This window comes from Candidatus Brachybacter algidus (genome assembly GCF_016707225.1).
Lineage (GTDB): Bacteria > Bacteroidota > Bacteroidia > Chitinophagales > Saprospiraceae > Parvibacillus > Parvibacillus algidus.
Genome location: NZ_JADJID010000003.1, coordinates 519,044 through 576,714, shown reverse-complemented (window position 1 = coordinate 576,714; position 57,671 = coordinate 519,044). Strand labels below are relative to the sequence as shown.

The 57,671-nt window shown below is 36.9% G+C and carries 42 protein-coding genes, 1 tRNA gene and 1 pseudogene (2 of these 44 running past the window's edge); 28 read left to right on the top strand and 16 right to left on the bottom strand.

From position 1 onward, the window contains the following. Positions 1 to 191, top strand: partial view of a glutaminyl-peptide cyclotransferase gene (locus IPI15_RS12290; protein ID WP_287420517.1) — the 3' end only. 631 nt of this gene lie to the left of the window's left edge; the window shows 191 of its 822 coding nt (coding positions 632-822); its start codon lies beyond the left edge, outside the window; it ends in the stop codon at positions 189 to 191. Positions 192 to 571: 380 nt separating this feature from the next. Here IPI15_RS12290 and mfd read toward each other — a convergent pair whose 3' ends face one another. Further along, positions 572 to 3,796: a transcription-repair coupling factor gene (mfd, locus tag IPI15_RS12285; RefSeq protein ID WP_287420515.1), complete on the bottom strand. Its 3,225-nt coding sequence runs from the start codon at positions 3,794 to 3,796 to the stop codon at positions 572 to 574. 293 nt (positions 3,797 to 4,089) lie between these two features. On the opposite strand from mfd, the gene IPI15_RS12280 reads away from it, so the two are divergent. Continuing rightward, on the top strand, positions 4,090 to 4,524 hold the full coding sequence (locus tag IPI15_RS12280; protein WP_287403709.1) for a hypothetical protein: 435 nt from the start codon (positions 4,090 to 4,092) through the stop codon (positions 4,522 to 4,524). A 653-nt stretch (positions 4,525 to 5,177) separates the two neighbouring features. Here the strand turns inward: IPI15_RS12280 and IPI15_RS12275 are convergent. The 4 genes and pseudogenes from IPI15_RS12275 to IPI15_RS12260 form a co-directional block, all read right to left on the bottom strand. Then, positions 5,178 to 5,849, bottom strand: coding sequence for a spermidine synthase (locus IPI15_RS12275; protein WP_287403711.1), 672 nt, complete (start codon positions 5,847 to 5,849; stop codon positions 5,178 to 5,180). 3 nt (positions 5,850 to 5,852) lie between these two features. Then, entirely contained in the window at positions 5,853 to 7,043 is a 1,191-nt protein-coding gene (locus tag IPI15_RS12270; RefSeq protein ID WP_287420512.1) for a putative sugar nucleotidyl transferase, read from the bottom strand. Positions 7,044 to 7,064: 21 nt separating this feature from the next. Continuing rightward, positions 7,065 to 7,408: pseudogene (locus IPI15_RS12265) on the bottom strand (type B 50S ribosomal protein L31). 283 nt (positions 7,409 to 7,691) lie between these two features. Then, the gene (locus tag IPI15_RS12260; RefSeq protein ID WP_287403716.1) at positions 7,692 to 8,063 is read right to left on the bottom strand and encodes a YraN family protein; all 372 of its coding nucleotides are present in this window, start codon (positions 8,061 to 8,063) and stop codon (positions 7,692 to 7,694) included. A gap of 549 nt (positions 8,064 to 8,612) precedes the next feature. Here IPI15_RS12260 and pdxH point away from each other — a divergent pair. The 3 genes from pdxH (at position 8,613) to ribB (ending at position 11,675) form a co-directional block, all read left to right on the top strand. Beyond that, positions 8,613 to 9,245, top strand: coding sequence for a pyridoxamine 5'-phosphate oxidase (pdxH, locus tag IPI15_RS12255; protein WP_287403717.1), 633 nt, complete (start codon positions 8,613 to 8,615; stop codon positions 9,243 to 9,245). Positions 9,246 to 9,272: 27 nt separating this feature from the next. After that, the gene (locus IPI15_RS12250) at positions 9,273 to 10,439 is read left to right on the top strand and encodes a glycosyltransferase (RefSeq protein ID WP_287420510.1); all 1,167 of its coding nucleotides are present in this window, start codon (positions 9,273 to 9,275) and stop codon (positions 10,437 to 10,439) included. 132 nt (positions 10,440 to 10,571) lie between these two features. After that, positions 10,572 to 11,675, top strand: a complete 1,104-nt coding sequence (ribB, locus tag IPI15_RS12245; RefSeq protein ID WP_287403720.1) for a 3,4-dihydroxy-2-butanone-4-phosphate synthase — start codon at positions 10,572 to 10,574, stop codon at positions 11,673 to 11,675. Between the two features lie 89 nt (positions 11,676 to 11,764). Here the strand turns inward: ribB and IPI15_RS12240 are convergent, their stop codons facing one another. Then, entirely contained in the window at positions 11,765 to 11,998 is a 234-nt protein-coding gene (locus IPI15_RS12240; protein WP_287403721.1) for a hypothetical protein, read from the bottom strand. A gap of 176 nt (positions 11,999 to 12,174) precedes the next feature. Here IPI15_RS12240 and IPI15_RS12235 point away from each other — a divergent pair, with 176 nt between their 5' ends. Then, a complete protein-coding gene (locus tag IPI15_RS12235; RefSeq protein WP_287403722.1) occupies positions 12,175 to 12,651 on the top strand; it encodes a YcxB family protein in 477 nt (158 codons plus the stop codon). Between the two features lie 783 nt (positions 12,652 to 13,434). Here IPI15_RS12235 and IPI15_RS12230 read toward each other — a convergent pair. From IPI15_RS12230 to chrA, 3 genes are read right to left on the bottom strand one after another with little or no spacing between them, the layout of a single operon-like run. Continuing rightward, positions 13,435 to 15,519 carry an HD family phosphohydrolase gene (locus IPI15_RS12230; RefSeq protein WP_287403723.1) on the bottom strand — a complete coding sequence of 695 codons (2,085 nt, stop codon included), beginning with the start codon at positions 15,517 to 15,519 and terminating at the stop codon, positions 13,435 to 13,437. Positions 15,520 to 15,521: 2 nt separating this feature from the next. Then, the gene (locus tag IPI15_RS12225) at positions 15,522 to 16,073 is read right to left on the bottom strand and encodes a cob(I)yrinic acid a,c-diamide adenosyltransferase (RefSeq protein ID WP_287403724.1); all 552 of its coding nucleotides are present in this window, start codon (positions 16,071 to 16,073) and stop codon (positions 15,522 to 15,524) included. A gap of 33 nt (positions 16,074 to 16,106) precedes the next feature. After that, a complete protein-coding gene (gene chrA, locus IPI15_RS12220) occupies positions 16,107 to 17,240 on the bottom strand; it encodes a chromate efflux transporter (RefSeq protein WP_287403725.1) in 1,134 nt (377 codons plus the stop codon). A gap of 386 nt (positions 17,241 to 17,626) precedes the next feature. Between chrA and dnaE the strand changes: the two genes are divergently transcribed. Both dnaE and IPI15_RS12210 read left to right on the top strand, forming a co-directional pair. Then, on the top strand, positions 17,627 to 21,202 hold the full coding sequence (dnaE, locus tag IPI15_RS12215) for a DNA polymerase III subunit alpha (RefSeq protein ID WP_287420508.1): 3,576 nt from the start codon (positions 17,627 to 17,629) through the stop codon (positions 21,200 to 21,202). Between the two features lie 91 nt (positions 21,203 to 21,293). Then, positions 21,294 to 21,542 carry a CAMCR motif-containing small membrane protein gene (locus IPI15_RS12210; RefSeq protein ID WP_287403728.1) on the top strand — a complete coding sequence of 83 codons (249 nt, stop codon included), beginning with the start codon at positions 21,294 to 21,296 and terminating at the stop codon, positions 21,540 to 21,542. 62 nt (positions 21,543 to 21,604) lie between these two features. Here the strand turns inward: IPI15_RS12210 and IPI15_RS12205 are convergent, their stop codons facing one another. Then, positions 21,605 to 22,111 carry a hypothetical protein gene (locus IPI15_RS12205; protein WP_287403730.1) on the bottom strand — a complete coding sequence of 169 codons (507 nt, stop codon included), beginning with the start codon at positions 22,109 to 22,111 and terminating at the stop codon, positions 21,605 to 21,607. Between the two features lie 517 nt (positions 22,112 to 22,628). Between IPI15_RS12205 and IPI15_RS12200 the strand changes: the two genes are divergently transcribed. The 4 genes from IPI15_RS12200 to rimM all read left to right on the top strand — a co-directional run bounded on the left by IPI15_RS12200 (position 22,629) and on the right by rimM (position 26,551). Continuing rightward, positions 22,629 to 23,903: a sigma-54-dependent transcriptional regulator gene (locus IPI15_RS12200; protein ID WP_287403732.1), complete on the top strand. Its 1,275-nt coding sequence runs from the start codon at positions 22,629 to 22,631 to the stop codon at positions 23,901 to 23,903. 216 nt (positions 23,904 to 24,119) lie between these two features. Next, positions 24,120 to 25,220, top strand: a complete 1,101-nt coding sequence (gene mnmA, locus IPI15_RS12195; protein WP_287403734.1) for a tRNA 2-thiouridine(34) synthase MnmA — start codon at positions 24,120 to 24,122, stop codon at positions 25,218 to 25,220. 7 nt (positions 25,221 to 25,227) lie between these two features. Then, a complete protein-coding gene (locus IPI15_RS12190; RefSeq protein WP_287403736.1) occupies positions 25,228 to 25,995 on the top strand; it encodes a hypothetical protein in 768 nt (255 codons plus the stop codon). Positions 25,996 to 26,011: 16 nt separating this feature from the next. Further along, positions 26,012 to 26,551, top strand: a complete 540-nt coding sequence (rimM, locus tag IPI15_RS12185; RefSeq protein WP_287403738.1) for a ribosome maturation factor RimM — start codon at positions 26,012 to 26,014, stop codon at positions 26,549 to 26,551. 118 nt (positions 26,552 to 26,669) lie between these two features. On the opposite strand, the gene IPI15_RS12180 is transcribed toward rimM, so the two are convergent. Next, a complete protein-coding gene (locus IPI15_RS12180; protein ID WP_287420506.1) occupies positions 26,670 to 27,848 on the bottom strand; it encodes a thiolase family protein in 1,179 nt (392 codons plus the stop codon). 196 nt (positions 27,849 to 28,044) lie between these two features. Between IPI15_RS12180 and IPI15_RS12175 the strand changes: the two genes are divergently transcribed. The 6 genes from IPI15_RS12175 (at position 28,045) to IPI15_RS12150 (ending at position 34,115) form a co-directional block, all read left to right on the top strand. Then, positions 28,045 to 30,447, top strand: a complete 2,403-nt coding sequence (locus tag IPI15_RS12175) for a M14 family metallopeptidase (RefSeq protein WP_287420504.1) — start codon at positions 28,045 to 28,047, stop codon at positions 30,445 to 30,447. 64 nt (positions 30,448 to 30,511) lie between these two features. Further along, positions 30,512 to 30,584, top strand: a tRNA-Met gene (locus IPI15_RS12170). Between the two features lie 119 nt (positions 30,585 to 30,703). Beyond that, positions 30,704 to 31,699: a tRNA dihydrouridine synthase DusB gene (dusB, locus tag IPI15_RS12165; protein ID WP_287420502.1), complete on the top strand. Its 996-nt coding sequence runs from the start codon at positions 30,704 to 30,706 to the stop codon at positions 31,697 to 31,699. Positions 31,700 to 31,710: 11 nt separating this feature from the next. Beyond that, a complete protein-coding gene (locus IPI15_RS12160) occupies positions 31,711 to 33,144 on the top strand; it encodes a CCA tRNA nucleotidyltransferase (protein WP_287420500.1) in 1,434 nt (477 codons plus the stop codon). A 102-nt stretch (positions 33,145 to 33,246) separates the two neighbouring features. Continuing rightward, on the top strand, positions 33,247 to 33,720 hold the full coding sequence (locus IPI15_RS12155) for an FKBP-type peptidyl-prolyl cis-trans isomerase (RefSeq protein WP_287420498.1): 474 nt from the start codon (positions 33,247 to 33,249) through the stop codon (positions 33,718 to 33,720). A gap of 68 nt (positions 33,721 to 33,788) precedes the next feature. Next, positions 33,789 to 34,115 carry a hypothetical protein gene (locus tag IPI15_RS12150; protein WP_287403752.1) on the top strand — a complete coding sequence of 109 codons (327 nt, stop codon included), beginning with the start codon at positions 33,789 to 33,791 and terminating at the stop codon, positions 34,113 to 34,115. A 34-nt stretch (positions 34,116 to 34,149) separates the two neighbouring features. Here IPI15_RS12150 and IPI15_RS12145 read toward each other — a convergent pair whose 3' ends face one another. Further along, a complete protein-coding gene (locus IPI15_RS12145; protein WP_353738765.1) occupies positions 34,150 to 35,349 on the bottom strand; it encodes an MFS transporter in 1,200 nt (399 codons plus the stop codon). 261 nt (positions 35,350 to 35,610) lie between these two features. Then, positions 35,611 to 40,224 (bottom strand): T9SS type B sorting domain-containing protein, encoded by a 4,614-nt coding sequence (locus IPI15_RS12140; RefSeq protein WP_287420496.1) that lies wholly within the window; start codon positions 40,222 to 40,224, stop codon positions 35,611 to 35,613. 409 nt (positions 40,225 to 40,633) lie between these two features. Here IPI15_RS12140 and IPI15_RS12135 point away from each other — a divergent pair, with 409 nt between their 5' ends. Beyond that, positions 40,634 to 41,074, top strand: coding sequence for a hypothetical protein (locus IPI15_RS12135; protein WP_287403758.1), 441 nt, complete (start codon positions 40,634 to 40,636; stop codon positions 41,072 to 41,074). 54 nt (positions 41,075 to 41,128) lie between these two features. Beyond that, on the top strand, positions 41,129 to 42,067 hold the full coding sequence (locus IPI15_RS12130) for a phosphoribosylaminoimidazolesuccinocarboxamide synthase (RefSeq protein WP_287420494.1): 939 nt from the start codon (positions 41,129 to 41,131) through the stop codon (positions 42,065 to 42,067). 711 nt (positions 42,068 to 42,778) lie between these two features. On the opposite strand, the gene IPI15_RS12125 is transcribed toward IPI15_RS12130, so the two are convergent. Together IPI15_RS12125 and IPI15_RS12120 are read right to left on the bottom strand one after the other, a co-directional pair. Next, on the bottom strand, positions 42,779 to 44,464 hold the full coding sequence (locus IPI15_RS12125; RefSeq protein WP_287420492.1) for a hypothetical protein: 1,686 nt from the start codon (positions 44,462 to 44,464) through the stop codon (positions 42,779 to 42,781). A 51-nt stretch (positions 44,465 to 44,515) separates the two neighbouring features. Then, entirely contained in the window at positions 44,516 to 47,611 is a 3,096-nt protein-coding gene (locus IPI15_RS12120) for a tetratricopeptide repeat protein (RefSeq protein ID WP_287420490.1), read from the bottom strand. Positions 47,612 to 47,935: 324 nt separating this feature from the next. Between IPI15_RS12120 and IPI15_RS12115 the strand changes: the two genes are divergently transcribed. From IPI15_RS12115 to lptC, 3 genes are all read left to right on the top strand, one after another. Then, entirely contained in the window at positions 47,936 to 49,741 is a 1,806-nt protein-coding gene (locus IPI15_RS12115) for a T9SS type B sorting domain-containing protein (RefSeq protein ID WP_287403770.1), read from the top strand. A gap of 9 nt (positions 49,742 to 49,750) precedes the next feature. Next, entirely contained in the window at positions 49,751 to 51,553 is a 1,803-nt protein-coding gene (locus tag IPI15_RS12110) for a T9SS type B sorting domain-containing protein (RefSeq protein WP_287420489.1), read from the top strand. A gap of 111 nt (positions 51,554 to 51,664) precedes the next feature. After that, complete coding sequence (gene lptC, locus IPI15_RS12105) at positions 51,665 to 52,177, top strand: LPS export ABC transporter periplasmic protein LptC (RefSeq protein ID WP_287403773.1); 513 nt, start codon at positions 51,665 to 51,667, stop codon at positions 52,175 to 52,177. 217 nt (positions 52,178 to 52,394) lie between these two features. Here lptC and IPI15_RS12100 read toward each other — a convergent pair whose 3' ends face one another. Next, positions 52,395 to 53,123, bottom strand: a complete 729-nt coding sequence (locus tag IPI15_RS12100; RefSeq protein WP_287403775.1) for an RDD family protein — start codon at positions 53,121 to 53,123, stop codon at positions 52,395 to 52,397. Between the two features lie 22 nt (positions 53,124 to 53,145). On the opposite strand from IPI15_RS12100, the gene IPI15_RS12095 reads away from it, so the two are divergent. The 5 genes in view from IPI15_RS12095 to IPI15_RS12075 are tightly spaced (at most 5 nt apart) and all read left to right on the top strand, a layout consistent with a single transcriptional unit that may run on beyond the window. Then, complete coding sequence (locus tag IPI15_RS12095) at positions 53,146 to 54,111, top strand: stage II sporulation protein M (protein WP_287403777.1); 966 nt, start codon at positions 53,146 to 53,148, stop codon at positions 54,109 to 54,111. Then, positions 54,108 to 54,911 (top strand): hypothetical protein, encoded by an 804-nt coding sequence (locus tag IPI15_RS12090; protein ID WP_287403779.1) that lies wholly within the window; start codon positions 54,108 to 54,110, stop codon positions 54,909 to 54,911. Before IPI15_RS12095 ends, IPI15_RS12090 begins: the two co-directional genes overlap by 4 nt. Next, complete coding sequence (locus tag IPI15_RS12085) at positions 54,911 to 56,098, top strand: DUF4350 domain-containing protein (RefSeq protein ID WP_287420487.1); 1,188 nt, start codon at positions 54,911 to 54,913, stop codon at positions 56,096 to 56,098. Before IPI15_RS12090 ends, IPI15_RS12085 begins: the two co-directional genes overlap by 1 nt. Before the next feature lie 2 nt (positions 56,099 to 56,100). Further along, positions 56,101 to 57,096: an AAA family ATPase gene (locus IPI15_RS12080; RefSeq protein ID WP_287403786.1), complete on the top strand. Its 996-nt coding sequence runs from the start codon at positions 56,101 to 56,103 to the stop codon at positions 57,094 to 57,096. Positions 57,097 to 57,101: 5 nt separating this feature from the next. Next, positions 57,102 to 57,671, top strand: the 5' end (the start) of a protein-coding gene (locus tag IPI15_RS12075; RefSeq protein ID WP_287420485.1) for a DUF58 domain-containing protein. 765 nt of this gene lie beyond the right edge of the window; the window shows 570 of its 1,335 coding nt (coding positions 1-570); the start codon lies at positions 57,102 to 57,104; the stop codon falls past the right edge of the window.

Here is a 57,671-nt window from a genome sequence, read left to right as displayed (position 1 = left end):
TAGTCAAAATCGATCCTTCTACCGGAAAAGTCGTCGGTAAAATGGACCTTACATCCCTGAAAAATGAAGCAAATGCTACTTTCCAATATTCCGAAGTCATGAACGGCATCGCCTATGATTCTGTTAGCAATAAAGTCTATGTGACAGGTAAATTCTGGCCGAATATATATAGGATTGAGTTTGAGAGGTGAGGAAGTCAGGAGTCAGAAGTCAGAAGTCAGAAGTTAGAAGTCAGAGACAAAATTAGAAGTCAGAAGTCAGAAATTAGAATGACCTTCTATGATTACTTTATGTCTTTGTCAAGCTTTGGTTTACTTTTATAAGCTCTGTGAAATATATAAAAAGGTGAGAAGGTGAGGAGGTGAGGAGGTGAGGAGGTTAGAAGTAAGAAGTCAGAAGTTAGAAGTCAGAAATTAGAATGACTTTCTAAGAGTAAATTACGTCTTTGTGAAGCTTTGTGAAACTTTGTGATATAGTTTCCTGTGTTTATGATTACCGATTACCGATTACCGATTACCGATTACCGATTACCGATTACCGATTACCGATTACCGATTACCCTTGTCCCACGTCACCCTTCCACCGTCTCAATCAGACCCTTAAAGAACTTCATTGCAGCCTGAACATTCCTGACATTTTTCACACGTAAAACCAGGTTTTTCAAGGTTTTTTGAACCATGATCTTTGGATCTTTGAGGATGGCAAGATATTGGAAGAGGGCTTTAAAAGTTTCTGATTCGTAGTAAGTTGACTGGGGATTGGCAGGGAAATATGCATTTAAAGTACCATTTTTAACAACAGCTCTTTCAAAACCAAGTAAACGTAGCAACCATCGCATCCTAAGTCCATCAGCAAGTTCCTCCACAGAATTGGGAATTGGACCGAAGCGGTCATTCATATCGGCAAGGAATTTGGTCAAGACTTCCTCATTTTCGATGGCATCCATCTCGTTGTAAAGGCTCAGCCTTTCTGTGGATGAAGTCACATATGTATTCGGAATTAGCATTTCTGAGTCAGTCTCGATCGTAACTTCTCTGACATGGATCTTCTTCCTGGAGATCTCTTCCTTAAACACATCTTTGAATTCATCTTCTTTCAGTTCCAAAATTGCTTCTTCCAGAATTTTCTGAAAAGTATCATAACCGATCTCTGCAATAAATCCACTTTGTTCTCCACCAAGTAAATTGCCACTTCCCCTGATGTCAAGATCCCTCATGGCGATCTCAAATCCACTGCCCAGTTCAGAAAACTCGACAATCGTCTTCAATCTTTTCTTTGCCTCCGGAGTCATGGTTGACATTGGCGGTGCTATCAGATAGCAATAAGCTTTTCTGTTAGACCGGCCAACTCTACCTCTCAGTTGGTGCAAGTCGCTCAGGCCATAGTGATGTGCATTATTGATGATCATCGTATTGGCATTCGGAATGTCGAGGCCTGTTTCGATGATGTTTGTTGAAACAAGTACATCAAATTTACCTTCAATAAAGTCGACAAGGGTCTTCTCCAATAACTTACTGTCCATCTGCCCATGAGCAAATGCCACGCTCGCTCCCGGTATCATATTGACGATGAATTCTGACATTTCAGGTAGATTTTTCACCCTGTCATGTACGAAAAACACCTGCCCACCTCTGCTCAATTCATTTTCAATGGCGTCCTTTATCGATTTTTGTTCGAATGACCTGATCTCTGTATAGATCGGTTGACGATTGGGTGGAGGAGTTCGGATGATGGAAAGGTCACGTGCTGCCATCAAGGAGAACTGTAATGTTCTTGGTATTGGGGTAGCAGTGAGTGTAAGTGTATCCACATTGACCTTTAGTCCGCGGATCTTCTCTTTCGCCTGAACACCAAATTTTTGCTCTTCATCGATGATCAATAATCCAAGATCTTTGAAATCTATTTCTTTATTCAATAAAGCGTGCGTGCCGATGACAAGATCCGTTTTGCCAGATTTGATCGTTACATAAACTTCCTTTTTCTCTTTGGTAGACTTGAATCTGTTGAGATATTCTACAGAGACACCAAAGTCTTTCAATCTATCATGGAATGTATGATAATGTTGCAACGCAAGGATGGTTGTTGGTACGAGAATGGCAACTTGTTTACCATCGTTTATCGCTTTGAATGCTGCACGGATAGCTACTTCTGTTTTTCCAAAACCTACGTCTCCACATATTAAGCGGTCCATTGGATAAGGTTTCTCCATATCTTCCTTGACATCGTTTGTGGATTTGAACTGATCCGGCGTGTCTTCATAAAGGAATGATGCTTCCAATTCCGCTTGCAAATAACCATCCGGAGAAAATGCGAAACCTTCACTCGCTTTTCGTTTTGCGTATAGTTTGATGAGCCCTTCAGCGATGTCTTTGACCTTTTTCTTGGTCTTCTGCTTAAGTTGCTTCCAGCTGTCCGAACCCAATTTGTTGATCATTGGCGGCTCGCCATCCTTGCCGACGTATTTTGACAATTTATGCAGAGAGTTGATACTCACATAAAGGATGTCATTATTTCTGTAAAGAATTCTGACGGATTCTTGTCTTATACCGCTGATCTCAATGGTTTCCAAACCGGAGAATTTACCGACACCGTGATCTATATGAGTTACATAATCTCCCGGTTGTAACTCTTTGAGCATACGCATGGTAACTGCCTGATCACGTGTATAACCGGTCTTGAGACTGTATTGATGATATCGTTGGAAGATTTGGTGATCGGTGAGAATTTCTATCTTACTTTTTTCATCCAGAAATCCTTCGTGAATAGAACCTATGACGGGTTGAAAGGATTCTTTAGCGCCGAGATCGACTAAGATGGCTTCCAGTCTAGCTAATTGTCTGGAATTTTCAGAAAAGAAATAGGTCTTTATATTTTTTGATTCATTCTGCTGAAGGTGTTCGAGCAGCAATTTGAATTGTTTATTTATGACAGGGTGTGGCTTTGTATCAAATTTTATTTCTTCAGCTATCTTAATCCTAGCGGGTTTATTGAGGTGGAAGACATTGAATTTAGACAATTGGCTGACCAGATCATCCGGGTTAATGTAAGATCTGTCTCTGAAAAATTTCTGCGCCTCCGGTTGTTCAATCATGGTGACGTTGCGCAGAATCTCTTCAGCTTTTTCATAATTTATGCGCAATTGATCCAGGACGATGTGCTGATCTTCGATGACGATCTGCCAATTATCTTCCAAAACATCAAACAACGAGACTTTATCTTCCGATTGAAATTTGATATTGGCATTTGGAAGAATAGAAAGAAAGGCAACATTCTTTGTCGATAGTTGGCTGGAAGGGTCAAAAAGTCTGATGCTTTCGACCTTGTCATCGTCCAATTCGATTCTATATGGCTGGCTATTTCCAAATGAAAAGATGTCCACAATGGCACCACGCAAGGAAAACTGCCCCGGCTCGTATACAAAATCTACCCTTTCAAAACCGTATTCTATTAAAATATCGAGGACAAAATCCTGGTCGAACAGTTCGCCTTTATTAACTGTAATTTTGTCTTTTTCAAGTTGTTCCGGTCGGATGATCTTCTCAAATATGGACTGAGGATAGGTCACGACGACCATTGGTTGCTTTGACGTCAGCAGGGCTGAAGACAATTCTGATCTCTTCAGGACGTGTGCTGCATTGATCTCTTCAAAGTTGCCGGGTCTTTTAAAAGAATCAGGAAGTAGAAAAACATGACTGCCCAATAGTGTACTGAAGGTGTCATAAAGATAGGCGGCTTTGTCCTTGTCATCAGCGATGAACATAAAGGAGCGGGCTTCCTGTTTGAAAGCTGCAGCCATGTAAAATGCAATACCTGAGCCGGTGAGGCCACTGATTAAATATTAATTTGTCGTAGCTGAATTTTCGGGCCAGGAAGGATTTCGGGCGCCAAACTTTTTTAAAATATCTTCAATAACTTCCACGGCGTAAAGGTAAGAGAGTTGGGAAAATTCTTTGTATAAATTTTTGGTTGGAGGATTTTTGAAAAAAATGGCTTTAGAAAATACTTCTCGGAAAAAAATGAATATTATTTGATATTTAAATATGACATTTACCTTTGCATTTTAATTCAAATCGCCAAAATTACCTAAAAATGAAATCAATAAATTTGAAATTCAATAAATCGACTTCCTTTAGATACCTGATTTTTGTCCTTAGTTTAAGCTCTTTATCTTGTGTATTTACAGAAGCAATAATGCCTGAGCAAAATTTCATTGTATCATTTGAAAAAAATAGCACCGGCATGTCTTTTGTTACCAGGATCAAGGTGAACAGTATAGATACATTTGAGATTTCAAAAGAACAATTCGCTTATGATATTCATGTTCCAGAACTACGATGGGGGCAAGGTATTCTTTTAGGCTATACATATAGAGATAATAATCCTGAGAAAAATAGTGATTTATTTTATGTTGCTAAAGATGGAGTAAAAGTTTATTCAATATCAATTGCTGAGATCAAATCGATGGAGTATTTAATGATTGGTTCTAAACAGATTTTTATTTTACCTGAAAAAAGATCAAAATAATAAAAAGACGAAATACATATATTGGCATTTTATATATTTAATTTTAGTGCTATTGGAGTAAAGTTTGTTGCAATGCACTCTGGCGCATGTTTTTAGCTTGTGACCTTTGAAGCCATTCAGACGAATATGAATTTCTAATGATTACTCATGTTGTTTTATGAAACTTATGATTATCAATTGTTTTTGAAACACATAGAACATACGTTTTTCGTGAAAATTGATATTTTGAAAAAGTCAGTTAAAGCTTTTCAAACTCGACTATAAGTGTTGAACTAAATGCGATGATTCACTTCAGAAAAATAATAATTAACAACTAACAATTACAGAGATCACAGATATAATTGAAGTTGAAATTATATTTTGCCACGAATTACACGAATGATGCTTCGCATCTAACACGAATTAATTAGTGAAAATTAGTGGAATTCGTGGCTAAAAAAATAGTACTACTGATCCTGGTCTGATTACTTCATGTCATCTGACACTTTCGTGCAGCTTAATTAAAAAAACGAAAACATCCGACGACTCAAGTATTGACTGAACTTTGATATTGAAAAGATAAAATATGAGGATATAGATACGTCGGATGACGTAAGCATGGTTGTTTTGTGCACCTCGACAAAAAATAATAATTAATAATTAACAACTAACAATTACCCATTAATTCCCTTCAGCACATAGTTATACCGCGTCTTCACAAATCTGTGCTCCTTAAATACCACATCAAATATCAAGTTTTTATAATCGGCACAATGCACTTTTTGAAGTTCTGTGACTGTCATCCAGTTAAAAAGTAGCAATCCATTTTGGGCAAGATTGGCCTTGCACAGCTCAAGAAATTCGAAACTCGTAAATTTTTCAGGGATCTCATCATCGATAAATAAGTCAATGATGATCATGTCATAGGTCATGTTGTTGTTGTGAATGAAGTGTTCAGCGTCTGCTTCGACGATGTCCACAACACTTTTAAGTCTTGGTCTGGAATATTTATTGAATAATTTGATGACGTTGAGGTCGTATTCTACGATGGTAAAATGTGCTTTTAAACCGTGGTTTTTCTCAAGAATATATGGGACACTGCCAAGACCTCCACCAAGAACTAGAATATTTTTTCGTTGAAACTTTTTGATATTGATGGTCTTGAAGGCGGCAACAAAATTGTCATATTTGTCATCAAATGAATAGACGGCTTTGTCCGTGCTAAGTTGATAGCGGCCTTTGATTAGATCAACGTAGAGTGGCTCCGTGCCGGAATCGACTTTTTCGACAGGAACTCTGACCAGGTGACTGAGCGCTTTTGTCCAGAAATTTACGGGGAATCGCAAGGCTTATTTCCTGTATTTTGAGGTGAGTTCGAATATGGTGGTCAATATCTCCTTGTCTTCATCAGAAAATTCGATATTTCTGCGCGCCATGACAGCTTTAGCCACTTCCAGCGCTTTGTCAAGTAAATAAGTATTAGGATTGACATCATTGCCCCATGTAAATGAAGGTACATGAGTTGGAGGAAATCCTGCTCCGAAGATATTTGATGAAACACCCACGACAGTGCCGGTATTGAGCATCGTATTGATGCCGGTCTTAGAATGATCACCCATGATGAGACCTAAAAACTGTTGACCGGAATCGATTAAGGTATCAGTCTTGTGATTGTAAATACTTACTTTTTTATAATTGTTTTTTAGATTGGACGAATTGGTATCTGCTCCAAAGTTGCACCATTCACCGATGACGCTATTGCCGAGATATCCATCGTGGCCTTTATTGCTATAACCTTGAAATATGCTGTTTGTCACTTCCCCGCCGATCTTGCAGTGTGGGCCGAAAGTGTTGGCACCGTATAGCTTTGCGCCCATCTTGACTGAACTTCCTTCACCAAGTGCCAAGCCACCACGTATCATCGCTCCTTCCATGATCTCTGTGTTGTCATCAAGATAGATTGGACCTGTCAGGCTATTGAGAATGGCTCCTTCGACTTTGACATTTTTTCCAAGGAAGATTTGATCTCCGAATAATTGATTGGTAGAAGAAATAGTTCCAGATTTTCTTTGGTGTGTCAACCTCTTAAAATCTTCCTTGAGCACGATATCGTTATATTGGAAGAGGTGCCATGGATATAGGATGTGGATCAAAGGTGATGATGTTGTTATAGATATTTTCTCCAGCTCTCGATCCAGGTCTTCAGCTGATTTTCCAAGATCGAAAGCGACAGAACTTCTTACGGCAATGATTTCGTCATTGATGATTAGTTTTTGATACGGCTTGAGATTTTTTACTGCATCAGTTAGAAAAGGAGATGGCAGATATGCTCCATTGATCATGACATAATCTTCAGAAGGTAGCACTAAGTATTTAGGCTGAATGTACGCCTGTGTAAGGATCTTGCATTTGGTGTCGAGTGCCGCATTCCATTTCTCTTCGATAGTATCGATGCCGATTCGGAGTCCGGCTACCGGTCTTGTGTATGTCAGTGGGAGCAAGTCTTCCCATTCCGGGCCATCAAATAAGATCACATCCATTGCGAAAATTTAAGTTCAAAGTTAGTCAACCGTGGGCAAATAAAAAAAGCCGTGGGCAAAACCACGGCTTGATATGAATACGTCTTGTATTGTTACTTGAATCGCAGCAAAGATTACTTTTGAATTTTGCGAATTTTTGTTGAACTTGTCGATTCTACCTGCAGTATCTACAAATTTCATTTTACCCAAAAGAATGGGTGTGAAAAAGATGAGATCTCTACTTTTACCAATGGGTACTCATTACCGTCTTCCCAGGTAATGGTATCTTTCGTGTTGACACATGATTTAGTAATGAAAGCCTCATCTGTAGAGATGTCTTTGAATACTACCGGTCTATAACTTGCAGGATGTATGTCCTTCTTCATGATATTCTTTTTTATTTCGAGGTGCAAAGATAAAATATTCTTGCGGAATATAAAAGTTATTTTGAAAAAATATTTGTGAAAGAAATAAAGCGAGAATATCATGAAGTTTTCTGACTTATAGAGAATATAAAATGCTCAAGAGCAATAAAATGCTTTGTATGGTCACGAGTTAAAAACTCGCGCCAGCGTTGGAGGTTAAAAAATACTCACGAGCAAGATATTAATTCGTAATGTCATGAGTTAAAAACTCGCGCCATCGTTCGAATTAGTTAGAACATCAGAATTACTCAAATGTCGGAAAGTACACATCCTCCAAATGCTTCAACGTATAACTCTCATCTTCATTCATCACGATACCTATAATGTCGAGTTGAACGGACCACTCATGTTCGATCAGTAGTGCATATTGATAACCGGCATCCAGCAAAATTGCTTCCTTTTGATCTGTGACAAAAGCGTCAGGTGTTCCAAAGAATGTATAAGACCTCGTCTTAACTTCGACCAGGACCAGTGTGTTTTCTTTCATGGCGATGAGGTCGATCTCCGCTCTTTTCCATCGCCAGTTGCGCTCCAGAATGCTGTAACCCTTCTTCAACAGGTATTCTGCAGCGAGGGCTTCCCCTTTTTCTCCAAGCTTTTTTGATTGTTTTGTCATGGGTCAAATGTTAAAGTCCGGGATTTTGTCATAGATGACACAATATACCAAGTTTTCTCGTCGTATAGTAATTGTCTTGTTTATGTTGGTTCCCAAAACTTTTAAACTTGTAAACAGGACAAGCTTATTGTCTTAAATCGTTTTATTTTAATTTCATGGTTTAATCCAGACGTTTCATTGAAATGTCTGGATTTTTTTTTGATTTGAAAGAGGAAGGGTTTATTTCACAGAGTTGCACAAAGTTTTTCGGTGTAGTTCCATTTTGCACTGTCTTTAATTTTTTAGAATTCTTTGCTATTGAAGATTTTTTGAGTTGCACAAAGAGATTTGACTGGTTTCAAATACTGCACCAATTAATCAGAATCTATTATTCTAACACAGAATCTCTGTGATACACATTCTTTTTGATACTCCCTCATAGTTCTGATGAGCAATTCGTTAAAAGTATACAGAATAGTAAATTCTCATTAGTTTTATTTCATTTCAAGATCGCATTCCAATCACCATTCAAAATACATTCTTATCTTTGATTTTTAACTTTAGGAACAAATGAATTTACGGGACTATAGACAACAGTACGAACAAGGTGCACTAGCAAGGATGTCATTGAATGACGACCCTTTTGCCCAATTTAAGTCAATGTTTGATAAGGCTAAAGATGCAGGTGTAAAGGAACCAAATGCTATGACACTTGCTACTTATGACGAAGTAAATGGTGTCAATGCACGTATCGTACTTTTGAAAGAAGTGGATCATGAAGGTTTTGTTTTTTTTACCAACTATCATAGTAGGAAAGGTAAAGATCTTGCAGGCTTTCATGGCGCTGCACTAGTTTTTTGGTGGCATAATATGGAATGTCAGATCAGGATAAAAGGTGATGTACATAAGATCAGTTCAGAACGTTCAAGTGATTACTTCATTTCAAGGCCACATGATAGTAAGGCTGCGGCAATAGCATCCGATCAGAGTGAGGTAGTTGAAAATTACGATACATTGATCACTAAATATGAAGGATTGCGTAAGGAAGAAGATGAAAATCTCCAACGTCCTGATAAATGGGGCGGATACTGCCTCGTTCCAACCGAGTTTGAATTCTGGCAAGGCCGTCCAAACAGGATGCATGACAGATTTAGATATACCAAAAAAGAAAACGATTGGCAGATAGATCAGTTGTTTCCATAATTGACGCCTTCATTTAAACAACCTTCCTTGCGAATAAATATACTTACTTCCCGATTTCCTTACCCTTTAGAAAAAGGGGATAAACTTCGTATATATAATCAGATCAAATTACTTTCTGAGCATCACGAAATATTTTTATTTTGTATTAATGATAAAATTGTATCACAGCAAGACTTAGATCATTTGTCTACTTATTGCGCTAAAATAAAGATCTATCACCTAGCAATTTGGAAGAGATTATGGACAGTTTTTACAGGGATCTTGAGTGGTCTGCCTATCCATGTGGCATATTTTTATGACAAAAGTTTTAAAAATGACATTAGTATTGAACTTTCAAGTACAGGAGCAGATCTAACATTATGCCAATTAATCCGCGTGGTGCCATATGTTACAAACTTTGAAGGTCCGATCTGGATTGATTTTATGGATTCTTTTTCCGGCAATTTGAAGAGAAGATACAAAATGGCACCGTGGTGGGAGAAAATCTGGCTTCCTTGGGAGATCAATAAAATCGCCAAAATAGAGCAAATGTCTTTAAGCATTGGCCAGCATTTTACCATCATTTCCGAACAAGACAGATCGGAGATTGACCCAAATAATGATAAAAATATTTTCATCATTCCAAACGGTGTCGATACCACATATTTCTGTCCGAATGAATACCAATATGAAGTGTTCGATATTTGCTTTACTGGCAACTTAGGCTATGAACCAAATATCAAAGCAGCATTATATCTTATAAAAAAAATTGGGCCAAAAGTTGAAGAAGATTATACTATAAGAATAGCTGGCGCACGCCCTCATAAGTCATTATTGAAACTGTCGAACAGTAAATATCACATTAATGGTTGGGTTGAAGATATTCGTGATGTTTACTGGTCAGGTAAGATATTCGTGGCACCATTGTTTACCGGAAGTGGTCAGCAGAACAAAATCCTTGAAGCCATGGCATGTGGCACTCCTGTTATCACCACATCTCTTGTTAATAATGCAATTGGTGCCGAGCCGGGAAAAGAAATTCTTATTGCTGACGACTTAAAATCCTTTCTAATCCAAATTGATTCACTTCGGGATGATGAGAATCTCCTGCATGAATTAAGCGAAAATGCCCGTGACTTTGTCGTTAGAAAATATACCTGGAAAAAGATAGGAGAGGAAATGGAGGAGTTTGTTGGTAATAAGTATAATAGTTAGCAAGTTAACCAGTATTAGAGTTAACCAGTGTCCAATGTTGGAGCTATTTAGCAGCACTCTAATACTCTTATACTCTAATACTGTTCTACTTTGAAACAACTTTTCTTACATTTGCCGTTTTAAACAGAAGATATGCTAGATAATATAACTGATGCCATAGAGGCTATAAAAAATGGAGATCTTATCATTGTCGTTGATGATGAAAATCGGGAGAATGAAGGAGACTTTATTTGTGCTGCAGAACTTGTGACCCCTGATAAAATCAACTTTATGGCGACTGTCGGTCGTGGACTAATATGTGCTCCACTGGAACAAGATAGGGTAGATGCTCTAGGTCTGGAGATGATGGTCAATAGGAATACAGCCATGCATGAAACTGCATTTACGGTGTCTATCGACCTGATTGGTCATGGATGTAGTACAGGTATTTCAGCATATGATAGAGCCACAGGTATCCAAGCCTTGACAGATCCAAAAATAACGAAGGATGATTATGCAAAACCCGGACATATTTTTCCATTGAAGGCAAAAGAGGGTGGAGTCTTAAGAAGAACAGGTCATACAGAAGCGGCGATCGATCTTGCTAAATTAGCAGGACTTTATCCGGCAGGTGTTTTGGTGGAAATATTAAATCCTGATGGCACAATGGCACGGCTGCCTCAACTCCTTGAAATAGCCAAAGAGCATGACTTAAGAATAATATCTATAGACGATTTGGTAGCCTACAGATTGCAAACAGAGCAATTGATAAAAAAGGAATTTGAGGGACCGGTTAATTCGCCTTTTGGTGAGTTGAAAGTGCATGTGTATAAACAGATCACCAGTGATGATATTCACATAGCACTGCAATGGGGCGATTGGACAGAGGAGGAAGAGGTTCCTGTTAGGGTATTTTCTGAGAATAATGCCCATGAGTTGGCAGCTTTTATTTTTTCTGGCTGGAATCAACAATTAGGAAAAGTGATGGATTATTTCAAGGATAATGGCAAGGGATTAGCCTTATTCATGAGACAATCTGAGAGTTCTCCTGACTTAATTGACTCTGTTATCAATCTTTCGAAGGGGATAAAAGTGGATATACGTGATGAGCAAAGAGACTTGGGTATTGGGGCACAGATCATAAGGGATATGGGTATCACAAAACTAAATCTGATCACTTCTTCCACAATGAGAAGAGTGGGCATAATGGGCTATGGGCTGGAGATAACAAGAACTACAGCAGTGGGTGAAATATGATATTAAAGCAATTTTCGCAAGCAAAGCTGTTGATAATTTAATCAATGATATCCTATAATCAGACTAATTAATGGCTATTGATGGCCAGATTAAATACAAGTCATTTCCGCATATTGTTTCTTTAATTTACAAGCTAGCATGCCAATACCATATAGCGCTTCTTTTGAATTTGCAAAAATGGTAAAGAAGTTTTCTTCCCCTTTATTAAATTCAAAAAGCACTTCGCAGCGATAGTCTGTATTTTGTTTTAACTCCAATTCCAGATATCTTTCGACGTCCATGACAGCAATATGATAGGGGAAACTTACAGTGATGGTTACCATATATAAGTGTTATAAATGTGTGTATTAATAAATATATTATTTGATTTAAAATCGATATGTACGTATGTATTCGATATTTAGATGTGGCTTTAAAAAAAGTCACTTATAATGACAGTAAAAAAAATTGAAATACTGATTATCAATAAGTTAAATTATGTCCTAATTAAAATTTTTTTGTGAAAAAATTCAATGTAGCAGTAACCATAACCAAAGAGGATATCATTGCACTTGCGATGTACAACCTGCGTCAAAAAAGGAGAAATTTTATAATTATTAATGCCGCAATTTTAATATTACTCGTGTATTTTTTTGATCATCAATTTAATAATATTTATCTGGTTTGGTTTTTATCCATTTGCCTCGTTACTTCATTCATTTTTCTATCCATTCAAATTGTCAAAATCAGAGCAATTAGGCAATACAACTCTCAAAAAGCATTCCGCCAACCATTATATTATGAGCTATTTGATGATCATTATGAAGTAAAATCAATTGGTCTCGAATCATCAATCACGTGGGCTTCGCGCTTTGCTATTCGTCAAAATGAAAGCTATATTTTTATTTATCATTTCAAAGAAGTCGCTTCGATCATTCCTAAAAGATATTTTGATATTAAAATGCAGCACTTTTTTGATGAGTTGATTAGAAAGTAGTGGTCAGTGGTCAGTGTGGTCAGTAATCAGTGGTCAGTGGTCAGTCATCAGTGATCAGTAATTCAATGTAGCCTTATTCTAATTTTTAACTTCTAATTTCTAATTTTTTTATCAGTAATCAGTAATCAGTGGTCAGTAATTAGTAATCAGTGGTCAGTGATCAGTAATTAAATGTAGCCTCATTCTAATTTCTAACTTATAATTTCTAATTTTTTTATCAGTAATCAGTAATCAGTAATCAGTGATCAGTAATCAGTGATCAGTAATTAAATGTAGCCTCATTCTAATTTCTAACTTCTAATTTCTAATTTTTTTACCAGTAATCAGTAATCAGAAATCAGTGGTCAGTGATCAGTGATCAGTAATTAAATGTAGCCTCATTCTAATTTCTAACTTCTAATTTCTAATTTTATATCAGTAATCGGTATTCAGTGGCCAGTCATTAGTTGCAAGTAAGCTACTGTTGCCTCATTCTAATTTCTAACTTCTAATTTCTAATTTTTATCAGTAATCAGTGGTCAGTCATCAGTAATCAGTGGTCAGTCATCAGTGATCAGTCATCAGTAGTCAGTCATCAGTGATCAGTCATCAGTAATCAGTAATCAATGATCAGTCATCAGTGGTCAGTCATCAGTGGTCAGTAATTCAATGCAGCCTCATTCTAATTTCTAACTTCTAATTTCTAATTTTTTTATTAAATAATCGCCTGTAGTATAGATCTAGCAATTCCGTCAGCTCTCATTATTCATTATTCATTATTCGTTGTTCATTGCTCATTATCCATTATTTAACCTCACTATCCGGATACGCTATCCTGATATGATTCATATTGACGAGCATCGTCTTAAATATCCTCGTACATACTTGTACATCTTCAAAAGTCATTTCTGACCTGTCCAGTTGCCCTGACTCGATTTTAGCTTTTATGAGCTTATCTACCATTTCATTTATTTCCTCTTCTGTAGGATTCATGAGGCTCTTGACTGCTGCTTCAACTGTATCAGCGAGCATGACAATTACTTGCTCTTTACTCTTTGGTTTAGGACCTGGGTATGTAAACACCTTTTCGTCAACAGGGTGGTCGGCATGTTCTTTCATGAATTTTCTATAGAAGTATTCCACTTTTGTAGTCCCATGGTGAGTTTTTATAAATTCGATGATCACACTAGGTAGTCCGAACTTTTTACCGATTCTAACACCTTCCGGTACATGCTCTATGATGATTTTGGCTGAAGTGACACAGTCCAAAGAATCATGTGGATTAACATTGTTTTGATTCTCTGTAAAATTGAAAGGATTTTTCATCTTTCCGATATCATGATAAAGCGCACCCACACGTGCCATGGTGCTATTGGCTCCTATTTTTTCAGATGCTGCCTCTGCTAAAGTAGCTACATGAAGTACATGTTGAAATGTTCCAGGAGCTTTAATAGAAAGTTCTTTTAAAAGGTTATTATTTAGATCTGATAGCTCAGCCAAGGTAATACTGGATGTAAAACCAAACAGTCTTTCCAATAATGGAATCAAAGGATAAGCAAGTAATGTAAGAAATACATTCAGGCATATCCACCAAATGCTGTTGATATTGAAATCATTCAGATTATTGTTTTTGATATAGGTTAGGAACAAGTAGGTAAAAGTATAGGTGGCCAAGAGAAGCATTAGTAAAAGAAAGAATTTTGACCAATATCTGGTTTCTTTAGTAAGGATGACAACCATTATTCCGGCTGTAATATGCATGATGATATAGTCCTTCGTCACAGGGCCAAAAAGAGCGACGATGATTAATATAACGATCAATGTGAAAAAGGCAAGTCTTTGGTTGTAAAAATTCTTAATTACAATAGGAGCAATACAAAAGGGGATCATCAATAGATCCAATGTATTAGACTTTATGACAAAATAGGTTAGAACGGCATAAAAAACAATCCACAAATTCATGAACAGCATCTTCTTGAATATAAGGAAAACTTCTCTGACATAAGTCCTGACATACATCACATAAAATACAAGGATGAACGTGATGAAAAGAAAATATGCCATAAATGACTTGAAATAAGAAAATCTTCCCGTATTATCAGCTTCAAATCTATCTTTGAGTGAAACTAATTTTTGATAGCTATCTTTGGATATGGTAGAGTTGCGGGTGATGATGATATCTCCTTTTCTAACCACACCTATATTGGGAGAAATGTCCTGATACTCTTGATTTAGAAATTCATTTGATAATTCCTGATCCAAAAAAAGATTTGGCTCAAGAATGGCATCAACCAATGGAAATAGATATAATCCTTTAGTGCCAATGGACATCAGCTCTTTCCGAGCTTCTTCTTTGGCATTACTTATGCCTGAAATGGCGGCTCTTGGCCTGAGCGTCAAGGTGTTACCGTCTACTATTTGGATTAGAAAATCCTTCTCTCGATCTTTGTATTGATCATTGGATTCAATAACGCCATCTTTGTAAATCTTCGAAAAAGCATCTTTTAGAAGCCGGGTGTTAAAATCATTGAAGTTTGTAAGGAATAATGCTGTGTCGCCTTGGACTTTATTCTTATAAAGATTATATTCTTCTAAAATATTATCTTCTAAATTATCTGTAATAGCCTCGTTTTTTTTGTAATAAGGCGTGAAAGTCTTCTGGATTTCATCCTTTTCTTTAGCTAGTTCAGAATCGGTTTTTCTTATGGCAAAATCGTATGGAGCTCTAAGGTCACTATACTTCCATTTGGACCCTTCCTCAAACTCGTAAGTAATTGATTTAATGCGAGGAAGAAGCAAACTGATGATCAATGCCGAAGTAAGAATGATAAGTAGTCGGTATGAACCTGTCAGATTTCTAAGAAATGAAAATGAAAAATTTGGCTCCATGTTTATTTGTTATGTGCAGGTTTCCAGGGAATATCCTCAAGCCCTTTTGAGAAACTTAAAAAACGAGCCAGAACGAAAAAGTAATCTGAAAGCCTGTTGAAAAACTTCAATAAGACTTCATCTACCTCTTCAACCTCACTCAAGCCGACTATGCATCGCTCTGCTCTCCGGCATATACACCTGGACATATGTGCGAAAGAAGTCGGAAGATAACCTGAAGGTAAAATGAAATTTCGCAAAGGACTTAATTTTTCCTCCATTCTATCAATATAAGTTTCAAGTTTGGTTACAGCATCTTCTCCAGGTGCTTCGATGTACAGTTTGCCCCCGGGAGGAGTTGCCAGAATTGAGCCATACGCAAAGAGCCAATGCTGCACCTCAAGCAATTGTTCTTTTGCTGTTGCGTTGTCAGATGAATCAATGATAAGGCCAACAGATGAATTTAACTCATCGACCGTCCCATAAGCGTCTATTCGCAAAGAGTTTTTTGGCAACATTTTTCCTCCAAATAGCGAGGTCATACCTTTATCACCCTTCTTAGTGTAAATCTTCATGGATCTATTTATTGTCCAAAGATAAACATTTAATTAATTAGCTACGGAAGGCATGAAATGTAATAGCAGATATCCAACGTTGGCTGAAATGATAATCAACCAAAGCAAATTGAGTTTAGGCCACTTTAACAGTATAAGTAAACATAGAATGAAAATGATCCAAAGTTTAATATCTATGAGAACTACATAACCCATTGACACAGATGTTGCAAATAAAATAGCAATGGATGCAACCATGAGTGCGTTAAAGGCTATTTGCCATGTAGAAGATCTCAATGCCCGGGAAAGTATAGTACTTCCCAATATAGCATATACAAATATTGGAATCATAAAACCTAAAGTGGCAAAAAGAGCACCTTGCCATAAGTTTAACTGATATCCAAGAAAGGTGACAGTAGATAATATTGGCCCGGGGGCGAAAAGACCGAATGCGATCGTATCGAGTATGGTATTTAGTGGTAATATATTGGTGTCCACTAAATCCATTTTTAAATAAGCAAAGATTACATAACCGCTTCCAATCATAAGTGCGCCAATCTTTGCAAACAGTAAAATTAGCTTGTTATTATCGATAAGTGGTACAATTATCTCCGGAGGTATCTGCATCAAAAAACCGATTGATGCTTCTGATGCCTTGACTGTTTGTTTGACAATAATATAGGCTACGACACTCAACACCAACAGCAGCAGTGGGTTTAATCCGGCGAATGATGCTCCAGCAACAGTAAAAAATATGGCAAGTAGTTTAAGATCTTTTATATATTTTACAGAAAAAACAAAACACGTATATAAAAGTATAGAGATCACAGCAGCGCGAATCCCATAAAGGAATGGGTCGACAATTTTAAATTTACCATTTACAAATTCTTTATAATATAATGCGATGACCAACATGAGCAGACATGAAGGAATGACAAATGCAAATCCCGCTACTAACATCCCAATAATACCTGATTGCTGAAAGCCGATCTTCATGGCTAACTGTGTACTTGAAGGACCTGGTAAGGAGTTGCTTTCTTTCCGAAGTCTGTTAAATGTCTCCTGGTCTAGTAAATGTTTCTTTGTTACGATCTCATTTTCCATTAGCTTGCTATGTGAATTGGGACCGCCGAAGCTAAAAGCTCCAAGTTTTAAAAAGAACCAGAAAATATCCAAAAGTTTAGTCATGCCGGTATTTGTTAATCGGGCAAATATATTAAAAATTATAATTATATGTTTTGTTTGAAAGAATTAGACTTTAAAGATTTGTTCAAGGTATTGTAAATGCTAAGTTAAGTTTTAGCTAACTTATTACAGCTAAAATTTAGACAAAGGTCAAATTTATCGTGGTGAAGGTTCCATGAATTAATATTTTTTAACTAATAAAATATATTTCAAAATGCTCAAAAAGCATCGTCTGCATGCCATTATCCTGATTATAAAATTATCATTAACATCATTATCATCAGCATCTCATAAATCATAACAATATCATTACTACATATAATATTTAAATATATAAATTTTCATAACTTTGACCTTCCCTATATATCAACATCTTAATAAAAGGATCCATGTCCACATTTGCTCATTTGCATTGCCACACCCAGTTTTCCTTACTTGACGGAGCCTCAGATATTGGTGCAATGTTTAAAAAGGCGACTGCCGACAAAATGCCCGGAATAGCCATCACTGATCATGGCAATATGTTCGGTGTTTTTAAATTCGTTGCTGAGGCTAATAAATACAATTTAAAAGGGCAGGACCCCTCCATCAAACCCATAGTAGGGTGTGAATTTTATATGGTGGAAGACAGATTTAAGCAGCAATTTACCAAAACTTTAAGAGACAAGCGCTACCATCAATTGATGATAGCAAAGAATAGTACAGGGTACAATAATTTATGTAAACTCTCTTCTCTTGGTTTTATCGAAGGTCTTTATGGCAAATATCCAAGGATAGATAAAAAGCTTATTGAGCAATATCATGAAGGGTTAATAGCTACTAGTTGTTGTCTTGGTGCAATCATTCCTCAACTTATTTTGGAAGGAAAGGAAACTGAAGCGGAAGAAGAATTGAAATGGTGGCTTGGACTTTTTGGAGAAGATTATTACATCGAACTTCAGCGTCATAGGATTCCGGATCAGGAAAAAGTCAATCAGGTACTCATCCGTTTTGCTAAGAAATATAATCTTAAGGTTATTGCCTCCAATGATGCTCACTATGTAGATAGGGAGGACTCAAATGCACATGATATTCTGCTATGCGTCAATACCGGTGAAAAACAGGCCACACCAAAATCTGATGGTTTCAATGTGGATGAAAATGATGGCAGAGGCACACGTTTTGGGTTTTACAATGATGAATTTTTCTTCAAATCAACTGATGAGATGAAAAAAATCTTTCATGATGTCCCTGAGGCGATAGAGAATACCTTGGACATCGTAGATAAGGTAGAAATTTTAAATCTGAAAAAGGACATAATGCTTCCTTTTTATTCGATTCCATCCGAATACAAGTCTCAGGATACTTATCTGCGTCACATTACTTACTTGGGCGCCAAGGAACGTTATAAGGAGCTTTCACCCGAAGTAACAGAAAGACTTGATTTTGAACTTGGGGTAATTGAGTCCATGGGATTCGCAGGATACTTTTTAATAGTAGCAGATTTTATTAAAGCCGGTAGGGATATAGGTGTTTTAGTAGGGCCGGGTAGAGGTTCCGCGGCAGGTTCTGCCGTAGCTTATTGCGTTGGTATAACAAACATTGATCCAATTAAGTATAAATTACTATTCGAAAGATTTTTGAATCCGGATAGAAAGTCAATGCCCGATATTGATACGGATTTTGATGATGAAGGACGCCAGAAAGTTATAGATTATGTTATTGAAAAGTACGGTAAAAATCAAGTGGCACAGATCATTACTTATGGTACCATGGCAGCTAAAAGTTCCATTAAGGATGTAGCCAGAGTGCTGGATCTGCCATTAAGTGAATCGAACGAATTGACCAAAATGTTCCCTGAGAAACTAGGTTTAACTCTTAATCGAGTTCTTGCAGCTCCTTTGACAGGAGAAAATAGCCTTACTTCAAAAGAAGACCTGAATGCTGAGGATATGAAGAAAGTGGAGGCTATCAGGGTTATATATAATAATACTAATGATCCAAGGTCAGCTGTACTCGTTGCAGCAAAGAAACTGGAAGGTTCCGTTCGGAATGTCGGAGTGCATGCCGCAGGCGTCATCATAGCTCCTTCAAATCTGATGGACATATTGCCTGTAGCCACAGCCAAGGATTCAAATTTACTTGTTACCCAATTTGATGGAAAAGTTGTAGAAGATGCCGGTGTAATCAAGATGGATTTTCTTGGACTTAAGACATTAAGTATTATTAAAGATTGTTTGATTTTTATTAAAGAAAATCATGGAGTCGATATAAATATAGATGAGATCCCATTGGACAATGCGGCTACTTATGAATTATTCCAGCGCGGAGATACCTTTGGTACGTTCCAATTTGAGAGTGTGGGTATGCGTAAATATCTTAAGGAGCTCAAGCCCGATAGATTGGAAGATCTTATCTCCATGAATGCCTTGTTCAGGCCAGGTCCAATGGAATATATTCCTTCTTATATTCGTCGCAAGCACGGACAGGAAGATGTCGTATATGATATTCCCGAGATGAAAGAGATACTTGAAGAAACCTTTGGTATCACTGTATATCAGGAGCAGGTGATGTTGCTTGCCCAGCAGTTGGCAAACTTTACCAAGGGGGATGCAGATGTTTTGAGAAAGGCCATGGGTAAGAAAGACAAGAAAGTTCTGGATACCCTAAAAGACAAATTTATGGATGGCATCAGGGCAAACTCCCATGATGAGAAAAAGGCAAACAAAGTATGGAGTGATTGGGAAGCTTTTGCCGCTTATGCCTTTAATAAGTCTCACTCTACTTGCTATGCTTATGTGGCATATCAGACTGCTTATCTTAAGGCCAATTATTTGCCGGAGTTTATGGCGGCCAACTTAAAACATCAGGGCAATATTGAGAAGATCACGCTATATATGGAGCAGTGCAAATCTTCCAATTTGAATGTACTTGGACCTGATGTAAATGAAAGCAAAATTGATTTTGCAGTAAGCAAAACCGGAACTATTCGCTTTGGCTTATCATCTATTAAAGGCATAGGAGAAGGCCCATCGCAGGATATTCTTGACGCAAGAAAAGGAAAGTTATTTGAGGATTTATATGATTTTGTCGTACGTGTGAATACAAGATCCATCAATAAAAAAACACTTGAAGGATTAGTATATAGTGGGGGTTTGGATAGTTTTGGACTGGATAGAGAGGCATATTTTTCAGTGAATGAAAAGGGATCGACCTTTATCGAACAATTGATAAAATATGCTTCAGCAGTCAGAGACATGAATGAAGGTTCAACCATGAGCCTTTTCGGGGATGATATGGATCAAGTGGTGGCGCCGCCTGTGGCTTTTCCTTATCAGAACTGGTCCGTTAATTATAAGTTAGAAAAGGAAAAAGAAATGATCGGCTTGTATGCAAGTGGTCATCCTTTGGATCCATTTAGACTTGAATTGGACAAACTTTGCAATTGTGTACTTTCTGAAATCGCAAATATCGATAAACCTGATTTTGTAGTCAAATGTGGAGGCTTGGTGACAACAGCGCATCATAGTTTTACCAAACGTGGAGATCCATATTGTAAGTTGGAATTAACAGATTTTACGGGTAAGCATACTTTTTTTATCATGAAAGACCTGTATCATAAGGCTAAGGCACTAATGGTAGATGGGAATAAGCTTTTTATTGAAGGGGTTATAAAATCAAAATGGCAGGGTGGTGCATTGGAGATGGCTGCACAATCTATAAGACTTATGGAAAATCTTTCTGAAGCTTACTTTAAATCCATCACACTTAAAATTCCTGTTGGACTTATCACAGAAGATTTTATTGATAAGTTGGATTCATATACCAATCTTCACACTGGCAATCAGAGGATGAATCTGGTATTATTGGATGAAGCAAATAAGGTGGCACTTTCTTCGACTGTTTTTCCTAAGATCTTGATCAATCAACTTCTCATAGAATTGGTGGTTTCGCATGATCTTGAATTTGATGTGGAGATGAATTGATCTGTTCTTTGGAGAAATGTATGATCTTTTCAAAAGTTCTGATGTTTATCAGTTGAATATTAATTAGTTTTGCATCTTAATTATAACAGAAATGATTAAAAGTTATCAAAAAACAATACTTATTCTCGCGACTTTATTCGTCGTGCTGATGTTTATTCCCTTTGAATCATTTGCTCAATGTCCGATGTGTCGGATTGCAGCCGAATCTAACCTTAAGGATGGAGGGACTGCCGGAGCAGGTCTAAATGCAGGAATTTTATATATGCTTGCTGCACCATATTTACTAGTCGGAACCATCGGTTTTATTTGGTGGAAAAATCATAAGAAAATAGGGAAGTAAATAGGGGAAATAAAAAAGGCGTGATTTTTGATCACGCCTTTTTTATTTATTTAATTTCGTTCTTAGAAAGTATAACGAGCAGCTACACCACCAGAGAAATAAAATCCGCTGTAGTAGTCGGCTCTGATAATGTTAACTGTAGGTCTCGTATCAACTGAAACATTCAATGGAATGCTGGCAAATTTATAATCAACACCTGCTGTTGGGAATATAGCCAATCCAAATCCACTAGTCGCATCAAAATCTGAGAAAGAGTTATATGCAGTCAAACCACCACCTACAAACCATTTCAATCCAGGTACTGGTTTGATGTCAAAGTGATGTTGGTAGGCTCCTGAAGCTGAAAGTACGAACCAGTTATAACTAGAAAAACCACCAAACGAATAATTTCTAAAACCCAGGTTTAATTCAATCGCACCTTGCTCACTAATGAAAGTCTTGTAAGAAGCAGAAACCAGGTCATAATAACCACCAAATCTAAGTCCAATACCGCTTTTGTAATCACTCTGTGCATTTGCTGCTACTGAGAAAATTGTAACGAAAATAAATAAGTTAAGAATTTTTTTCATCTGTTTGATTTTAAAAAGTTTAAAAGAGTTTATACATGACATCCATCGAAATTTTCAACTACAAATATTACATTGGGTTGTAAAAGATAATGGCATTTTGTCCTGTCTTATTTCATTACAAATGTATAATATTTTCCTTTACTTACCTATCATAAGCTTACTATATATATTAATTTAAAATAATTGTGAAAATTTTAAAGCTTGGATGAGATTACCTATTATGTATTGGTTTCTTCCAAAATCTTAGAATAAAATCTTTGTTAATTTGTTTATGTACTTTTTTTAAGATTTGTTAAATGCTATATTTAGTGTAAAATTTATTACATATTATTATCAATTATATGTAATACTAGTATATGTCAATTATTTGGTTATAAATATTGTGATAAGGAAAAAAATAGGATTTTTCACAAATGAACATATTAAAAAAATATGTAATGTGATATTTTGACCCTATCTTTGCGAGATAAAAGTTTGATTCAATAGATCAGACTCGATAAACAATTTATACAGCATTATGGCAAAAGTTTTATTAGTAGATGATGAAAGCAGTATCAGAAGAACTTTAAAGGACATCCTTTCTTTTGAGAAATATGAAGTGGTAGAAGCAGTTGATGGTCTTGATGGTATCGAGAAGGTAAAACAACAGAGTTTTGATGTCATTCTTCTTGACATCAAAATGCCTCGCATGGATGGAATTGAAGCATTTGAAAAAATAAAAGCACTGGCACCCGAGACTCCAGTGATCATGATATCAGGTCACGCCAATATCGATACTGCTGTAGATGCTGTCAAAAGAGGTGCTTTTGATTTTGTGAGTAAGCCACCAGACCTCAATAGATTATTGATAACTATCAGAAATGCAATTGACAAAAAATGCCTGATTCACACTACGAAACAATTACAATCCAAGATAACCAACTGTAAGGTACCTGCCATGATCGGCAATAGCCCCGCCATTGCTAAAGTGCATGAGACGATAGACCGTGTAGCACCTACGGATGCCAGGGTTCTTATCACTGGAGGAAATGGAACAGGCAAAGAATTAGTAGCTAAATGGCTTCATGCTAAAAGTAATCGAAGTTCTACAGCGCTAATTGAAGTGAATTGTGCAGCAATACCTTCAGAGTTAATAGAAAGTGAATTGTTTGGACACGAAAAAGGAGCTTTTACTTCTGCTGTCAAACAAAGGATCGGTAAATTTGAGCAAGCAAACGGAGGAACATTATTCCTAGATGAAATAGGCGATATGAGCCTTGAAGCTCAGGCAAAAGTCTTACGTGCACTGCAGGAAAAAAGAATTAATAGAGTAGGAGGCGAGAAGGATATTCATGTGGATGTTCGCGTTTTTGCAGCTACAAATAAAGATTTACTCAAGGAGATCGAAGCAAAACGATTTAGGGAAGATCTTTATCACAGACTCGCAGTCATCATTATAAGAGTACCATCTCTTTCCGAGAGGGTAGAGGATATAAGATTACTTTCAGAACATTTCATTAAGGGCATCTGCGAAGATTATGGAATTCCTTCCAAAGAGATAACAAAGGAAGCTTATAAAATCCTTGAATTGTACAATTGGACGGGAAATATCCGCGAACTTCGCAATGTGGTTGAACGCTTGATAATTCTGAGTGGTGATAAAATCACCGCAGAAGATGTTATCAATTTCGTCCAAACTGATCCACAGCGAAAATCGGGTAAGATTGTTGATTTATTCGAGCAATTCAATAACATAGAAGATGTCCACCGATATATTGAGGATGCTTATTCAGATTTCAAAGGGAGAAAATAACATTTTAAAAATTGAGGCTATCCCAATCTACATGAATGTTTAATTCTGCTGGAGACAACCTCCAGAGTTTCATTCTGACTTCTAATTTCTTACTTCAGATTTACTAAAAATAACACTTTTATAGTTTCACTTCAAAAGCTGAAACATTTGATATTATTAAACATTACCTGTTAATCACCGTTATTCATTAATTTTGCAGTCTCAAATGAATTATTAATGAGTAAAAAAGGCAGAGTTCTGGTGGCCATGAGTGGTGGAATAGACTCAACTGTGGCAGCATTGTTGCTACATGAGCAAGGTTATGAAGTAGTTGGGGTCACGATGAAGACCTGGGACTATGCTAATGTGGGCGGAAGTAAAAAGGAGACTGGTTGCTGTAGCCTTGATAGTATTAACGATGCTCGTGAAGTCGCCGTCGATAACGGTTTCCATCATTTTATAATTGATATCAGGGAGGAATTTGGCGATTACGTTATTGACAATTTCGTTGATGAATATATGGCGGGAAGAACACCGAATCCTTGTGTACTATGCAATACGCACATTAAATGGGCAGCTCTCCTTAAAAGAGCTGATCAATTGGATTGCGAGTTTATAGCTACTGGTCATTATGCGGTGATGAATGAATTATATGGCCGAAGGTTTATTTCTAAAGGATTAGATACTAATAAAGACCAATCATATGTCCTATGGGGATTGAAACAAGAATTCTTGAAAAGATCGATATTTCCAATAGGCGGATTTCATAAACCTGACATTCGCCAAATGGCATTTGACAGAGGTTATGAAAAGCTCTCTAAAAAGGCCGAATCCTATGAAATATGTTTCGTTCCAGATAATGATTATAGAGGATTTCTAAAAAGAAGATTACCCAATATCGAAAATGAATTAGATGGGGGACTTTTTGTCAATAGCAAAGGTGAGGTCTTAGGTAAACATAAGGGTTATCCTTTTTATACAGTAGGTCAAAGAAGAGGTCTGGGTATGGCTTTTGGCGAACCAATGTTTGTCTCGACGATCGACCCCGAGACAAATACTGTGGTGCTGGGTCTGGAGCATGAGCTGCTTCGCAATGGTATGCGCGTCAAAGGTGTCAATCTCATGAAGTATGCAGAACTCAAACCGGATATGGAGGCACTTACTAAGATACGTTACAAGGATGACGGCGCTCTGGCGACATTAAATCAAGTCGGAGATGATGTGTTTGTTGAATTTCATGCCAATGTAAAGGGAATTGCTCCAGGTCAATCTGCGGTATTTTACGAAGGAAATGACTTGTTGGGTGGAGGTATTATTCAGTCAGGTTCAATTAATTAAATAAATAATGAAAAAACCATATTGCCTATTCATTTTTTCTATGTTGATATCAACGGTATATTTTTCTTCATGTGAAAAGGAAATAGATACAGATGCTGTGCAGCGAGCCAAGGATAATTTAGAGAAATCGTATCAATATTATCCGATAGCAATAGGAAAGTCATGGACCTATCAGATCGATTCTATTTATTATTCTGACAATCTTGGTAACATTGAAATCGATACGATAAGAGGGTTATACAGGGAAACCATAGTAGATACCTTTAAGAATTCAAGTGATAATGTTATTTATCGGGTCTTAAAAGAAAAGCAGGAAAATAATATCTGGTTCGTCACAAGAGTATATTCACTAATGCCGACAACAAATCAGCTCATACGCACTGAGGACAATACACAACTTATCGACCTGATCTTCCCTTTACAAATCAATTCTACATGGAATCCAACAGCGCTGATCGACGCAAATAGTACTTATCTGGTAAGAGGTAAAGGGATACAGATATTTAAAGACTGGCCATCAGCCTATATCAGTGATATCGTGGAAGAGGAAGTATTTGGCGAGGTCAGAGAAGTGTTGAAAATACAGGATGTTAAGCCTGATGATAATATTATTCTTTTTCAATCTTCTACAAGATCTTATGCTTCAGGCGTGGGCATGATAAGCAAAGAGCAAGCATTTTTTACAACACAAAAGACGGAATTGGCAGAAAAGCCGTGGGAGGAAAAAGCAGAAATCGGGTTCAAATGTATTCAGACACTTGTCGATTATAAATAAATAATAACAGTTAAAAATGGCTAAATTAAAAGAGTATTTGCAAGTCGGGCAAATCAGGAAGGGCCATGGCTTGGATGGGCTTATAAAAATGACGCTTAAGGCTGATTTTACTCATGTAATAGACAAGACAGATCATTTTTTTATAGAAGAAAATGGTCAGAAACTTCCACTTTTCATTGAAAAACAGGTCTTTGATGGGCAGGATTATATTGTTAAATTCGAAGATATAGACAATCCTCAGGATGCTACCCAATTGTCTGCAAAAGCTATTTTTATGGACAAGGCTGTCTTGGAAAAATTAATAGATTATAAATCAAAAGAAAAAGACCTACCCTTTGATATCACAGATCTGATTGGATATGTCATTAAGGATAATTCACTTGAAGATAACCTAGAGATCATTGATATACAGCAATTTCCTCGGCAAGTAATGGCTACAGTAGAATTGAATGGTAAAGAAATGTTTCTGCCCTTATCAGACGAACTTATTGCTTTGATAGACCACAATACCAAATTAATTTCTACCGCATACCCTGAAGGTATCTTTGATTTGTAAGACAGTTATTGGTAAAGTGGCATGTAATAATATGATAATCTAATACATCACGGACAAGGGCAAGCCTTATCCCTGCAATTATATTCTAATACTATTATACTCTAATACTATCATACTCTCAAACTCGTTCAATCACCATAGAACTAGCTCCACCGCCACCATTGCAAATGGCAGCTAATCCATATCGACCACCTTCCTGATGAAGAGCAGATGTCAAAGTGACAAGAATTCTGCTTCCGGATGACCCAAGGGGATGACCCAATGCAACTCCACCACCATAAATATTCATTTTTTCTTGTGGAATGTTCAATGATTTTGCAAAATTCAATGCCACAACAGCGAAAGCTTCATTCACTTCAAAAAAGTCGATCTGATCAATCGTTAAGCCAGCCTTTTTTAAAGCAATTGGTGCTGCTTCGACAGGAGCAGTTGTAAACCATTCTGGTTCATGCTCAGCATCTGCAAATGAAACAATTCTAGCTAAAGGCTTTAAATTTAGTTCTTTGACTTTTTCTGCAGAAGCAAGGATTATGGCAGAAGCGCCGTCATTGATAGTACTTGCATTTGCTGCAGTTACAGTTCCTGTAGGAGTGAAAACCGGTCTCAAACCAGGAATCTTATCCAAAAATACATTTTTAAATTCTTCGTCTTCAGTGATTAATACGGGATCTCCTTTTCTTTGAGGTATAGACACCGGGCTAATTTCATTTTTGAATTTACCATTCAAAGTAGCTTCTGCAGCTCTCTTATAAGATTGAATTGCGAAAGCATCTTGCTGCTCCCTTGTTATATCATATTTTTCTGCTGTGGCATCAGCAAATACACCCATCGCCTTGCCATCATATACATCTACAAGACCATCTCTTTGTAAACCATCTACAGCCTGAACACTCCCAAATTTACTTCCCCACCTCATATTAGGCAGATAAAATGGGATATTTGACATGCTTTCCATTCCACCTGCTACTATAAGATCATTTTGCCCTGTCATGATGGATTGAGCTGCAAGAGCTACAGATTTCATGCCACTGGCACAAACTTTGTTTACTGTAGTGGTAATGACTGTATTCCTGAGTCCTGCGGCTAGAGCTGCTTGTCTTGCCGGAGCCTGACCGTTATTAGCCTGAACGACGTTGCCAAAATATACCTCTTGTATTTCAGCAGGATCAAGTCCTATTTTACTATAAGCATCACGTATGGTTTCTGCACCAAGTTGAACAGCAGTTAAGCTTGAAAATACACCACCAAAACTACCCATAGGTGTTCTGGAAACTGAGACAATAAAAACTTCCTTCATTCGAATATTTTGTAGATAAAATGATTTTAGAACTGAAAACACAATAATATACAGTGTTTTCAATACTGGCACTTAAACAATTCAAGTTGATTTTCGTTCAAATTAAAATTGTATGCGAAGGTATATTAAATTTTAGTTTATATTTTGAATTAGATATATATATTATTTTTACCTTTGACCCAAGTTTAGCCTTGATATGATTGAATTCCGTAATATTTACTTTCTTTTATTATTATTTGTTTTTGGTGCTCCGTTCCAAAAGTCTTTCAGTCAGTCAGAAGAAAAAACAATCTACCAGAAAGTCAGAGTTCATCTTGATGGCAAAGGGCTTCGTCCTCTTGCAGCACTTGGTGTTGAAGTAGAACATGGATTTAATCGTGCCAAAGATGAAATCGTGAATTTTTATTCAATTGAGGAAGTGGAGCAAGTCAAGGCTGCAGGATTTAAAGTAGACATCATCCTTCCTGATGCAATAGCGCATTATCTGGAGGAGAGCAAAAAAGTACAGCCTGTTTCATTAGAACAATTGGAGACCAGAGATCAAACTTGTTACGGAGAAGTTCAAAAGTATAGGGTGCCTTTTAATTTCAAATATGGTTCTATGGGATCATATCTGACGCTGCAAGAAATAATGAATGAATTGGACCTTATGAAGGTTAAATACCCCAACTTAATTTCTAATAGAATGGGCGTCAATTCTTTTGTAACTAAGGAGGGGAATGTCATTCAATACGTCAAAATCTCAGATTATCCTGAGGATGATGAACATGAAACTGAAACCAAGATATTATATACTTCTTTGCATCATGCCCGCGAACCAATGAGTATGATGCAGATGATTTATTTTATGTGGTACCTTTTGGAGAATTATGAAAGAGATCCGGAGATCCAGTATTTGGTAAATAAATCAGAGATGTTCTTTGTCCCTTGTGTCAATCCAGATGGTTATGAATATAATAGGTTGCAGCATTCAGATGGCGGCGGCTTGTGGAGGAAAAACCGCAATAATATTGGCGCAGTTGATATTAACAGAAATTATTCATTAGGCTGGGCATATGACAATGATGGATCGTCACCTTTAAAAAGTTCAGATACTTACAGAGGTACACATTCAAATTCTGAAGCTGAAACAAAATCAATTTATACATTAACAAAATCTAACTCTTTTCAGATGGCTGTGAATTATCATTCATTTGCCAATGTAATGATATATCCTTGGGGGTATTTGGAGGCTAATACCATAGACAGTCTCACTTATATCAATTTTGCTCAGCAATTAACCGAACACACAGATTTCTCTTTTGGCCTCAATAACGAAACGCTTGGATATCCTATTAATGGCACAGCGGATGATTACATGTATGGAGAAGGTATTTACGCTTATACTTTCGAATGTGGTCCGGTGGAATTGACAGATACTACTAGTTTCTGGCCTTTAGCAGATAAGATACTACCTATGTGCGCCTCTTTTTTAAACCAAAATATCAATACTTTGTGGATGTTGAATGGAGGATTGAAAGTGCAACAAGTTTCTGACAAGATTATCCCGCAAGCCACAGGCAATGCTCAATTAAAAATTACAAGAGTCGGATTAACGAACGACTTAGTAAACATTAATATTCATCCAATATCTAATAACGTGGTTAACTTTTCAAAAGATTACGTTGTAACTCTCAATCATTTGGAATCCAAAGTTATTGATATACCTTATGCATTGAAGTCCAATCCTAAAGGGGAAGTCAAATTTGAAGTGAATTATTTCTACGGAACATACAACAAAAGGGACACCATCACTTATCAACTCTTCAATTACAAAACTAGATTTGAAAACCACGGTGAAGATTTAACTGCTTTTAAGAAAGAAGATTTCGGTCAGAATTGGATAATCGATTATGATGATTATTATGATACATTTGGTTCATATGCGCTCAATACACTATCCACATACAGTAAAGCGGAAAATAAAACACTGGAAACTAAAAATCCAATATATATTCCTCAAACAGATTCTCTAGCTTTTCTTTCATTTTATGCTAAATGGTATATTGAAAAAAATGTAGATTATCTAAAAGTATATGCATCTAAGGATGGCGTATTTTTTGCCCCATTATGTGGCTCTTTCTCCCAGCTTGGCAGTATAGACCAGGGAGAAGAAGAGCCTGTGTTAGATGGCTTCCAGCCTGACTGGGTCAATATAGTGATGGATTTGTCTAATTATACAGGAGAATATGTATATCTTAAATTTATATTTAGATCAGATGCAAAGGTCAACAAGGACGGTGTAAATATCGACAATATAAAAGTTATTGGAGTGCCTAGAGCAAACCTTGCTGACGTTGAGGTTGAATCAAAAAGTGCAAAGGCTGAAATTAGCCCTAACCCTGCTGATGACTTTATTTATGTCTATAGAGATATCGCACAGGATGCAATTATCAGTTTATATGATGCCACAGGAAAATTACAGATTAGAAAAAATATTTTAAACAAAGTTGAAGGAATTGATGTTCATAATTTACCATCAGGGATGTACTTATATGTTATTAATGAAGGATTTAAGAATCAAATCATAACCGGTAAGTTAATTATAGCCAAAAATTAATTTCTTGTAATAAGTATTATTTCAGATTTAAGTGTATCTTTGCGTCACTTTAATAAAAACATATCGCGGAGTGGAGCAGTTGGTAGCTCGTCGGGCTCATAACCCGAAGGCCGCAGGTTCAAGTCCTGCCTCCGCTACTAAGTAAAGCCTCGGTTTTTTCCGGGGCTTTTTCTTTTTTTAATCGACCGGTTTTTTAATCCTGATTTTCGATTTCAAAAGAATCTATTATTTTTGCAATTGATTAATAATATTTGAGGTGGTAAAAATAGGTGATATTTCATTAGGGCAATTTCCATTATTGCTCGCACCCATGGAGGATGTCAGTGATCCTCCTTTCAGAGCACTTTGTAAGGAACAAGGCTGTGACATGGTTTATACAGAATTTATTTCTGTAGAAGGTCTAATTCGAAATGCAGATAAAAGCATACAAAAGCTGGATATTAGTGATGAAGAAAGACCTGTAGGTATTCAAATATTTGGTTCAGATGAACAAAGTATGGTGCAGGCAGCAGAAATCATAGAACGGACCAAACCCGAAGTGCTGGATATTAATTATGGTTGTCCAGTCAAAAAAGTAGTTTGTAAAATGGCAGGTGCCGGAATTCTACAGGATATTAACAGAATGGTATCCCTGACCAAGGCAGTAGTAAATGCCACTTCACTTCCTGTTACCGTAAAAACAAGGTTGGGTTGGGACGATAATACCAAAAATATTGTGGAAGTAGCGGAAAGGCTTCAAGACATTGGCATTCAGGCACTTTCTATCCATGGAAGGACACGGAAACAAATGTATACCGGTGAGGCTGATTGGTCACTGATAGCTAAAGTAAAAGAGAATCCAAGAATGCACATCCCAATTTTTGGGAATGGTGATATTGATAGCCCTCAAAAGGCAAAGCTGTATAAAGAACGTTACGGAGTAGATGGTATCATGATAGGAAGGGCTAGTATCGGCAATCCCTGGATATTCAGAGAAATGAAACAATTTTTGGATTTTGGCACGATAGCAGAACCTCCGACCCTGGATGAAAGAATATCAGCTGTCTTGCAACATTTACACAGATCCATTATTTGGAAAGGTCAAAAGATAGCTATCAATGAAATGCGACGTCACTATACCAATTATTTCAGAGGCTATAGAGAAGTGAAGCAATTTAGATCTTTACTAGTCAACGCACTTTCGTATCAGGAAGTGGAAGATATCACAGCGACTATGCGTGAGTATTATTCAAATGAGCCTTTGCTGGTTTAAAATGGATTAGAATGTTTTTATTACTGAATAGTACAAAAACTGAAGAATTAGTTTACAATGTTCTTTCGAGAGCTGCCAAAGAGCTCGATTGTCAGGTTTATTTGATCGGAGGGTATGTAAGGGATAAAGTCTTGGGCAGAAGATCCAAGGATATAGATATTGTGTGTGTAGGCGATGGTATCATACTGGCAGAATATGTCAATAATTTACTGAACAATGAACATCCAGTCGTCATATTTAAAAGATTTGGCACAGCTTCAATCAGATTTAAAGAAGTCGAACTGGAATTTGTAGGAGCCAGAAAGGAATCCTATTCCATTGATAGTCGCAAACCTTCGGTATTGGCAGGTACACTCTATGACGATCAGTTAAGACGAGATTTTACTATCAATGCAATGGCTATTAGTCTGAATGAAGACACCTATGGCGAACTGTTGGATCCATTTGATGGAATGGAGCACCTCGAAGAAAAGTTGATCAAAACTCCCCTTGATCCTGGATCTACATTTTCCGACGACCCTTTAAGAATGATGCGGGCAATCAGATTTGCTAATCAATTAAACTTCACAATAGACCCTAATACCTTTCAGTCAATGACTAACAATTGTGAACGATTAAAGATCGTTTCGATAGAGCGCATTATGACTGAGTTTCAGAAGATAATGGAATGTGATAAACCTTCTATTGGAATTAATCTGCTATTTGAAGCAGGTCTTCTCGATTATTTTATACCTGAGTTGGTCGAGTTACATGGAGTAGAGATTCAAGAAGGAAAGGGCCATAAAGATAATTTCTATCATACGCTTCAAGTATTGGATAATGTTTGTAAAAATAGCGATAATGTATGGTTGAGATGGGCAGCATTGCTACACGATATTGCAAAGCCAGCCACCAAAAGGTTTGATGATAAACAAGGTTGGACTTTTCATGGCCATGAAGCATTGGGAGCTGCGATGGTCCACAGAATGTTCAAAAGGATGCACCTGCCATTGGATCATCAAATGAAGTATGTTCAGAAGTTGGTAAGGTATCACTTAAGACCTATTAGCCTTACAAAAGAAGATATTACCGACAGTGCTATAAGGAGACTTCTTTTTGATGCAGGTGATGATATTGATGACCTGATGATACTGTGTGAAGCTGATATCACTTCAAAAAATGAGAGGAAGGTCAAGAAATTACTGGAAAACTATGAACTAGTGCGTCTTAAACTGAAAGAAATAGAGGAGAAGGATAAAATGCGCAATTGGCAGCCCCCAGTAACCGGTGAATTAATTATGGAGACCTTTGGGATAAAAGCTGGCCCTATAGTAGGCGATCTTAAAAACGAAATAAGAGAGGCTATCCTTGATGGAGACCTCGAAAACGACTTTACTGCAGCCTTTAGTTTTTTAGTCGACCTAGGTAAGAAAAGGGGCTTGCAAAGAAATATAAAAAGCAAATAAGCATTTACCCAATCATAAACGTTTACATTAGATAAGTAGTTTTTCAACACAATTAAAAGCAATTATTAATCTTATATTTGCAAATTAATATAATAAAAATAAATGAAATCAATACAATACGCATTAAGTTTAATTTTAATGTTATCAATAATTGGTTGTTCTAAAGACAAAAATATTGTAGATGACACAGCTCAGTTTGAACTTGATAAACAGCTGATTCGAAATTATTTAAGAGATAATAATTTGAATGCTGACTCCACTGCAGAGGGGGTCTATTATATTATTGATTATACTAATGACACATTGCCTGATAAACATGCTTCAGTTTCATCTATTGTAGTCGTTGATTATAAAGGCTATTTATTGTCAGGAAAAGTATTTGAAACAAATTTCAACCAATCATTTGGACTTTACCAGGTGATAGACGGATGGAAAATAGGGATACCATTATTTAAACAAGGTGAAAAAGGACGTTTGTTTCTACCTTCGAGACTAGCTTATGGCGCCCAATCTACAGCGAGTATCCCTTCGAATTCTCCTTTAATTTTTGAAGTTAATCTGATAAAGGTAAATTAAACATTCATTTATTACTACTGGGTCGAAAATTTTTTCTACCTTACTTTGATAACATAAAAATATTAACAATGCTTATTAAAAAATTAATATTCAGCGGAGTGTTGATGTCATTCCTTGCTTTTGCAGCATGTAAAAATGAACCTGCAGCAACTGATGCGGCACCAGCAACTCCTGAAGCCGGAACTGAAGCTACAACCACGCCAACTACTGCTGCTCCTGCACCGGCTCCTGCTGGAGCTCCAACTAGTGGTCAGCCTATGCAGACAGAAGTTGCACCAGTGCAGACTATGCCTGCTGGTTCTACTGCACCTGCAGGTGGATCTGGAAAGATCAATCCGGCACATGGTCAGCCTGGACATAGTTGTGCGGTACCAGTAGGTTCTCCACTGCCTTAGTAGAAGCTTAGTAAAGAATTAAAAGCCGGATGATTTATGATTGTTCGGCTTTTTTTGTGTGATCAAAATGGTTATTATTTTTATTGCGAAATAGCATGTATCCTAAAGCAATAAAGGTGATTGCTGCTGAAAAATATAGTACCATGGGAATGTTTTTAATGACATCACTGTAATACCAGCCTGCCAATAATGCCCCGCCTCCAATTCCTGCTTCCAAAGCAATATACATAGTTGCAATAGCTTTACCTCTTTGGCCGGGAAGGCTAAGATCTACAGTCCAGGCATTCACTGCCGGAGATAGAATACCTGTAGCGAATCCATAGAAGATGGACCCAATTACAAAGCCTTCAAAATTATCATTGTAGCCAATGATCAGAAGGGATACAACTAACATAAATAGGCCAACCTTAATGATCACTAATCTGCCGTATTTGTCTGAAGCTTTTCCGGAGAAAAATCTCACAAGAATTGAAGATATTGTAAAAAAAAGAAAGAAAAGTCCTTTGTTGTGAATGCCAAGATGATGACTCCAATCAGGAATCAAAGTCAAGATCACTCCATAGGATACATATGATAGTAAAGTGACTACAGCTGCAGGAAGTGCTTCAACAGCAATGATATCGTACCTGGTGAGTTTGAGCATAGTAAAACTAAAGGGCTTTTTATCCTTCAATGTTTCTTTCATATTCATCAAAATCAAAATGGAAGTAAGTGCAAAGGCAGATGATACATAGAATAGTATATTCATCGAATAAGAAGCCCTGATTGCACTTCCCAATGCAGGCCCAATGGCCATTCCTGTGCTGAAACATACTCCATGTAGGCCTAGAGCCTCACCCCATCTACCAGGTGGTACGATATCAGATATGTAAGCTGAGGTCGCAGTAGGTTTAAAACCTGTCGAAAACCCATGAAAAAGCCTTAAGAACAAAAATCCGGAGACTGTACCCAATACAGGATACAGAAAACCGCAGAAAAAGCAAACAATCGATCCTGCAGCCATAACTGGCACACGACCAAAAGTATCCGTTAATTTTCCACTGAAAGGACGCGATATACCTGCTGATAGCGTAAATAATGCTATTATTAATCCTTTGTATTCAGCCCCACCAAGTCCACTTAAATATTCAGGCAACTCCGGGATCAACATATTAAAACTTGCTGAAAATAAGAGAGAACTTAGGCATACCATTCCAAAATGAATATTGTATATGGGATGCAACGATTGGGCCATTGTTAGTGGGCCATTGTTGAATAGTTTTTTGAAATATGGATTTTTATTTTCTTTATTAGAAGACACGCTAGACCTTTGATACAAATTAAAACAAACGAAATTAATTAATTGACTTTTATTTCACATTATATGTGACCTAGAGACGTTTCATGAAGATATGATTTTCATTTATAGAGTTCAATTAGAATGTAGAATTTCATCAATTGTAATAAAAAAAGGCAGAACATTCTGTGCTCTGCCTTTTCTAAATTTTTAGCATATTTACCTCACCAAGGTTACACTTCCAAAGTATAACTGTGTCTTTCCGTCAAGAAAAGAAATTTCGGAAACATAGGTAAACACATCAGGATTTAATTGACTTCCTTTGAATGTGCCATCCCAGCCGTTTGTTGTACCATATTCCGATGGTGGTAAGTTTTTTTGTTCATAAACCAATGCTCCATAACGATTAAACACGCGCACGTACATTACCTCTTTTACTCCCGGGCCAGTATATATCTGGAATTCATCATTGATGCCATCTTTGTTGGGTGAGAAAACGTTTGGAATAAAAATCTTCCTTGTTTTGTCAACTTTTAAAAGAATAGAATCAATACCTGAGCATCCATTGACATCAGTCACTAACACATTAATGTATTGATTGCTAATGGCATGCGCATAAGTTTCATCGCAATTGACACAGCTGACATTCGATGGAGGAGACCAAACTGATGTTCCTACAGGGAAAGCACTAAGCACGACAGGGCTCAAAAGTATCGAATCTCCAAGATTGATTACAACATCTTCAGGAAGACTAACCAATATTGGTGCAGGCTCTGTAACGGTAAAGGTAGAATCCAAGGTGCATCCGTTTTCATCTGTAATTGTAAGTAAGTGATCGCCACCCAATACCTTTGCTATTTCAAATGTAGTATATGTCTGACCTTGGTCTATCGTATATTTATAATCAGGTCCCGCACCACCAGTAATGCTATTGATTTCAAAATTTGTTTCAAAACCCGCACATGCAGGTTCCGGCACCGGTCCAAAATCAACTGAAAGTGCCAATGGTTCGTTTAGTGTGACAGAGACATCATCACTGCATCCTTTTATATCGGATACTGAAATAAGGTAATTGCCGGCTGGAAGGTTATTCCCAGTATTGACATTACCCAGGATTGCCGGATTCCAAGTGAAAGTGTTCGAGCCGTTTCCTCCAGTGACATCTACGCCGATCGCACCTGTCGATTCTCCAAAACAATTGACATCTTGAGTGATTGTACTATTCAAGGTAGCAACTAATTCTGCAGGTTCATTTATTTTAAATGAATCAACACCAATACAATTCTTATTATCGGAGATAGTAACTTTATATGTTCCTGCACCCAATCCATTTAAAGTAGCCGTATTTGTTTGAACCGGACTCCAGGTATAACTGTATCCGCCATTCCCTCCACTCGCTACGAAAGTTATTGATCCATCATTATCACCAAAACAAGTGACATCTGTGAACTGCGCTGTTGCTTTATTGGCTGTGATAGCAGGTGGAGAAGGTATAAATACAGAATCAACTACATTGCAATTTCCATCTGAGATGGTGACGAATTGCCATCCACCTTTTAACTGTACTGCTGTAGAACTAGTGCCACTAAAGGTCTCACCACTTGACCAGGTAAATGAATATGTTCCAATTCCACCGCCACTTGCATTCACGGTGGCTGATCCGGAACCTAAGATGGCGTCAAAACAATCCGAAGCTACTATTGTATTTTGATCTACACCACTAATTATGGATGGGGCAGAGGACACGACATAAGTATCAATGAATGGCGGGCATCCTGAAGCATCTGAGATAGTAACTGTATAGCTACCAACTTTTATGTTTACAATAGCATCAGTCACATCTCCATTACTCCACAGGTACGTATATGGCATTATTCCTCCACTGGTAGTCAGCTGAATAGAACCATCGTCTGCATCCGGACATGTTGTAGGGACTATCAGAGCGTTGTCTACAGCTATTGAGCCTTGACCTTCCAAAACAATGGTATCTTTTAATTCACAACCACTAAGTGTATTGACAGTAAGGATGTATTGCCCACCTGTGAGATTACTTACAGTAGAAAAATATTTTCCATTAGGATCCCCTGAATTGACAGGCAAACCGGCATTATTGCTCCATGTCACTGAAGTTATCTCAGAACCTTTAGCAGTTAAAGTTGCTTGAATGCTCCCATTATTTCCTCCACTACAAGCAATTGGTATTAATGTGTCAAACTCAATCAAGGGAGCATCTTTTTTAAAGATCAAGAAGCTGGTATCTGCAGTACATCCATCCACTCCTGTGATGGTCACATAATATCTTGTACCATCTGCTGTTCCTGATAAATTGTTAAGTTGAAGACTCACTGCCTTTAATGTTGTCGGATTAGATCCATTGGACCAGGTAAATTCATATAGCCCATTTCCCGGATTGTTAGGATCTGGAAATGGGATAGTATTTCCACTGCCATCATAAATAGTTGCTGATCCGGATGGCGCTCCTGAGCAATTGTCGTTGATTTTATTAATTATCAGGAAGACGATCTCTCCATTGCCCTTTATTTCTATAGTTTTTTCTTTAAAACAACCGGCAGCATCTGTTATAGTTACATCGTAAAAACCGTTATTCAGACCGGAAACAATTGATGTTGTATTTGTATTGTTGGGCACTCCGGCAGAAGCTTCCCAGTTGAAGGTATAAGGTCCTGTGGTAGTGCCATTTGTTGTTCCTGTAGCAGTGATTTGCCCCGTGCCATCACCAAAGCAAACAGGTATTTGTTTGTCTATCGTGGCATCAATGGTTACTCCAGGTACTAGTTCAAAATTGGAAATAACAGAACAATTATTTGCATCAGTGATTGTCACAGAATATATACCTTCCGGAATTCCTGAAATAGATCCGGATACTACTCCATTCTGAGTGGTATTGTTTGACCATTTATAGTCATAAGTTCCTCCAGGCTTAGGAGTTCCACCGGTAGCTGTAATACTTATACTTCCTGTCGGTTTACCTGAACAAGCCGGGCTTACGATCACTGCTGGAGTAAGGCTAATAGATGGAGTAAACAAAGTAAAGGATTCTGTATAAATACACCCAAGTTTATCTGTCACTGTGACATTGTAAACACCACTACCAAGGTTATCAATACTATTTTTATTAAACTCAAATGTTGACCATTCTATAGCATATGGAGTTACTCCTCCTGTAGATGAGATGTCAACTTTACCATCCTTTGAAAGATTACAGGCAGGATCTGTGATTGTGGAATTAACATTAATGGGCGGGGCATTCGAAACAGTTATAGACGATATAACATGTGTCACTCCTGATACATTGAAAACATCAAGCGGATATATGCCGGAAGCAAGATTAGAAATTGTAAAAGGTTCTCCAGTATTAACAAAGCTTGGAGCCCCATTATTAAAATTATAATTATACTGAGCTTCAGGTCCATAAACAGTGAAAGTGATGGAACCATTATTGCCCGTTGTACTACAGACATTTAGAGATACCTGGATCGTTGTAGGATTGGTAATCATCACAATACCGGCAGTATATCTTACATTGAATGAAGTAAGATCTATATTTGTGAATTCCACACCGAATGATGCTGATGGTATGTCCGTGATAATCACTGGTGTCTTAGTTCCCGGAGGACCGATGGCTTTAAAGCAAATGGTAAAGAATATAGCGTCATCGGGCAAGGTCTTACCTGTGAAAGAGGCATCGTCCCATAGAAATCGGATTAAACCTTGAGCAGCTTCTGATGTACTAAATCTTCCAAGTGAAAGATTGAGTGGATTTACTCCCGGAATTATTATCTGGTCGAACTGAAGAAGGTTTGGATTGAATCCAATTGCGAATTGTCCTCCTACCATATCCTTTAGATTTTTTACGGTAAAATCCAGGCAGATGATATCATTCATTGCTACCATTCCTGACTCGACAGTGATGTCAATGTTTCCCTGAGGTAAAATGACTTCCTCCGCATGTACACAACTTTTGCCATCTGATATTGTAAGAATATATGTTCCTGGTTCCGGAGCAGCAAAGGTAACTTTTGAGCCATGTTCGAAAGGTAGTCCAAATAGATTTGCTTTGACTGTTGGCTTGGTCTTGTGAACCATAGTGACGGTATAGTTTTTACTAGCATCGAATTCAGGAAATCCTCCTGTCACGTCAAAGCTTCCAGATAAAGAAGTTGGTGAATTCGTTTCAAAATTTGTGACTTTTATCTCATTCAGATATACCACAGGAAATGCTGCAGTTCTATTGACTTTAACGCAAGATCCGCCATCTTCATATTGTCCATAATATTCACCACCTGAGAGTGTAAATGCATCAAAGGTGGCAGGAGCTAACCATAAAGTAAAAGGCGAGCCTGCATTGAAGTAAGCATTGGTACTCCCATCATTGGACAGGGTAATATCACCATTTGGAGTTCCCATAAAATACCATAGTTCTCCGGGTGGTGGTGGAGGATTAGAAAGAACACAATCTCCTTGAATTGCCGCAAATGTAGGGCCTGTCAATGCTGGCGGGCATCCGTATAATAAGAAACCTGCTGCAGAAGGTGTTCCTGGCACAGGGTCGCCATCATTAAAGTTACCATCGCCATTATTTTTAATAAAAATCTGATCATTGTAACACAAGAAGATGGTGTCAGGCCGACCATCATTACTTTGACCTACAATCGGTCCAAAACTCACTGATCCCGGGCTTCTTGAAGTACAATCTCTTGGCCCGATCTCTGTGGCGTTAATAGGAGCTGTACTTTTAAGTTTTTGGGCATTCGAAATCTGGCCGAATGTTAAAAATATTACTAAAATGATGAGTATAGAACGTAAATTCATCTGCTAATTTCTGTGTTTGTTGTTCAATTTGAACCTGAAATGATTGAAATTTAGATAATTTAGTGATCGCTGCTTTATATTATATATCTGTATGAGATAGAAAATGCTGCATTTGATCGATAAATATCACGCAAAAATAATATATATATTTTTAATATTTGTTTTTCTTTTTGTCATAGTACCTTTGCGCTGCAAAAGTAACGAATTAAACGTGGACTGTCGTATTCACCTGATGTGGTTAAGTAAAATACAGTAAAACTATGAGGTGATTTTTTAGTAGTATTGAACTAAAGATATGAAGAAAACAAATATAAAATTTTAACATTTAAATTGAATTTGAAATATATTTTGGCATTTTAAACAAATATTATGTTTAGATTTGTCTCACATTGTTTTTAAAATATTTTTTATGTCAATTATTGATCGGGCATTTTTAGTTATTTTCAGGTATGCTGAAAAGGGTTTGGAGATTTTTTTGGTAAAAACTGAAGATGAAGAGATGCAATCACAATTGGTGGAGATCTCTGAACAATTTCTTACAGAAATACCGTTGAGGTTTAGTAATAATACTCAGATTATTGAACTTGATCCTATAGAAGATGATCAAACCGGCAACATCAGAGCAATAGCCATAGAAGGTGATTGGCACGATATTCCTTCTCTTCGAGCGTTGCTTAAGGATGATTTACATTTTATGAAAGATAGAGTCAAAAAATATATTCCAAACATCGATACAGGGTCATTCATTTCATTCAAAGAAGTCGTAAAAAAAGCAGTAAAGTCTGAATACCAATTGCTTAAAGAACTTAAAGACGTTCTTACAGATCGCAATACGATCAACAATATTTGATCAATGTTTACCTGATTAAATTGCCCTCTATTAATTTTTAAAATTTGCTGTAATATGGAAGGACTTCGATCCACACATATCGAATTGCCAGAAGAAGTAGTAAAATATTCCGGAAAGGTTCGTGATGTTTATATTAAAAATAATTTATTCATCTCTGTTGCATCTGACAGGATCTCAGCTTTCGACCATATTCTACCCAGAACGATTCCTTTTAAAGGACAGGTATTAAATCAAACTGCCGCTTATTTTCTGGAATCCGTGAAAGATATCATCCCCGTTTGGATGCGCCATGTGCCTGACCCTAATGTAACCGTTGGTGTTACTTGTGAGCCTATAAGGATAGAAATGGTCATCAGAGGATACCTGACAGGCCATTCATGGAGAGAATACCGTTCAGGTAAAAGGGTCTTATGTGGAGAAGAGATGATAGAAGGGCTCAAGGAGAATGATCCATTTCCCGTTCCATTGATTACACCAAGTACAAAAGCAGTCGAAGGTCATGATATGGATATTTCGAAAGCAGAGATTATTTCTCAAGGTCTGGTGCCCTTGGATCTATATGAAGAAATGGAATTGATATCCAGAAAATTATTTAGAAGAGGGCAAGAGATGGCATTGGCTCAAGGTCTGATCCTGGTAGATACAAAATACGAATTCGGATTGCACGACGGTACATTAACCTTAATGGATGAGATCCACACTCCGGATAGTTCCCGATATTTTTATCTCAAGTCCTACTTTGAGAATCAATTAAAAGGCTTACCACAAAATCAACTTTCGAAGGAATTTGTAAGAGAATGGCTGATAAGCAAAGGGTTTCAAGGTTTGGAAGGTCAGGTGATGCCTGAAATGGACGATGAGATGGTACATACAATTAGTGAACGGTACATCTTACTCTATGAGACTATCACAGGTAACCAATTTCAACGAACTGATCCGAATACAATTCAGAATAGGGTAGAAGGGGTGGTTACTGAATTGATACGAGGCTAGAGGTTAGAGGTCAGAGGTCAGTGGTCACAATTATTGATGATCATTGATATTGATATTTAAGCACAAATGCTATTCACTTTAAATAATCAGTCCATAAATTATAGTCAATATTCCAAAGATACAAAAGTTGATTTGAGTATAGAATTACAGTTCTCTCAATCAAATATTGCAACCTTGTATGTTATTGAGCATCAATAATTTAAGAAAAATCAGAAAGTAATTTCAGTTTTCGGAAAGCGAGAATTTCAAAATGGTTACTGTAGAGACAGGTCGCGACCTGTCCCTACATTAACCATTTTGAAATTTTATTTTAAGGCGACACTATAATACGTTCCCTGATTAATAGTTTTAATTACCTATTACCAATTACCCTTTCGTCTGAATCACGCTTGCCTGCCAAATAAGGCAGGGATTTTAAATGATTCTGGTGATTGTCCTGATTCGTTTTATTTGGAATGTGTTTCATTAATCCGCGAACAGCTTTCGCAATTCGCTGGATGGAGGCGACCTTTCAGGCCTTATTGTTATTGATTTTTTTCCCTGACTAAAGTCATGGGTTATTGAACGCGAAGACTGAAAATTCATTATAATTTTTTTCTTTTCCAGAATAATTATTGATTATTTAAATGCTAATACGTTCCCTGATTAATTATTTTGATTACTGATTACTGATTACTGATTACTGATTACTGATTAATGATCACCCATCTATCAAAACCTCACACTTATTCCACCCAACACATTAAACCCATAGCTTGGATATCTATACCATCTTTGATATTTGACAGATGCGACATTATTCAACCCAAGGAAGGCACCAAATTTCTCTGTAAAATAGTATTCACCTCTTAAACTTAAATCAAAAAGAGGATTGCCATTGCCAACGCTTCCAAATCTATTTCGATATGGACTGCCTGAAGCAATATTTAGGTCACCTTTTAATCTAAATTTATCTTCGAATGTCAACCAACTTGCATTGAACCCTAATTGGAATGGCACGATACCATAAGCTTTAGATTGCACTCGAGGAGAAGCTCCCTGTTGTAGGAAATTAACTGAGGTAGTAAGCTTTTCGAAGAATGTGGCTGAGAGTTCTCCTCCAATATAAATGATGTTTACGTCGTCTACCAGAATATCGAATTGTCTTAAGTCTGTAGCTTGCTGTATAAATAATGCGTAATTGTCATTAGTCTTGTAACCGGCTTTAATACGGTACTTGATGCTTTTAAATCCGCCTCCAATTCCTCCGTAGAAATCATAGTACTTTGTATTAAAAGGACCTTCACCGACCTGAGTGACAGCAGCTTCTGCAAAATGTGTCTGAACGAAAGGGTTCAATGTACTTACCCTTTTAAAACTATTTTGGTACATATCTCCTGCTGCTCCTGCGAAAACCATAATGGATGGTCCGGCAATATTGGCTGATGCTTCTAAATCAGGGAAGAATCCAAATCCTTCCGGTGAATTTACGAGATTTACTCCAAGTTTGATTTTGAATACATCCCCATGGAAAGTAAAAGAAGGTTTGATATTTACATTATTCGTTTTTCCTTTCTCGGTATCTCCATAAGCTAACAGAGAATTAGTGATCTGTAATGTAAAGTTGTGCTTGTCAGCTATCCATTTTGTGGCCCCTATATCCAATCCAAAGCCGCGTTCTGTGGCAGCGAAATTGTCCTTATATCCATAAATGTCAAATCCGGCCCAAAAGTCAATATCATTACTGTTCTTTTTAGAGTTAAAGATTTTTAGGCCTGCACCTATATTAGTGAATTTTCTCTTGGCCGGATCTCCCGGAAATATAGTATCTCCTTCATTATATCCACCAAAGAATCTGTAATTATTAAGGTCTAATCCGACGTGAGCATTCACAGCTACACCGGCTTCCAGATAATTAGTACCACTCACACCGAGACTTGTTTCAGAAAAGACTTGACTTTCTCTCGGTGAAGAGAATATTCCATAATGTTTTCCAAATATATCGATGAAGTATGATTTCTGATTCGTGTGGGAGTATGCTCCCTCAAGAAATGCTGATGCAGGATACCCTGACCCAAGTTTTAGATAACCTTTGTAAGATTCAGGTAACTTCTCAGCTGACATTGTAACGGGACGTATATTTGGCGCGTCATATTTAATGTCCATCTTTTTATCTCTGGATAAAGGATTGAGTTCATATTTATACTCCTTCTCTATACCATCATCATTCGGCAGCAACCCTTGTAATGGGAGTTTCTCTGCATCAAATAATTTGGCATCGTAGTTTTTTATAACTTCTACTTTCCCTGACGGTAGATCTTCTTGACTAATTCCATTTTGAAGACTAAAAACTGATAGCATTATAGTCGGGAGACAAATATTTTTTACCAGGAAACTAAGACTTTTATTATTGCTCATATTTAAGTTATATAAGAATTCGATTATTTTGATTTATATATGGGTGTTATGTTATTCTCCTTCTGATTCAGTATCCTCCTCTTTTTGGATGAGATTATTGCCCGACTTGTCTTTTTTCTTAACCGCCGCCAGCTTATTATTGGCTTCATCTAATATTTCCTGATCGTCCTGGAAATTTTCAATTACAGCTTCCAACGCAGCCTTAGCATTGAAATAATCACCTTTTTCTGTCAATATGTCAGCAGTCAGGATCAATGACTTAGCAACCCAGTAAGGATATTCTCCATTAGCCTCCATTGATTCTTGTGCCAATTGTTCAGCTGTTTCCAAATCCTTTCTTATGAAATAAATCTGTGCTATTCTGTATCTAGATTCAGCAGTCTGAACAGTCTCTGAATTTTTAACTACCTCATTATAAGATTTAAGCGCGGTAGAATAATCTTTTATATCCTGAGCAGATTTAGCTCTGAAGAAATGTGCAGATGATTTTTGCTCCATTGATGCACGTGGACTATTGATGACCAGATCCGCCAAACGCACTACATCTTTTTGCTTACCTATTCGGTAAGCACTTCTCAAAGCTCCAATCTGAGCTTCGAATTTTTTGTCCTCTTTCGTTTCAAGTTCTGCCCATGTTGAATAGTAGGTAAATGCACCTTCAAAATCATTGCTGAAGTTGTAGGAAATAATTGCAGCTTTTTCAAGTGCATCTTTGTAAAAATCACTATTGCCAAGTCCAATTACATATTTGTAGTCAGCCAAAGCAGGATCATATTGTTTTAATGCAGCATTACTCTCTCCTCTATGATAATATGCTTCCATTGTGCGCGCCCCTTTTGGATATTTCTTTATGTAGGTTCCATATGCTGTAATGGCCTCCTTATAATTTCCATCTTCATAGTAATTTTCTGCAACCTGAAAATTGGCGACATCCTTTTCATCAGTGCTGGATTTGTAACCTGGTATTGTTTCCGCATAAGCAAAAAACTCATCAGGCTTCTTAAGGTCCGTGACATAGATCTCTTTAATAGCTACAAGAGCAGCATCAGCTTCCTCTTTGTTGGGATTGTTTTTGTAAACATCTTTATAGGACTTGAGTGCATTATCATAGTCATTCTGATTATAATAAAGCAAGCCCATTTTTAGCAACGCTTTGTTGATGAGATTTGATTTTTTTCCCTGCTCATTAACCAGTCTTTTTAGAGCACTTAGACCTTCTTGTGGTCTGTTAAGTGCTTCATAAGTATTGCCCATCTCAAGTAGCGCATCATCTGCATAATCAGAATCTGAATATTTATCTGCAATATTTTTCAAGCCGGATAGTTTTGCATTCGTATTGCCCTGAAGTCCTGAAATGACTGCATTTTGAAACAATGCATATACAAAGTTGGGATATTTTTTGTCAATTGCAATGTCATAATATTCTTTTGCTTTGGCGTAATTATTCTTTTTAAGATGTGAATCTCCCGCCCTAAGAGTAGCATCAGGTAATAATCTCGAACCCACAAATGGATCTTCAGAGCTTCTCACATTTTTGAATCCTGCGATCGCCTTTTCAAAATATTTTAATGATTCAACATAATTTTCCTCTTTTAAATAAATATACCCTAGATCATAATTTCCTGCAGCAATGCCACTTTGAGGAGGAAGACCTTTCATATCATCCGCCATCGCTAAGAACTGATTTAGTTCAGTTTTGGCACCTTTCATATTGTCTTTATTATACATAGCATCTCCAAGGAAAAAATGCGATTGAGCTTTTATCTTTATGTCCGAACCTGTATTTAAGGCCTTTGTGAACAATACCTGGCAAGCATCCCATGATTTTTGTGTATGGAGCTGTATTCCCCGATAGAACAAGACTTTTTGGTAAGTTTCTGTCATTTTGGGAGATTTATTAGGTATAGTTTCAAGGAGTTTCAGGGCTTTTTCGTAGTCCTTGGTGTTGATCAAAACATCGCTTATTAATTCTTGCGATTCTGCATAATATTTGGATTCAGGTTTGATTGCTTGTAGGGTGGTGATAGCTTCACGATCGAATCCTAATTCTACCGACAACTTAGCATAATTGAATAGGGCTTCTTCATTGATAGCAGGGTCAAATTTCTTACCTGAAGCTTTGAAAAACGCGTTTCGGGCAGCACTTTTATCATTGATTCTTAAGTAAGAATCAGCCATGTAGAACATAGCGTACATGCCCATTTCTGTGTTTTGATCACCCAATGCCTTTAGTGTTCCTATAGCCTTGGTGTATTCTTTCAATTTATATTGAGCCACACCTAATTGGAATATATCTTCTTCTCTTTTTTTGCCTGAACTATTGGCAAACTCTTCCAGATATGGCATTGCTTTCTCGTAATCACCCATCTCGAAATATGCCTGACCTAATATTTGCCTTACTTCTGCTTGTTTTTTAATTGCAGGATCTTCTAAAAGCGGCTCTGCATAAGCGATAAGCTCATCGTATTTTTTTTGTGCTAATAGGATCTGACAAATGTGGATTGGCACAACTGTTTTATATTTTTTTGAATTACTGAGTGTTTTAAATGCTGCTACAGCCGCGTCAAAATCATTAGTATAATAAGCGGAGAGACCGTAATAATAATTGGCAGGCTCGTAATATTTATTTTTTAAATTTTTGATTGCACCAAATGAAGCCTTTGATTCTGAGTATTTCTTTTTAACGAATTGCGCATAGCCTTGCTTAAATTTTATTTCAGATTTTTGATCATCAGATAAAGTGGCAGGATCGACCATATTATAAAAAGAAATCGCTTCCTCATAATTCTTTTTTGCATAATAATAATTTCCCAGGTCCATCACTGCTTCATATGCAAGGGCATCAGGTGTATTATTTCTGAAAAAAGAAAGCATCACCATTTCTGCATCAGGTTTACCGATGCGCACAGCACTCTTACTCATCATTAATTGTGATTTCATTGATAAGAGGTCTGCTTTAGGCTCTACGAGTTCTGCATCTATTTTTGAAGATTTCTCGAAAGCAGTTAGCGCGGCTCCGTATACCCCTTTATCGTATAAGTCAAGACCTCTTTCGTATTCAGCTGTTCTTTCAGCAAAAACAGAAGTTTTCTGAGCTTGTAAAGAGATTACACAACAGAAAAAAAAGCTTAAATGCAATAATTTCATTAGTTCAAATTTGTTTGTAATGGGTATAAAACAGTTTTACCCGTATCATTTATTATATAAACTCTGCGAAGATATAAATATATTTTATAACACAAGTGTAAAATCGTCATTAAGTGATAATTATACGTTATAATTATTTGATATGTGTTAATTTTGGGTGTTAGTAACTATTTCTAATTCAATCACACTATCAATATGGCAGCTTTTTTGCGTAAAACAGTATATTGATATTAACATATTTACGGCATCATCTATATAATTAACATTGTTTTAAGGTACTTCCATTTTTTGAATAGTTAACTTTACAGAGCTTACTTTATATTTATGCAATACAATTCTTTTAGATATATTTTACTTGTATTAATATTTACGACCTCATACATTGGTGATATTAATGCTCAGGCTTTGAATGATGATTGTTTTTCAGCTATTCAATTGTCAAATGTTCAGAATTGGTGTTCTTCAGGATCCCAATTCAATAATTTTTCTGCAGTGGAATCCGGTTATGGACCTGCCACCTGTTTCTCACAAGGTGGGCATGACGTTTGGTATAGCTTTACAGCGATTGCTTCTGATATTACTATTTTAATTAAACCAGGTACAATGAAAAAGCCGGAAGCTGCTTTATATATCGGTGTATGTAATGGTGTGATCAATGAGCTTGAATGTCAAACTAACCTATCTCAAGGAGGTGTACTTCAATTGTATCAGGGTGGTTTGTTTCCCGGCAACGTGTACTTTCTTCGGGTTCAGGGCGAAGAAGATTCTGAAGGAAGTTTCGATATCTGCCTTGACAATTATTTTCCGCCGGTCAATCCAGGAAGTGATTGCAATACAGCCTCAATTCTTTGCAGTAAGGATCCTTTTGTGGTTCAGATAGTTGAAGGTGTTGGAGCAGTTAAGAAGGAATTTGATGATGCCCCTTGCCTTGCAGATCCTCAGTTAACTCAGGAATCTGAAACCAATTCGACCTGGTTTAAATGGACATGCGATACCTCCGGGACTTTTACTTTCTCCCTTACTCCGCTCAACGCGACTGATGATCTTGATTTCGCCGTATATGAATTGAATGGCCCGATTTCTACTTGCATAAGAACAATATTGCGATGTGAAGCGGCATCCTGTAAAGGGCCAACCGGTCTTAGGGAAGGAGCCAATGATATTTCTGAACCACCAAATTGTGATAAAGGTCAAGATAATTGGCTTGCTCCTATGATGCTTGAAAAAGGAAAGAGTTATATGTTAGGTGTAAATAATTTCTCCAACACCGGTAATGGTTTCAGGATTGAATTCGGTGGAACCTCTACTTTTGAAGGCCCCATTGTTGATTTTGATTTAATTATTGATTCTACTACATGCCGGGAAGAAGAGATTACTATTGTAGATAAGTCAAAGATCAATGTAGGATCAATAGATCAGGTGCATTGGATCTTTGGGCAAGATGCCACTCCAACTGAGTCAAATGTTCCTGGCAATCAGACTGTCTCTTGGTTGAAAAGAGGACAGAAAGTTGCTGTGTTGACTGTGACAAGCGATAAGGGTTGCATTGTTTCTAAAGCAAAACCTTTGGAGGTGCTTTGTTGTGGTCCCAACCATGATATTAAGGTAGAAAGAGATACTACCATCAGTCTTGGAGATTCTGTAGACATAGAAGCATCGGCAGTCCTCGAGGGAAGTAATATATTTTATTTTTGGCAACCACCTGGTATTATAAAATGTCAGGGTTGCCCTCAGACGAATATCAAAACATTTGTTGATCAGCAGATCATCGTCACTGCCACCGATGAATTCAATTGTGAAGCCAGAGATACTATAGAGATTCGTGTTGAAGCTCAGCGTCCCTTTTTCTTTCCAAATGTCTTTTCTCCAAATTTTGATGGCATCAATGATGGCTTCACAGGATTTGGGACTTATGTAGCAAAAAAGATAGATTATCTGCGTATTTACAACCGTTGGGGTGCGTGTGTTTTTGAGCGCAAAGATTTTGCCCCAAATGATGAATTGCTTGGTTGGGATGGGTTATTCAAGGGACAGGAGTTACCTCCGGATGTTTTTGTATATTTAGCGAAAGTTACTTTTATTGATGATGTTACAGTTATCTATAAAGGTTCCGTAACTATAGTTAAATAAAGCAGTATTGTGTTGAAATACTTTTTGTTAATTCCATTCCTTTTAACAAGTTTTTTCCATTTGATTGGTCAGAATCCTTATGACGACTGCTCAAAGGCTTATTTTGTTAATAATGCACAAGACTGGTGCAGCGATGCAGCAGCGTTTAATATCACGGATGCCACACCTTCTAAGAATAGTTTTTCTGCTTGTTATGATGAATTGGGAAAAGATATCTGGCTGTCTTTCTATGGCGTAGCGAGTGATGTAATCATAACTATTAAGCCTGAAGTTGGTCATAAGGTCAGCGCTTCATTATATGAAGGAGATTGTAATGTACAAGTGGAGATATTATGTCAGGAACAGAAAAGCGGTTCCGACGTTTTATGGATGTACAAAGGAGGCATCACTCAAGGTCATAAATATCTACTAAGGATCGAAAGCAAGGATGTCGATCCTTTTGCTTTTTCAGTTTGTATCAATAATTATTTTTCACCGCCAAAGGAAGGAAGTGATTGTGATAAAGCCAATCTTCTGTGTTCAAAAAATTCCTTTATTGTCAATAATGTAGTGGGATTTGGTTTTGTCCAGGAACTTGTTGGAGTTTCCTGTTTTGGATCTTCTATTGAATCTAATAGCATTTGGTTCAAATGGAAATGCAAAACTCCTGGTGATCTTTCATTTACTTTAAATCCTTTGAATGCAGATGATGATATAGACTTTGTGGTGTATAAGGTCAATGGTGATGAGAAAAGTTGTGATCTGGAGCAAGTGCGATGCATGGCGGCCGGTGTCATTCCTTCACAATGTAATACGAATAATAATTGTTGTGGTCCCACCGGTTTACAAATAGGAGAAGTTGATACAGAAGAGTCGGCGGGTTGCGGACCTACAAAAAATAACTTTCTCAAACCTTTGGACATGTTGGCAGGGGAAACCTATGCATTGATCATCAACAACTACACTTCCATGAATGAGGCTTTTGAAATTAGCTTCAGTGGAAGTGCCACTTTTGAAGGCCTTAAGGCTGATTTTGATATTAGTGAAAAGGACGGATTATGCAGAACAGATACAGTCAGTATAAAGGACTTAACAATTAATGGAATAGGCAATATCAATAATGTTAAGTGGGTCTTTGGACCGGATTCAGATCCGGAGACGGCAAATGCATCAGGGGATCAGAAAGTATTCTTTAATAGATCAGGTAATAAGTCAGTTTCACTTATTGTAGAAAATGATTTTGGCTGTAAATCTTATTATAATGATACTCTAAGGGTGGATTGCTGCGGCGGTGAATTGAGTGCAGATATTGGTTCTGATACAGTCATTCTAGCAGGAGATGCAATCCTTTTGAAACCTTCCTATTTGTTGGAAGGAAGTAATATCTCAATTAACTGGTTTCCTCCTGGTATATTTTTGTGTGATACCTGTGCAAATGGATTTACAATTCCTTTGGAGGAAGAACAATACGTCAGTGCTAAGATTAGGGATGAATTTGGATGTGTTGCAGAAGATCAATTAAAAGTAAGAGTCATAAATAATGATATTTTTGTACCCAATGCCTTTTCTCCCAATGATGATGGTATTAATGACTATTTTACGATTTATTCTAATGAATCAATTAAGGCTGTCAGAGTCTTGAGGATTTATAATAGGTGGGGTGCACAGGTTTTTGAAGGATTAAACTTCGAACCTAATGATGAATCACAAGGTTGGAATGGTACTTTTCGCGGGAAAGTTGCCAGTCAGGGAGTCTATGCCTATTATGCTGAAACGTTAAATAAAAATGGACACATTACTAAGCTTAAAGGGTCTTTAACCCTTGTTAGGTAATAAAAAATTAAATTATATTTTTCAATCAATTAAAAAAGCTCACTTTTGCACATGCGAATTTTCGGAACCTTAACAATTCTAACAATTTTATTATTTTTCACAATGATGGTAATGTCTTGTGAAAATGACTTGAAAGAAGTAAACCGTGTAGCAGGAACAGCGGGCAGTGGATCAATGGAGACAAGCAGTGATGGTGAGATCATTTATAGTGACTCCGCTCACCTAAAAGTCAGGATCGAATATGATACAATGATTAGGTTTCTGGACCAGGCCGATCCGAAAGATGTATTTCCCAAGGGCGTGATCGTATCATTCTATGATGATAAAGAAGAAATTTCAAGTATTCTCACTGCGAACAAAGCAGAGAGGCAACCACGTAAAAATCTAATTATAGCGACAGATTCCGTGCATCTTGTTAGTAAAAATGGCGAAGAATTACTGACTAATGAGTTGATTTGGGACGAATTAAAAAAAGAAGTTTACACTAATAAATTTGTAAAACTTACTCGTCCGGGTGAGATCATATATTCATTTGGATTCAGGGCCAATCAAGAATTTACTAAGTATGAGATAAAGGCGATCTCCGGAAAATTAAGTAAGAAAAATCTGGACCAGAATTTGTAGGAGATACTAGACAGTAGACACTAGACACTAGAGTTCAGAGATCAGAAGTCAGAAAAGGTGGTTTCTGAAAATTGGAGTGAAGAGATTATATGCTCCAATATTGAATACACTGCTTCATCTTCGAATCCAAATTGCTCCTAATTCTAATTAATAAAATTTTATTAGAATGTATGAAGTTTGAGGGAAATAACAATTAACAATTATGAAATAACAATTGTCAGTTCTCTTTTGTGTAATAGTTATAATCTTTTATAACACGGTCAATAAACTGATCATTATCTTCTTCCGGCGTCACATTCATTATACTCGAAACTTTAATAGTGAGTTGACTAATCAGCTCTGCATCCATTTGTCTTCTGGCTTGAAGTAGATTGTTTTTGATGATGCGCATATCATTGTCATTCAACAAAGATACCTGAGGATATTTAGGCATATAATCCGTGTCAATATCTTCAAAAATAGTTTGTCCAAATTCGACTGTATTACTAAGACTGATGACGGTAGTTCCGGCAGCAAGATCACCTAGTCGCTGATTTTTACCACTTGTATTGATGGAGATGAATCCTATTAAGCCAAATCCAATTTGGATGTCGATTAATCTCATCACCCATCTCGTAAGATAATCCATAAAACTCGCTTGAAAACCATCTATTTTGACGACTTTAATGCGTATTATTTTCTTGCCCAATGTCTGACCTTCATTAAAATATTCCAGGCAAAGACTGTAAAAAGCAATAGGTAGATAACAAATTATATAAATAGAATTCTCACTCCAGGTGTCCAATCCATTTAATATATGCGATTGCGCCAGAAGGATGATCACTAGAATGAAGTAAATCAGCTTTATCAGAAAATCAATAAAAAAAGCAGTCAATCGCTTACTTAGATCGGCAAGCGAAAAATTAATATTTACATTTTGAGAGGTATTTATAGTGATATTAGTCATTTATATATATTTTCACATCAGGATGAAGGAAGTCGCATTTATAAGACAAAATAAATCAAAATGGCTGGAATTTGAAGCTTTTGGTAATGGTTCAATTCATATTAACCCAGAAAAATTATCTGAACTCTACATCAGCCTCGTCAATGACCTTGCATTTGCCCAAACTTATTACCCAAAGAGTAAGGTAGTGATCTACTTGAATCAATTATGTGCAAAAGCTTTTCAGAAGATTTACAAAACTAAAAGAAATAAAGCTTCTTCCATAGTTGCATTCTTCAGAATCGAAGTTCCACTTTTGATGGTCGAATACAAAAAACAGCTAATAATTGCATTTGTGATCTTTTTTTTGTCCGTAGGAATTGGACTAATATCATCTATTTATGATGATAATTTCGTCAGACTCATTCTGGGAGATAACTATGTTGAGATGACACTCGACAATATCCGGAATGGCAATCCCGTGGCAGTTTATAATTCAGGAAGCAACTGGGGTAGTTTCCTTGGTATTACATTTAATAACTTACTTGTGAGTTTAAAGTGCTTTTTGTATGGTATTTTTGCAGGTGTCGGTACAGTATATATTGCCCTTACAAATGGCGTAATGCTTGGTTCTTTCCAATATTTCTTTTTCAAAGAAGATGTTTTCTGGGAAAGCGTGAGGGGTATCTGGATCCATGGCTCAATGGAAATATTCTCTATCATTATTACGACTATGGCCGGGCTTGTTCTCGGGTCCGGTATCTTATTTCCGGGAACTTATTCAAGAATAGATTCCTTCAAAAAGGCTTTCTCTTCCGGTTTTAAAATTTTCATCAGCACAGCTCCTTTTTTCTTCGCAGCTGGTTTTCTAGAGGGCTTTGTTACGCGCTTTTCGGATCAAATGCCTAATTTTTTAAGTATTTTAATAATATTGATGACTTTGGCTTTCATTTCGTATTATTATCTGATATATCCTTACCATGTTTTGAAAAAAATTACCTCGATTTGAAAAGAGCGATTGGATTACTTTTTATCATCTTTTGCTCCATCCAGCAATGTATAGCTCAGTCGGATTCTATTTCTGAAAGTGAGTTGGATTATTACAATGGCGAAGAGCAACAGCGCACAGATAGTGAGATATATGTCGAAGATAGTCCATATGGCCCCTTCTTTCCAAAAGATTCATTAGCGTCCGGTTATATTTCCAAAGTAGCGTTTAAAAAGAATTTTAAAAAAGAGTATAAAAAACTGGCAGCACAATATGATGTAGACCCACAAAAGGAGCCCAAGCAGTACAACTTAGGCTGGTTAGCTCGGTTGTTAGATTTATTTCCAGGCATAAATGTAGATCTGTTAGTCTTGATTGCCCGAATCGTTATTTATAGCCTTATCATCGCTATTTTCTTTTATATTTTAAAATATTTCTTTTACAAAGACATAAATTGGAATCCATTCAAAAAGAGTAATAGAACAATTGCACAGGATGAAAGTACCGAAGGTGAATTAACCGGTGATGAATATGAAAGGAAAATTCAAATAGCATTGAATGCAGGTGATAAGCGTATTGCTATCAGGTATTATTACTTGTGGTTATTACAAAAATTAAATAAATATCATCATATCAAATTTCATCCGGAAAAGACAAATTCAGATTATCTATATGAACTTACAAATGTAAAATATCGGACTTCATTTGCAAACTTGTCTTACATATATGATTATACCTGGTACGGAGAAGCTGAATTAAATGAGGAAGATTTTGCTAGAGTTAAGGATAATTTTGATACTACAATAAGTCAGATCATCTAATGAAAAAAAGTACGATCGTTATTATTGGGTGTGTTTTGGTCCTGTTAGGCCTCCTGATTTTATTGCCAAACAACAGAGGTCAAAAGGAATTGGATTGGACCCCTGATTACGGCCTTTCCGATAAGAAACCATTAGGCTTGTATGTATTTAACAGCGAAGTTAAGGAATTGCTGAAGGACAGAAATGTGACCAAAGTGGGAAACCCTCCTTTAGAATATTTAAGTAATGTGTTAGGTGACACAATTTATCCACCACATACTTTTATTTATATCAATGATCATATGACCTGGGATGATGCTTCCGTGCATGAAGTGCTCAATTCAGTGAAAGGTGGAATGACAGGTTTTATTAGCGCTAATTATTTTTCTGCAAGATTTTTAGAACAATTGAATTTAAATACCTATTACTCTCGGCAGGATAGCGGAGTAGTTAAATTAAAAGTCGGTACTCAAAAATTCAACATTCCTTCGCAGCAGGATTTGCAACATTTTACAAGATATTTAAAATTAGAAAAAGACACTTTTGACGTTTTAGGTACTATCGAATGTAAAATAGATAATGAAAATTCAAATTTTATCCGAGTAAAATTGGGTAAAGGGCTGCTTATTCTGCACAGTAGCCCGGCAGTATTTACCAACTATTATTTATTGAAATCCGGTTCTGATAAGTATGTAGAGCAAGTATTGAGCCAATTACCCGGTAAAGACATTGTTTGGGTTACAAATGAAAAGGAGTCGGGAAGCATTTCAAATGCTCCGTTGTCTTTTATTTTATCACAGGAAGCTCTCCGCAATGCATTTTATTTAATTTTAGTCGGAGCTGCATTGTTTTTTATATTTAATGCTAAAAGAAAACAAAGAATAGTACCCGTCATTCCGCCAGTTGAAAATACCACTGTAGAATTTACAAAAACTATTGGCAATTTGTATTTTCAGGAAGGTAGCCCAATGGAGTTGTTAATTATCCGAAGTTCTTTCATACTGGAAAAGATCAGATCTGAGTACAATATTCCGACTGATAAAATGGATCAGGAAATGGTTCATATGCTGACAATGAAGACAGCAAGAGACATACAAAAAATACAAGAGATGACAGATATTCTCAGAAATATTCAAAATAATCAGGTTCAGGATCCTAAAACAATACTCGTAACATTTGACAATTTAATCTATCAAATATTTTATTAACTATGGAAGACGAAAAATTAGAAAAAACAGTGCATTTTGAATCCAGGCTCGACCTCACTTCCCTGAGTTCAAAATTAGGTAATATAAAGTCAGAGATTAGCAAGGTAATAGTGGGTCAAGAGAAAGTCATTGATCTAATCATGGTCGCTATGCTTGCCAACGGCCACGTATTGCTTGAAGGAGTTCCTGGGGTAGCCAAAACCCTCCTTGCAAAACTGTTTGCCAGGGCCATTGATTCAGGTTTCAGCAGGATACAATTTACACCGGATCTGATGCCAAGTGATATCCTTGGAACTTCTGTATTCGACCTTAAAACTTCGCTTTTTACTTATAAAAAAGGTCCGGTATTTTCTAATATCATCCTCATAGATGAGATCAATAGAAGTCCGGCTAAGACCCAGGCCGCTTTGTTTGAGGTCATGGAGGAACAACAAGTTACAATGGACGGTGTAACTTACCCAATGTCGAAACCATTCATGGTCATTGCTACTCAGAATCCTATTGAGCATGAAGGTACATATCGGTTACCTGAAGCCCAACTCGACAGATTTCTACTCAAAATAAATATTTCTTACCCAAGTCTTGAAGAAGAAATCATAATACTCAATAAAGAACATTCGAATAGACTGGAAAGGAAACAAGATATCGTACATCCCGTGATCACAGCGCTGGAAATCATGGAATTACAAAAGGTGATCAGAGAGATAATCGTAGAACCGGAGCTATTGGAATACATAGCGAAGATCTCAAAGAGGACCAGGGAGAATTCTTCCTTATATTTGGGGGCATCTCCAAGAGCCTCTATTGCTTTGCTAAAGTCTTCGAAGGCTTATGCTGCTATCATGGGCAGAGATTTTGTGACACCAGACGACATCAAAGCTATTGCAATATACGTCTTACAACATCGTGTTATCGTCTCACCAGCACAGGAGATGGAAAATATCACTTCAGCAAAAATAATTGGGCAGATTCTGGATTCTATTGATGTCCCAAGATAATATAAATGGCAGGTTTTTTTAAGAGTATATACATCAGCAACCTATTCTTTTACTTAGGTTCAGCCATCGTGTTCAGCATGGTGTTGGGCTTCTTTTTTCCGGGACTGATCGAAGTATCCTGGCTCCTGTTAATTGGTCTGGTATTATTTACGCTGGTGGATACCCTTTTACTTTATAGATTAAAAAGTGGGATCATCGCAGAAAGGCGTTGCTCTGATCGCTTATCCAATGGGGATGAAAATAAAGTCGCAATAGAGGTGCTCAATAATTATCAATTCGGTATTCAAATTAAGATCATTGATGAAATTCCATACCAATTTCAGGTTAGAGATTTTCTTATGACTGAAAATATCAAAGCAGGCAAATCGAAAATAATCAATTACTCATTGTTTCCTAAGACAAGGGGAAAATTCCATTTTGGATCAATGAATATATTTGTATCGACCAGCATGGGTCTTATCAAAAGAAAGTTTCAGATAGAACAAGGAAAAGAGGTAGCTGTTTATCCATCTTATATTCATCTAAATAAGTATGACATAAATCAGCTTTCGAATTCCATTAATTTCCCGGGGATA

Coding starts and splice junctions, on each gene's coding strand:
- mfd (WP_287420515.1), bottom strand. CDS start 3,796: ATGGCTGCAGCTTTCAAACAGGAAGCCCGCTCCTTTATGTTCATCGCT.
- IPI15_RS12160 (WP_287420500.1), top strand. CDS start 31,711: ATGTTTTTATTACTGAATAGTACAAAAACTGAAGAATTAGTTTACAAT.
- IPI15_RS12140 (WP_287420496.1), bottom strand. CDS start 40,224: ATGAATTTACGTTCTATACTCATCATTTTAGTAATATTTTTAACATTC.
- IPI15_RS12190 (WP_287403736.1), top strand. CDS start 25,228: ATGAAAAAACCATATTGCCTATTCATTTTTTCTATGTTGATATCAACG.
- mnmA (WP_287403734.1), top strand. CDS start 24,120: ATGAGTAAAAAAGGCAGAGTTCTGGTGGCCATGAGTGGTGGAATAGAC.
- IPI15_RS12210 (WP_287403728.1), top strand. CDS start 21,294: ATGATTAAAAGTTATCAAAAAACAATACTTATTCTCGCGACTTTATTC.
- IPI15_RS12145 (WP_353738765.1), bottom strand. CDS start 35,349: ATGGCCCAATCGTTGCATCCCATATACAATATTCATTTTGGAATGGTA.
- IPI15_RS12135 (WP_287403758.1), top strand. CDS start 40,634: ATGTCAATTATTGATCGGGCATTTTTAGTTATTTTCAGGTATGCTGAA.
- IPI15_RS12230 (WP_287403723.1), bottom strand. CDS start 15,519: ATGGAGCCAAATTTTTCATTTTCATTTCTTAGAAATCTGACAGGTTCA.
- IPI15_RS12150 (WP_287403752.1), top strand. CDS start 33,789: ATGCTTATTAAAAAATTAATATTCAGCGGAGTGTTGATGTCATTCCTT.
- IPI15_RS12095 (WP_287403777.1), top strand. CDS start 53,146: ATGAAGGAAGTCGCATTTATAAGACAAAATAAATCAAAATGGCTGGAA.
- IPI15_RS12260 (WP_287403716.1), bottom strand. CDS start 8,063: ATGACAAAACAATCAAAAAAGCTTGGAGAAAAAGGGGAAGCCCTCGCT.
- chrA (WP_287403725.1), bottom strand. CDS start 17,240: ATGACTAAACTTTTGGATATTTTCTGGTTCTTTTTAAAACTTGGAGCT.
- IPI15_RS12280 (WP_287403709.1), top strand. CDS start 4,090: ATGAAATCAATAAATTTGAAATTCAATAAATCGACTTCCTTTAGATAC.
- IPI15_RS12200 (WP_287403732.1), top strand. CDS start 22,629: ATGGCAAAAGTTTTATTAGTAGATGATGAAAGCAGTATCAGAAGAACT.
- IPI15_RS12080 (WP_287403786.1), top strand. CDS start 56,101: ATGGAAGACGAAAAATTAGAAAAAACAGTGCATTTTGAATCCAGGCTC.
- lptC (WP_287403773.1), top strand. CDS start 51,665: ATGTCTTGTGAAAATGACTTGAAAGAAGTAAACCGTGTAGCAGGAACA.
- IPI15_RS12270 (WP_287420512.1), bottom strand. CDS start 7,043: ATGGATGTGATCTTATTTGATGGCCCGGAATGGGAAGACTTGCTCCCA.
- IPI15_RS12155 (WP_287420498.1), top strand. CDS start 33,247: ATGAAATCAATACAATACGCATTAAGTTTAATTTTAATGTTATCAATA.
- IPI15_RS12115 (WP_287403770.1), top strand. CDS start 47,936: ATGCAATACAATTCTTTTAGATATATTTTACTTGTATTAATATTTACG.
- IPI15_RS12205 (WP_287403730.1), bottom strand. CDS start 22,111: ATGAAAAAAATTCTTAACTTATTTATTTTCGTTACAATTTTCTCAGTA.
- IPI15_RS12120 (WP_287420490.1), bottom strand. CDS start 47,611: ATGAAATTATTGCATTTAAGCTTTTTTTTCTGTTGTGTAATCTCTTTA.
- rimM (WP_287403738.1), top strand. CDS start 26,012: ATGGCTAAATTAAAAGAGTATTTGCAAGTCGGGCAAATCAGGAAGGGC.
- ribB (WP_287403720.1), top strand. CDS start 10,572: ATGCTAGATAATATAACTGATGCCATAGAGGCTATAAAAAATGGAGAT.
- dnaE (WP_287420508.1), top strand. CDS start 17,627: ATGTCCACATTTGCTCATTTGCATTGCCACACCCAGTTTTCCTTACTT.
- IPI15_RS12180 (WP_287420506.1), bottom strand. CDS start 27,848: ATGAAGGAAGTTTTTATTGTCTCAGTTTCCAGAACACCTATGGGTAGT.
- IPI15_RS12240 (WP_287403721.1), bottom strand. CDS start 11,998: ATGGTAACCATCACTGTAAGTTTCCCCTATCATATTGCTGTCATGGAC.
- IPI15_RS12130 (WP_287420494.1), top strand. CDS start 41,129: ATGGAAGGACTTCGATCCACACATATCGAATTGCCAGAAGAAGTAGTA.
- IPI15_RS12175 (WP_287420504.1), top strand. CDS start 28,045: ATGATTGAATTCCGTAATATTTACTTTCTTTTATTATTATTTGTTTTT.
- IPI15_RS12085 (WP_287420487.1), top strand. CDS start 54,911: ATGAAAAAAAGTACGATCGTTATTATTGGGTGTGTTTTGGTCCTGTTA.
- pdxH (WP_287403717.1), top strand. CDS start 8,613: ATGAATTTACGGGACTATAGACAACAGTACGAACAAGGTGCACTAGCA.
- IPI15_RS12100 (WP_287403775.1), bottom strand. CDS start 53,123: ATGACTAATATCACTATAAATACCTCTCAAAATGTAAATATTAATTTT.
- IPI15_RS12225 (WP_287403724.1), bottom strand. CDS start 16,073: ATGAAGATTTACACTAAGAAGGGTGATAAAGGTATGACCTCGCTATTT.
- IPI15_RS12125 (WP_287420492.1), bottom strand. CDS start 44,464: ATGAGCAATAATAAAAGTCTTAGTTTCCTGGTAAAAAATATTTGTCTC.